Below are 52,697 nucleotides of genomic sequence, written 5' to 3' on the forward strand. Positions count from 1 at the left end.
AAAGCCGTCACCGGCCATTCAGGCGTTGAAATGCTCAAAAAGTACGGTGGGCCGATCCGGCAAAGAGAGCTCGCGAAGCGCGCTCAAGAGGCAAGAAATCAAATGGAACGAAGCAAGAGCGAAACGTGAAAGTTTCAACGGTTGTTTCAAAAATGGCAGTGAAGGAGAGGTGGGATGACGCAAGTCATTGATTTTATTGGAGGCGAGTACCGGAATCGAACCGGTGTACACGGATTTGCAATCCGAACCCAAGTCATTGAAATAACTAGATTGAGTGTTGAGAAAAAGGCGGAATAAAACGGAAACGAACCGTGAAAGTTGCGAAGGCTATTTGCGCCTCCGCTGCGCTTCCAAAGCCCGCACTTTCTGCCGCGTCGAGCCTGCGTATTTTGCAATCATCGCCTTCGTGGTGTGGCCGGTGACTGCCGCTATCAAATCATCGTCGCAACCCAGCGCGGCCAGCTCTGCCGCCGCTGCATAGCGCAGCCCGTGCAGGTCATAGTCCTCGGCGCCAATCACCTTGCGCACGTTCATCACCGCCTCATGAGCACTGCGGTAGCTGGTCGGCTTTCCGCGGCCCCATGCGCAGATCGTCGGGCCAATTTTCTGCGTATCCGCCAGGATGGCGCGCAGGTGCGAGGTGAACGGCACCCACAGCTTGGCCCCGGTCTTTCCCTGCGCCACGTTGATTCCGTCGCCCTCTATATCGCTCCAGCGCATTTTCAGAACATCACCGATCCGCTGGCCGGTCCCAAGGCACAGTTCAAATACTAGCAGCGCCCGGCCGTCAGCGGCGGCGCGGAATTTCTCGATCATCTCCGGCGGCCATGGCTCGCGCGGCTTGGTATCAGCTTTCAGAAGGGAAACGCCCTTGGCCGGGTTATCGTCGCGCCAGCCCAGGTCTATCGCGTGCTCCATCAGGATCCGCACCACCTGCACGATGTAATTGGCAAAACGCACGGTCTCGGCGTTGGCATCCCGCGCTCTGATCACGTCCTTGCGTTTGATGCCAGCAACGGCCTTGCTGCCGATCTTCTCCCGCACCCATGAGAGCACTTTGTCGTAGTCACGCGCTGTGCGAGGCGCCAGGCGCTTGTAGCGCTGGCTGCGCTCGTAGTTGGTGACAAGTACAGAGAATGTCTTGCCGGTGGTTGGGGCCGCCTGCGCGCCATTCAGAAGGGCGGCATACTCCAGAGCGAATTCCTTGGTCCCAGGGCGGCTCTCAATGCGTGTGGTCTGGTAGCCGCGGCGCTGAAAGTACAGCACGCCTTTCTTGTTGTAGACGTGCGCTGGTAGTTCTCGCTTCATCGTTTGAAGTCCACCTGATCGAAGTCATCCAGATCGCCGCCGGGTGTTGCCGGTTTAACGTGCACCTTTCCATCCGGCTCGATGATCACGGAAAACCCTTGTGCGGCCCATTCTGTGACCGCCTTGCGTAGATCCGCCGGGCGCCAAAGCGGCTTGGTGACTGGTTCATGCTTGCCCATCAGCTATCCTTTCTTGTCGGAATGCAGGCTGCCGCCAAGGGCCTTGTATGCGGTGACTTCCTTCATGTGTTCCTCCGGGGATTGTTGGATTCAGGCAGCGACACGGAAACCGGCGGCATTGCGATGCCCACCGCCGCCGTTCGCCTTCGCGATCTCCGACACGTCCATTCGGTCATCCATCGACCGCAGGGAATATGTCACGCCGTCATAAGATCGAACGACACAGGCCGCGAATGGCGCGGCAGGATTGCGCTTCAAAAGTTCGTGGGCCGTCTCTGACACGAAGTCATAAGAGCATGCTGCGACCGGCACCTTGTGGCCTGCGATTTCTTCCTCGAAGGCAGTGTCGCATATGTTGCCAACAATCATGTCTACATATCGCCGGATCGCAACGCCATCATTGGCCAGCCGCTCGGTCGTGAACATATCCCAAAGATCAAATTCGCGGGGTAGCGAGCGGATCGCGATGCAAACTTCCTTCGTGGCGCGAAGATTGAAGCGCCAAAGGTCGCGATCTTCGACATGCTCCATCCATTCCGGCATGGGCGTTGCTCCAAAGCAGTACTCCCATGCGAGGCGACACCCTGACTTTTCCATATTGAAGCACACGCCGACACCTTCAATAATGCGGTCTGCGTAGCGCTTTTCAAATGGGCCGCCGACGCATTCCAATTTCAGAAAGTCGGCAAGTTCGGCCTCTGCGGTCTTGTGGTGATCCAGCACAATGATGCGCCGCGCCTTGTCAGCCAAGGCCTGCATCACGTCCTTCTTGAACGAGAAATCGACAATCAGAACGTCCTTTCCTGTAACGTCTGGAGCGTCGTTACCATAGTTGCAGGCGACAAATTTCACTTCGTTGCCGAAACGTTTCCAAACCGCGTAGGCGGCTGCAAAGCCATCGTCGCAGTTGGCGTGATAGATACAAATGTCGGGTGTCATGGTTCCTCCGGGGGTTAGGTGGACGCGGCTTCCGCCGCCTTCCGTGCGTGGTTCTTAATGATGTCGCCGAGGTGGTCGGCTTGCTCTGCGCCTAGCTTCCACCAGCGGAACGTTTCGCCGTCCGCAGCGAGCCATGAGAGGAGGACGTAGCCATCCTCTGTGGCTTCAACTTCGACGCGTCCGCCGCCCTCTGCCGTATCCGCGTTGATCTTCATGGGTTCCTCCGGCGTTTGTTGGATTAGAAGGGGGTGGCGTCAGCGTGCATCCACCGGAAAGTGTCAGCGTGGCGCTCAATGTCCTCGATGCGGTCGTCCCCGAGATCATCGTAGTGGGTGTCGAATAGTCGGCTGACCAATCGGTGAAGGCGATCACCGGGCTTGATGATGTGTGTTTCGGACAGATAGCTTTCGGCTATTGGGAGCAGATTTTTGGCCATATCGTTCTCCATCAAAGGGGTGCGTTTCGGGAAGATGATTGGAGTTAGGTGCCTCTTTGCCCCTTGTCGTCCATCCTCCAGTCAGAGGGCGAGATCCGTCGATAGACGGCTGCCATCAGTTTTGGGCGGGTGTCTAGTCTGGGATGGCACCAATCAATTTCCACTTTCGCGCCCATAAGTTGAAGCGAGTGAATAACCAAGTTTACGGAGTTGATAGCTGCTTGCAGCTCCTTGGCCTTGGCCTCGAATTCATGCTGAGTTTGGACGGTCATTGTCGGCTCCATCAAAAGGGTGGGTTTTAAGGTTGGGGATTTCTGGATTAAGCGGCGAGCTTGGCGGCAATCACGTCGGGGAATACGGAAACCGTCCGGTCTGTCTCGTATTCCGCAATGAACTCGCCCAGCATCTTCAGGTTCTCATTCGTGCTGCAAACCTCCAGCCATGCTTGCGTGGATACCAAGTGGCCGTCCGCATCACGGGCTTCGGCAACCCACCCCTGCGCGCGGATCTCGGCGGTTGTGGTCAGGTTGATCGGATTTGGATCTTTCATGAGGCCTCCGGGCGGTTGGGGTTAGGTGGATTAGGCAGCGACAGGCGCTGTGTCTATGTTCTGGCGTTCAACAGTGAAGGTGTATGCAGCCACCCAAGGGTTTTTTGACCATGGCGCGCGCTCTGCGTTCAGGCTCTCCCAGAGGCCGTGAAACTCTTCCTCCGGCGACAAGCCATCTTCACCATCGCGAGAGACGTATCCTGGACAGCCCTCGGCAATTGCGTCCTCCCGGCGAATATCCTGTAGGCGCTCCACCCGCACCTGTGTGACTGTAAGCGTCAGGCGGGAAGCCCAGCGGGGCATATGGATTGAAGGGCGCCAATTCCCCCAATACGATTGCCATCCATGATCGCTATCTGCGTGGAAATGAACGCGGCCGCCGATGGCTTCGCTCGGCTTCTTGCCCCACCCTATGCCGCTCACGGCAAACCGCTCCCGCACCCATAGGCGATCTCCCGGCACCGCATTGACCGGTAGCAAATCCCGATTTCCCGGCAAGGTCAGGAAGTCGGCGCAAAAAGTGGCCAGCGCATCGTGCGCGGCCGCCTTCGTGATCACCCGTCTCGTTTGGGTCTTTCTTCCATCCAACAGGGCGCGGACCATATCTCCGCTGAATAAGATCGGTTTGTCTGCCATATCGGCCTCCGGTGCGTTTCGGGGTTGGGGTAAAATGAAAGTTGTGTGGGCGGCTCTAGACGGCGTCAGTATGAGCGTCGATCAGCCAGCCAGAGGCCGCCTCTTTATGCTCATGCTTCGGGGCCCAGGAGCACAGGTAGGCTCTGAGGGTGGTATAGAAGACACCTTCATCGACACCCGCTTTGATTGCGCGCCCGTGATCTGAAAGCTTGCCGCCTTCAAAGAACAGCTTCATGGCGATTTTGCATCCTTCGCCCCGGCCCCGGCGGTATTCCTCGGGGATCTGCTCATAGGGCGGGTAGGCGTCGATTTCCGCACCAAAGGCTGCGTGCAGTGCGCTCATCTTGGGGATCTCAAACGTGCCGAGCTTCAGGCGGTTGGTCATTTTTCCCTCCGATGCGTTTCGGGGTTGGGGTTTACTGGGCACACGGCTGATCAATCCCAGCGGGCCAGCCTTCTTGGTTTGCGGCGCTGATGTTGTCGACAACCCAAGTGCCGAACACCTGGACTGCATCGGCTTCCATGCCCGGCTTAATGCCGCCTGTCATGACGGCGTAAACCGTCGCCCCTGCGGCCACTGCAGCGCTTGCTGCATCACTAGGTGGCATCCCGTTGTGCATGGCTTCTGTCAACAGGGGGAGCAGTTTGAGGCGCAGCGCCTCTATGGCTTCGGACTCCGGTCCTTCGGGATGATCAGCCATGGTGTTCTCCTAGTGGGGTCAGGTGGAATTTAGGCGGCAACGGGAACGGCTAAGTGCGCGACGTTGGCGCTGGCAAGCACCTCGGCCATCACTGGTGGCACGCTGTTGCCGCACATGCGGGTTTGTTCGGTTTTGGTCATGATCCGCTCTCCGGCCCGGTCGATCTGGTAGCGATCTGGGAAGCTCTGGGCACGGAATTGTTCGCGTGGGGTCAGCATGCGCATGCCGATATCGGTGACGGCGTAGGTCTCGCCATGGATCTCGACGGTCACAAGGCCGAACGTGTCGCGTGTTGCGAGGGTGTGTAGCGGTTCGCCCAAGCGTTGCCCGACGCCTTGGCCGTAGTATTTTTGCAGGAAGGCCCCGATGATCGCGCCGTGACGACCGCCCGCGCAGATCGACGGGTGGGGATCTCGGATATCGCGCGCACTTCTGCTGCTGCCGTGCATGTTCATCAGATGCGCCGCGACGATCTGTTGCTGCGTGCCGCGCGTTGTCAGGGTGCTGAGCGGTGCAGAGGCCGGTCGCCCTGCGTTGTTCTTCATTCTCTCACCGGCGTTGTGTTGCGCAAGGAAGGCGGCAACAAGAGCATGTTTGCCGCCGCCCGCTACAGCTGTGCCAAGGGGCTTATGCAGCCCTGGCACGCGCGGGGCCTGACCGGGCCGCTCACCATATCCGGTTTGCACAAGGGTCGGCACGATAAGCGCGTTTTGATCTTTCGGGCTGGCCGTGATCGTGTGCATCGGATCGAAGCCGCTGCGCACAGATCCCCCTTGCTGGGCATAGGTGACCAGGAACGGTTCTTTCGCGTCGATCACATAGCGCATGACGCCGCGCGCGACCCGGCGGAGTGTGGCATCTGCGAGGGGGCGAATGGCGCGCAACCCGTGCTTTTCCTTGATCTCATCGCTGCTGTCAAAAATGCTGGGGCAGGGCAGTGACCAATCAATGATCTCGGCAGCAGTGCGCCATGGCTTGCGCTGTCCGTCGATGACCTCTGCGCTATTGGGTGCACCATGCGTCGGGGTGGGCCAGACAATTGGCCGGCCGTCACAGCGCGCGATCAGGAACAAGCGCTTGCGGATGGTAGGGGCGCCATAATCGCAGGCGCGCAGCTCTTGCCATTCAACCTTGTATCCAAGGCGTTTCAGTTCTTTGACCCAATGCTTGAAGGTCTGCCCCTTGCGATCCGGGCAAGGGCGGTTTTCGGCTGTCAGCGGCCCCCAGTCACGGAATTCTTCGACGTTCTCCAGCATGATCACATCCGGGCGGGCGCGCTTTGCCCATAGGACCACGACCCATGCCAGATCCCGGATGTTCTTTTTGACCGGCTTGCCGCCCTTTGCCTTGCTGTGGTGCTTGCAGTCTGGGCTGAACCATGCCAGCCCCACGCGACGGCCCTTGCAGACCTCGGCAGGATCCACCTGCCAGACGTTGGTATTCAGGTGCAGTGTTTCGGGATGGTTGGCCTGGTGCATCGCCAGCGCAGCTGCATCGTGGTTGATCGCGACGTCAGGGCTGCGCCCTAGGGCCATCTCGATCCCGGTGCTGGCACCGCCGCCCCCTGCAAAGCTGTCAATGATCATGGGGCGGGCATCGATCGGTGACGCCGTTGGTTGGTCAAGCTGGAATAGGGCGTTCATCAAGCAATGTCCTCTGGTCTTTGTGGATTGCAGTGAGGGCAGGGCAGCCCGCGCTTGTTCTCGGAGAGGGTCCATTCGTCAGGAATCCAGCCGGTGTCATGGTCGCAATGGGGGCACTCGAAGCGAATGCCAGGACTGCCGCCGGGAAGGTGGCCAGCATCGGCAACGCGCATCCGCTTGATGGGTGCCGTGCGGGGCAGGTCGTCTTTGGAGAACAGCATGGCGGCTCCATCAAAGGGGTGCGTATTAAGCGCCGCGCTCTACGGCGGCTGGTGAATAGGTTGGCGGTGTCAGGAGGTCGTGAACCATGCGAATGTCGAGGTCAGAGGCTTCGGTATTCAGGGTCACGGATAGCGCCCTTGGGTTCTCGCCATCACGCCCAACGCCCAAGATCCGCAGGGCGCTGTCGAAGAGGGAGCACGGCCACTTCATCAGGTGGTGCTTGATAGCATTTCCGGCACGCGCTGCGGCCTCGCAATGGGCAGCGTCTTTACCATAGGTGACGACATGCTCAAAACCGTCATCGCCAACTTTTCGCGCCACTACGATCACCTGATCCCAGCCATGGGTTTCGGCGATGTCACGGGCTGACTTGATGGGCAGTTTGATTTCTTCGCTCATAAGGATCTCCATCAAAGGGGTGCGGTTGTGGGGCTGGTGGGATCAGTAGTCACCGACAGAGGTGCAGACCTCGTCCTCATCGACCTCGATCACGGTCTCCGCGGCGTACATAGCCAAGAGGCGCTGGGCGAGGCCGTAGGGCCTATTGGTGGTGAAGCCCTCCCGACCGCCCTTGCTGGCAATGACGCCGGTGTAATCGCGGATACTACTGATGGTGCCAGTGTGCAGCTCATCGCTGTCTTGGTTGAGGTCGGGTTTCAAGCCATGGCGGATGCGCAGAGTGATGTCGCAGGAAGTCTTTTCCCGGTGCTCATAGTACGCGCTGTCATCAAGGTAGATCGTCCACTCAGGGCCAAAGCACGTGCTGTCCCGCGGATCCTCTCGCTCAACGATGCAGGTCACCACCTCACCATATCCGCCATCGCTCTCATGCCGCGCCCGCATCTCTTCCACGATCTCAGAGAGCTTTACCGATTTCGGCGCGATCTTGAGCATCTGAGCGATATCGTCTTTCAGGCGTCCTTCGATCAGGTCGGACGCGATGGTCTCCACCTGTTTCAGAACCATGCCGCTGATCAGCGCATTATAGCTGGGCAGGTTCAGATCATTGATCTTGAGGGCCTCAGAAATCTTGCGCTCCAGATCCTGGCCAAAGGGTGAAAAGCTTCGCGTTGCCTGTTCAATGGCATTTTCGACCGTCTTCGCGATCTGCTTATCCACGATCTCTTTCACGCGCTCCGGCGCTGTGGCGTTGGCCAGAGCTTGTGCGGCCAGCTGTGCAATGTCGGTTGTCGGGGTGTCGACTTTGTCTTTCATGATGGCACCTGTGAGTTACGATGTCAGCGCTGGGCGCGGCCGGTTTCCGTGAGTGGGGTTGCCGCGCCCGGGTGGAGCGGGCGCCACCCCGCATGTGTTGGAAAAGGGCCGGGACCGTGGCCCCGGCCAGTTTGTGCCTCAGCAGGTTTCAGGCCTCGGCAACAGGGAGTGAGGGTGGCAGCGGCGCCTGTCCGTTGTAGGGGCAGTCAGGCCGCCAGTCGGTGGCGCGGCGGGCCCTGGTCAATCGGCAGGACATGCGGGCCGCGCGGATCCACGCAGACAGCGCGCTGGGTAGGTCGATGCCGTCCACGCTGATGCCCAGAAGCTCCACGCATCTCCCCGCAGTCTGAATATGCGCGCGAAGATTGCCTTTCGCTGCTTGACGGGTGTTTGGGCTTAAAGACGCCCAGTTCCGTTTGGCCTCCGGGTCTTTATGGGTGGTCCAGCCTCGATCGCGCAGCAGTCGGATAAGGCCGCCGTAAACCTCCTCCTTGAAGGACGGTTCGTTGGGGTCATCCTGCCAAATTCCGATGTGTGAATCGTGCAGGTTTATTTCCAGCTTTCTCATTGGCGAGCGAGCTCCTGAGTTTCGGGGCCTTGTGTAGACGCGCTGGGCGCGATGCCAGCATGGTGAGAGTTGGGATTATTCAGCGGCGATGGCTGCGGCGTTGCCTGGCATATCGCCGTTGAGGCCAACCAGCCCTGCAGCGACGACATTGAGAGCTGCTTTTCCCATTGGGCTTGCCGCCCGGTGCGCCCGTACGATCTTGATCTCGTCGGAGTTCAATTCGCGGTCGGCGTTAGGTTTGGCGTCTTCTGTGGGGAAGAAGTCTGACGTTTTTGCTTCAAGGTGATTGGCAATCATCCAGAGGCGGGACGCGCTGACCCGGTTTGCGCCAGTTTCATACTTCTGGATTTGCTGAAACTTGATACCCACTGCGTCTGCGAGCTCTTGCTGCGAAATCCCTGCCAGAAGGCGAGCTTGGCGGATCTGTTTTCCAACGTGGATGTCGATGGGATGCGGCATTGCGATGTTCCTTTGATCTATCTGCACATGGGCGCGGCCGGTTGCCGTGAGTGGGTGTTGCCGCGCCCGGCGGAGCGGGACTGCCCGCGTTGTTCAAAAGGGGCCGGGGCCGTAGCCCCGACCAGTTCTTGCGTCGGCAGGTTTCAGGCTTCGGCAAGGGGGGAGTTGTTCAGGAAGCGGCGCTTGGCCGTTGTAGGGGCAGTCGTGGCGCCAGTCCGTCGCGCGCCGTGACGGGTCAAGGTTGCAGCGGACGCGAGCAGCCCGGATCCAGCTGGAGATCGCGGCATTCACATCAGGGCCGGTGCCCTCGATGCCAAGCATCTCGATCTGCCAGCCACTGCCGCCCTCGCAGACCGCCGGGGAGACCTTGCCTCCGTTAGTCCGGATCAGAGTCCGACGGCCAAAGCAGGAGCGGTGCTCCAGATCTAGGGCGGCGGCGTGGATTTCTTGGTGGGTCACGGGCGATGCCATGGCGCTACTGCCGCACAACATGGGCGGGCAGCTTATTGATGAGCCAGCCCGCCAAAAGGGTTGGTGCCTTACGAGGGCGCGCCACCGTGTCCAGTTGCTCTGCCAGTCGATAGGCGAGCAGTTCACCTGCCATTTCTGGAAGCATATGCCGGGCCATGGCCGCCAACTCTTCGTCAGTGCAGGTGGCCAAAGATGTCACAGGATCATTGCCCGCCATGGCGCGCAGCTGGCCGTCTGAAATCAAACTTTCTGAGGGTGCGTTCTTCATTGCGATTCTCCCTTGGTTGAGATTAAGGTAGTGACCAAAATGGTCATCGTCAATAAAATAAATGACCAAAATGGTCACATTGTGGAGTCCGATCTGTTCACAGTCGGAAAGCGGCAATACACTGCCCGCGTTATTTGAGATTGGATTGCCAATTATGACCGAAACAGTATTTCAGCTGACCAGTGCGATGAGTGTTCGGATTTCCCGGATCACGGCAAAGGGGTGTCGCATCGGAGTGACCCATGAATTTTCAGAGGTTGGCGCGGCTTTGAGGGAGGCCGGGAAGCCCTATTTGACGCCAACTCTCTCGCCCGGATGGAACGATTTCACGAGGGAGAATTGTTTCTGGATCCACATTTCTATGGGCGGAGAGTTGCTTGGAGCCGCTGGGGTGAAGCGTGAATCAATTGGCGTCGAACCTGTTGGGGAGTACTGGAGGCGCATCCATCGGCGCCACTATCCTCGCCCTGATGGGGGTGAAGTGATTGAGGAGGTCTCGTCGCTCATCGGTGACAGCTTTCAGGGGGATATCGCCTATTTCGGAGATCTATTCCTCAATCCGAAGCTGCGAAAACTGCAGGTGATCGAAGACTTCGGGCATGTGGCGCTCTACCATGCCGCGATCAGCTTTAGGGCGAGTGTATTCTATGCGTTTTTGAAGGATCGGGATCTGAGGCGGGGCTTTGGGTATCAGTTGGGGCTAATGAGGTGTGTCCCACGCGCTCAAATCTGGGCCGACCCGGCGCCCGCCACACGTGGCAATCATGAGGCGTGCTGCTATTCGACAGCCAATGATGTTCTGGGCTTGGCGGCCCTGGATGTGGCCGACGCATGAACCCCAACAGCGCAAACGCCATTGAAGCTCTGGATGGGGAACAGTAGGCGCTTGTATCTGATGGTCTCGGCGCCAGGTTGTCCATGGATGTGGCTGCTCAGCTTTTCCATGGATATCAGGCACGTTCCCTTTGCTGCGAGCTGATAGGACATGATTAGCTTCTGCCTCTCTTGGTAGGGGAAGCTGTCTACGGCCTTTTGAAGACTGGCTAGGGAAGAGGATTCAATTACACGAGCCGCAAGGCTCTGTGGGCCAATGTGAAGTAGTTTTAGGGTTTCTGCGCCATGTGGAGGCTCAGCGTAGATAACCAGGTAATCAAGGATCGGTGCGATGGTTTCTGTCGTGGCGCCATCAGCGACGATGTCCGTCACTTCGTCAATCGTTGGCCTGCGACCGAGTGCAATTCCCAGCGCCTGTTCATCGATCTCAATTTGCAAGCTGTGGCAAATCCTCAAAAAACGGCAGACGCCCACATCCCCACCTTTCTTGAACAGGCCGGATAGGAAGCTCCTGCTGTTTCCTGATTCTTCGGAGGCTTCATTTAAGCTTTTACCCGTGCGTGCGCAGTATTCTAAGACCCTTTGCTCAAGCCAGATGGCAATTCGCTTTGGATCTGAGCGCGTTTCATCGAAAATTTTCGACGCAGGCATATTAATTTTGACAGGTTTGCGCCATTTGCCCGACAAATCATTCATAGGTTGAATGCCTTCAAAGGGAATTTAAGTGAGATATTGGACTACAAACTTGAAACTATACTTCGCTGCAAGGGCTGCCTTGCGGTCCGGTAAGTCGCTGGATGAAGTCTATTTCGGCTCTTCCTGGCTTTCAATTGCACGCATCTTGGTTGCGAGCTCAAGTGGCAGGCCGCCCCACTGACCAAGGATGACAAAATCCATGGTCACCCCGAATCGATCAACGAGAAGCGCGGCGAGTTCTTTTGATGCGGCGCGCTTCCCGCCTTCAGTTCTGGACCAGTAAGTCCTCTCAATCCCGAGTAGGTCTGCGATCTCAGATGGTTGCAACCCGAGCGCACGACGCAGAAGGCTAAGACGATAGCCGATGCGCTCGGGGCGCATCTCGCCAGCAAATGCTGATGTTTTCTGCTGCTCTGGGGAATTGCTTGTCATGCCCCCAGTTATCATGACCATTGTGTTCATTATCAATCACCAAAAAGGTTGGTTGACGAATGACCAAAATGGTCATTACTATGCCTTTGGTACATGCAATGTGGCGAATGGTATATCATGACAAACGAAATCACCTCTGTTCCTAAGATTGTGGACCGCTGGCCGTCTCGGTCATGTCTGGCGGAGGATTTGGGGGTTGACCCTGTCGTTGTCGCCCGCTGGGTGTCCCGCAACAGCATCCCCGCAAAGTACCATTTCAAGATCGTCAACTGTGCGAAGCGGCGCGGCCTCAAGTTGCGCTTTGAGGATTTGGCGCGCGCTCACAGCTCTCTCGCCTAGTCCGACCGATCTGAAATTGACTGATTCCATGCATCAAGTGTGGGCGCAGTCAGCTCAAATGCCAAAGCAATGAGGTTGCCCAGCATGGCGAACCAGCGAAACTATCTTCACACACTTATCCGCGGCTTGGTGGTCCGATACTTCCCCGGCAAACAGAACTGCGCGGCTCGCGAAATCGCAGAGTTCTGGGCCGGTCGCGGGCTGGAAGACAGCGATGTCGATTTTGGTGGTTTCTCACGCAAGATGAACGGAAGCCGCGCCTTCGATGTCTATGACCTCTTCGCCCTCGTTCAGATCACGGGCGATAAGCGGCCTCTGTTGGCCTTTAATGAGGTTCAGGAGGGAAACCTACCTCCCAGCATACCAATGCCCGTCTTGGCCGCGCGCGCTGCTAAAGAGTCAGGCGAGTCTGTTTCCGCAGCGATCGAGGAAGGCGATCTCGCTGAGATCGCGCGCGAAGCCGGGGAAGCCGAGGCCGCGCACCGAAAGATCCGTGAGGAGGCAGAGGCCCTTATGCGCAGCGGCCCTGATCCCGATGAAGACGTGGCAGCAGCTGCCAATTCCGGAGGTCACAGCGATGGCTGAGCGCAAGCGGATCCTGGATCAGAGCTATTTCCGTATCGGCCACGTGGTGGTCAGGACGACCGTTCACAGAGAGAACGGACAGACATTCAGCCTTTTCCCTGATGTCGAAGGGGGAGAGGCAAAACCATTGTTCACCGGCCACATTGAGAAGGGTATGGGGACAGAGCTGCGGCGGCTGGCGCACCACTTTGACGACCTAGAGGCAAAGTTGCCAAAGGTGGGACGATGACCAGCCGCCACCAGCCTATTCGCTGCGGGATCAGCTGCGGCGTTTCAATGACAATTCACGCTGATTTCGACTGGAGGCAGCAATGACACAAGGCGGGGGCCAGAGAGGCCGGGCCGCTGATGAGCGGTATCTCGAAATGGTGGCAATGCGGTGCGAGGGCATTGCCCCTCAGAGAATCGCGGACGCGCTGGGCGTGTCGCTGAGCTCAGTGAAAAACGCAACGCTTGCTGTTCGTCGCGCCGACGAGGCTGAGGCCGCCAAGAGCGGGGAAGACATTTCTGGCAGCTATTGGCCAGATCGGGGCCGCCGTGGGGAGTTGAGAGCATGAGCCACAAGGCAGTCAGCTGGGCGCTTGAGCAACGCCACCTAAAGCCAGGGCCATGGATCGTATTGATCCAACTGGCTGACCGGCACAACAAAGACACCCTGCAGTGTGACCCGGATCAGAAGCTGATCGCGGCTGACTGCAATATGTCTCGCGCCACGGTCAACCGGCACCTTGAGGACCTTGAACACACAGGGTTGATCCGCCGTATCCCGCGGGTAAATCCTCGCACGAACAAGGCGCTTTCGACATTCTACATATTGGGCCTGAATTTCGACAATCCACCAGAGGTCGAATTTGCTGTGTCTCAGAATGAGACACGGAAACAGAAGGGGCAAAAGGAGAACAAAGGCGCATCCCGTGTCTCAAATTGCGACACGGTCCCGAGTCTCAAAAACGCGGATTCCCGAGTCTCAAAAATCGCGTTTCCCGAGTCTCAAATTGAGACACAAACCTTAGTAAATAAACCCGTAAGGGAACCTTGCGCGGCTGACGCCCCGCACAAATCCGAATTTGATTTTGATGATTTCGTTGCCGAGTTCTCAGTAGCCTATCCCCGGATGGGCTTGCCAGAGGCGACCGAGGACGCACTGCGCACGGCGCTGGGCGAGGGGGCGGATCCCGCAGAGATCTTGGCTGGTGCCCGGGCCTATGCGGTCGAGCAGGATGGCAACGCCCCGCGGTATGTGAAGCTCTCCGAGAACTGGATAGCTGAGAAACGCTGGCGCCAGCATGTCACCAGCCCCAAGGCGCAGGCCAATCAATCCGAGGTGCTGGCCTACTGGGCGAAAGAGATCCTTGAGGCCAAGCCCCACATGCGCGGTCGTGTGTCGCCGTCCATGGCCCGGGAATGCCTGAGCGCGGGACTGGTGACCGAGCAGGATTGCCGACAGGTCGGGGTGTCGCTGTGATGTCGCCGCATTCGGATCCAGAAACCCACGGCGTGCAGTTTGGCCGGGTGGTGGTGACTGTCGACGCCGCCATGGGCGATTGCATCGTCATTGCCCCGCAGCCCGGCCCGATCTGCACCAGCCCCAAGCGCATGCGCCTGAACAGCCTTGATGAGATCCGCGGGGCTTACCGCACCCAAAGCCGCCTCGCTGCGCGCGTACCGGATCAGCACCCCCACGCCAAAGACATCGCGTCAGCGCTGGAATTCGCAGGAAAGACGCTGAGCGCCGCACAGGGTGCAAAACACCAACCGAAAGGGCAGAGCAATGCTTGATCAACAGGAACCGTCCAACGCGCAGATAGAGCGCGCCACTGAGATCTGGGACAACGTGACCGGTGCGTCATCAGAAGCCATCGCTGCGCGCGTGACGAGTGAGCGCGAGCAGCGCGGTGACTACCCGCTGGATAGTGCCGATTTCGGGCGCTGTGAGCGTCTGCTGGATGCGGTGCCTGGCTTGCGGGATCAACTGTCTATGATGACCGACGTCAACGCCTACTGGGCAGCTCTGGTCAAGCGCTGGGATGATATCCGCAGCGCGGATGACCAAACTGCCCTGATTAAGGAAATCGTGACGCCCATCCAGAAAGCTGATCCGGGGCATGTGTCGCGCGGGGAAGGGGTGTCAATGCGCGTGGGGCCCAATACCTTTCAGGGCGTTGATACATCTGCCAACGAAGGCCTGCTAAAGTCCGATGGCGATGCGCTCTATTTCCGCGCTGCGGCAGTTGTCGTCGGTGAGGGGAAAGCCAGCACCAGCTTTGTGCAGCGCAAGCTCGCAATCGGCTACAACAAGGCCGCGCGTCTGATTGAGCGCATGGAAGAGGCTGGGATCGTTTCTACGCCCAACCATGTCGGTAAGCGCGAGGTGGCGACGATTGAAACGATCCGCACCGCGCTGTCCCTGCAATCGGCCATCCCCGATGACGCAGACCGCGAAACCGTTGTGAAGATGCTGACAGCGGCCTGTGACGATATAGGTGGCCAGCAGCTTAAGGCAAAGCACGCGGAGCAGCGCAAGGCCTCTGGTAAGCCCCCCATGAAGGCGGATCCGGATTTCGACAATGCTGCAGATACCGCCTACCGGGTGACAGCAGGCGAGCTGCGCCAGTTCGTTGAGCGGTTCGAGCGCCTGGACGCTGAGAAGAAAGATCTGGCTGACCAACAGAAAGAGGTCATGGCAGAGGCCAAGGCCCGCGGCTACGACACCAAGGTCATCCGAAAGGTGATCGCCCTGCGGAAGCGCGACAAGGACGATATCGCCGAAGAGGACGCCGTTCTCCAGATGTACAAAGAAGCGCTGGGCATGTGAGCGCACCCATGTCGAGACCGCTTGCCAACATCACCAAAGAGACACTGGCGCCGCTATGGGCGCGTCATGACATTCCCGTTGACCGGATCGCATCCGCGCTGGGCGTCACCCGTCAAGCCGTAAGCTACAAAGCCAAGAGCCTCGGCCTCCCCAGTCGCGCCAAGGTGCGCCGTTGCTACGTTGACGATGAGACCTTCACCCGGATGTGGAACGCAGGTGTCTGCTCCACGGATATGGCGGCGCACTTCGGATACACACACCGATCAGCCATTGGCACACGTCGCCGAAATCTTGGCCTGCCTGCGCGCACACGCGGGAAGGGCGGCACCAACTCTGGCGGCTGGCATCAGACAATCAGCCTGACCCAATTCTTTGAAGCGGAACTTGCTGCCGCGATGCGGGCAGAGGCACAGCAGCGAAAGGCAGTACAATGACAGAGCGAATGACCGCAGAGCAGTACAAGGCCGCCCAGCGCGCTGCAGAGGGGCAGGGGGAAGACAGGCGCCGAGTACGCGGCACCAAGCGCACCACGACCGCTGACGGCATCACCCACGACAGCAAGACGGAGGCCCAACGCTGGGAAGAGTTGAAGCTGTTGCAGGCGAGCGGAGCAATCTGCGGCCTGCGTCGGCAGGCCCCGATCCCGCTGATCGGCCGGGATGGCCCGATCATGACGGACAGCGGCAACCGGCAGCGGGTTTACAAGGCGGACTTCGTCTACGTCGACAACGCGCTGGGCGTCACCGTCGTTGAGGATCGCAAGGGGCATGAGACCGACAAATTCAAACTGGTGAAAGCAGTTCTCGCGGCTCAGGGCATCGAGCTGCTGATCACCCGCGCGAAGGGGTGATGGATGAAATCTTGCTTTGCGCCAATCAATAGCGCGCAGACCGGAAAACAACATCGGGGGAACCGATAGTGAGCAGAAAATCAAAGCCAATCGACCTGGGGTCCAAGATTGTCCGGATTATTGAAAGCACCCGGATCAGCGTCACATGTGAGGAGGTTGCACAGGACAGCATTCATGTGGCGCTGCGTGATGCTGTTCCGGGCGTGCAAAGGGAGGTGCGGCTGAGCGACCGTGACCGCGTCGACCTTATGGCTGGCCCGGTGGCCATAGAGGTGAAGGTCAAGAAGCGCCAGAGCCGCGCCCAGATCCTGAAGCAGCTGGAACGCTACGCCGAACACGACGAGGTCAAGGCGGTCATCTTGGCGACCGCCGACGCATGGCCCGGCACAATCTCTGACCTCAACGGCAAGCCCCTCTTGGTTGCCTCTCTCACTAAGGGGTGGTTGTGATGAACGGCGTTGTCGATTTCCAAGAGGGCAAATGGCGCGTCTCTGATCTAAAACCCCACGTCTCACTCCGTTTCAAGGACGTATTCAAGGGGATACAGTTCGGTGCCACGCCCCCGTTTGACCTGCGTGATCGCCCGAGCTTCGCCGCGGATCTCGACTGGTTTATGCAGCGCTATCCGCTCAGCCTCACAGAGGATGCGCAAGCACGGCTGTCAGATCAGCTGAAAACCTATGCAGATCTGCAAGTTCGTATTGCTGAGTTGAAGCGCCCGGACTACCGGCCCAGCATCAAGCCCGGGTTTAAGGTCCCAGAGCAGGCTGAGGAGTATCAGATCAGGGCGGCGGAGATGCTGCGCAGTACTGGCAGCCTATTGCTGATGGATGATGTAGGTCTCGGCAAGACGGTTTCTTTCCTCGCCTCTGTCGCTGATGGCTGGGGGCTGCCTGCCGCCGTTGTGGTGCAGCCGCACCTCTCATCGCAGTGGGTCACGGAATACATTGAGCGCTTCACCCATCTGACAGCGTTCGAGGTGAAGGATCGCAAGGTGCGAGACCTGCCGCCTGCCGATATCTACCTATTCCGCTATTCCAACATCGCAGCATGGGCAGACTACGCCGCAACGCTGGGCATTAAGACCGTTTGTTTCGATGAGATCCAAGAGTTGCGCCATGGTACGGGCAAGCAGCACGGGTCAGGCACGGCGAAGGGGCTTGCCGCTCAGGCTTTCTGCGACGCCGCATCGTATCGGATCGGCCTGACCGCAACGCCGATCTACAACTATGGGTCAGAGATCTGGAACGTGGTCGAGTTTATCGCCCCCGGAGCATTGGGCAGTTGGCATGAGTTCGTGATCAACTGGTGCACCTCACACGGGGCCCATTGGGTTGTGAAAGACCCCGCCGCATTGGGTGCCTTCCTCGTTGATGAGGGTATCGCTCTGCGTCGGACCAATGACGATCCCGAGGTGTCCCGCACCTTGCCGCCATTGTCCAAGGTGATAACGCAAGTTGGCTGGAATGAGGGTGACGCAGACACAAATCGGGAATTGCAGCAGCGCCTTGCCCAGCGGATCCTGTCCGGGTCGTTCCATGAGCGGGGGCAGGCGGCACGCGAGTTGGACGTCATGCTGCGCCAGGAGACCGGCATCGCAAAGGCAAGGGCTGTGGCCGCATATGTGCGGACGCTGGTAGAGGCAGGTGAGCCGGTTTTATTGGCTGGCTGGCATCGTGGCGTTTATGACATTTGGCTGGACACCTTAAGAGATCTGAACCCGGTCATGTTCACAGGCTCAGAGAGCCAGCCACAGAAACGCAGCGCGAAAGAGGCCTTCCTTAAGGGTCAAAGCCCGTTAATGATCATGTCACTGCGTTCAGGCGCCGGTCTGGATGGCTTGCAGCATCGCTGTCGTCATGTCGTATACGGCGAGCTTGATTGGTCACCACAGGTCCACACCCAGTTCACCGGCCGCGTCAGACGCCGGGGTCAGCAGCACTCCGTCACTGCGCACTTCCTGCATGTGGATGGTGGATCAGACCCGGTTGTTATGTCGACACTTGGGCTGAAGGCCTCGCAGTCGCACGGGATCTTGAACCCCTTCTCTGACATAGAATCCGCCACGCCGCTTGATGATACACGAATGCGGAAGCTGGCGAAGGCAGTCTTGGAGGGTAGTCACGATGCACAATGAGTGGAATATCGGCGACCCTTGGCCGTTCAGATCATCGCGCGGGATCGTGGAGAATCCCTGCGCGCCAGTATGGCACGCGCTGATCACGCCCCCACAGAAGGAAGCGGAAACCGCACGCAAGCTTGAGAATGCAGGGTGCGAGGTTCAGTATCCAACCGAAGAGAGGGTGCGGCACATCGCTGGGAAGAAGCATGTTCGCACAGCACCGATACTCCCTGGCATCATCTATGTGAAATTCAGCTATGAGCCCAACTGGGATGTTATGCGCCGCCGCCGGATAATCATCGGAGTTTTCTCTCAGTACGGCAGGCCAGTCCGTTTGTCACAGGATCAGGTCATGAGCGTGATGGGTTTGCCCACTGAGGCAGAGCGCCAACGAGCGGCAAGACTGGCAGCTGTGATGCCTGTGCCTGGAGAGAAGGGATGCATCTCAGGCGGTCCATTGTCTGGCTTCTTGGTTGATGTGGTTGCTGTCGAGGCTGGCCGAGTTTGGTTCGAGCTGGTGACCGCGACTGGCGTGGTTCGTGGTGAGGATCGATCTGGATTGGTCCGCCGTATTGTGTAGGCGCACAGGATATGGTATCACCGCCACATCCAGACACATGCTGGTGACCCTCCGAGCGTCGTTGAGCGTTAGAGGCGAGCGTACCGCGAGACGGGAAACCGGTGGCCCTCGCGGTGCTGCTGCATTGGCGGGGATGTTTCAGGGAAGTGGCGGCGGTACATCAGTTGCATAAGGCTGTCATTCCGTAGGGGTAGCTTATGAACAGGCGTGGTTTTCTGAAGACAACGGCCGCCACTGCTTTGGTTTCGTTGCTTCCGTTGCCTACAGTTTCACGCGCATCGGCGCTATCGAATGTTTGTATTTCGATAGCGCCCGCGCCGACCGTGTCGGACTTCGCCGGGCTTGATTGGGTGGAGGTCGGCGCTGTCTCGCCAATGCCCGACCTGATCCACCAGGCGCGGCCAGCCTAATCTATCGAGCGGGATGCTCGGCAATATCACGGATGTAGCTCAGCAGTAGAGCGGGCGGCTTGTGCCGTCGATATAGCGCCCACCGGTAGACTGCCGGGTTTGAGGTGCAATCCCAGTGTCTAGTCAGCGCTGGAGTGCGCAGGTGCAATTCCTGCCTTCCGTGGCAATCACCACAACAGACGGAGGCCGTGATGCCGCGCTACACTCCCTCAACCTGCATCGGTCGCAATGTCGAAATTTATCTGGATGGTGTGTTGCAGTCTGACGTCTTCGAGGCTGATGACGATCTGGGCTTTATCATCTGCGCAGTTCGGGACGAGCGGGGCGCATTGATGATTGAAGGCGAGGACGTGAAGCGCGAGATCAAGCAGGGCACTGTGCGCGTCGCCTTCCCGGCGCCGCAGCAGACCCAGTGACCCAACACCCATTTGCGGGCCGCAAGGGTAGCGCCGCCCGTGACCGCTTCGCAGCCACGCTCTATGCACAGCAAGGTGGAAGGTGCCGGATGTGCAGCCAGCCGATACCCGCAAGCCTTCGGGGCAAGACAGGCAAGCGCGCCGCTGTAGTGGATCACCTCCGCCCGTGGCGCCTGCGCCCAGATTTGGCTTTCGAACTGACGAACCTCACGCTGGTCTGTTCCGGTTGTCACTTCACCCACTGCGCATCTATCGAAGCTGCCCACGAAGGGGACGCTGAGTTGATCGCTCAGGCTAAGGATCGCGTTGGGCGGGAGTGGTGAGCGAGCAAGGCGCTTCGCCCCTTTGGCGGGCTTTTTCTGGCCGCTCCGCGCCGTTCTGAGGGCGGGGGGGGAGGTCAAAAGTTCAGGCCTCCATACTGGAAACCTATCGCCCCTCCTGCGTGCGCAATATCTGCTGTGAAAAAAGGGGGGTGTCCCAATGGCAGCAATTCAGCGCCCCCGATACGACGATATCTTTGCCGGTCACGACGAGGGGGCCGCAATGGCAGCGCAAGCAAAGGTGCTTTGGGAGGAATACAAGGCTGACCTTGACGGTCGCGGCCTTTGGAACAGGGTCCGATCACGGACGACTGATCGTTTGGTCAGGGTTACCGTCGAATATTTGCACTATCAGCCACTAGCCTTGGCAGAAGGGCCGGTGAAGAAGGCCGAAAACGGTGGCCAATTTGCCAATATGCTATGGTCCCAAGTCAAAAACATGGCTGACCAGATTGCAAAGCTTGAGAAGTCTCTCGCGCTTACACCTGAAAGTGTCAGCGCCAAGTCGGAAAGCCCCAAAAAGCCGGAGAAGATGACCGCATCAGAGCGGTGGAAAAAGAATCGTGAAGCCAGTCATTGATCGCACCACTGAATATGCAAGGGGTGTTGTTTCCGGTGAGATTGTAGCTGGCAAATTCGTCCGCGCTCAATGTGAACGACACCTGAAGGACATGGAAACCCGCCATGCCAGAGGTCTTGTCTGGAATCTGAAGGAGGCGGAGGACGCGCTGGATTGGTTTCCGGCCTTTTTGACGATCACCGAAGGAGCAAAAGAGGGAGAGCCGTTCCACCTTCTGCCCTGGCACGCTTTCGTGGTCGGATCGGTCTTCGGCTGGCGGGATCAAAATGGCTACATTCGGTTCCGCTTCGTCTGGCTTGAGACTGGAAAAGGGCAAGCGAAATCGCCCCTGATGGCAGCTATCGGCATCTATCTTTGTGGTTTCTACGGGAGGAAACGGGCCGAAGTATACTGCATCGGAGAGACCAAGGACACTGCACGGGTGATGTTTCGGGATGCAGTTGCAATGCTGCGCGCGCCGATGCCAGACGGTGAAGGTGAAACGCTTGAAGACGATGAGTTCGTGATCCGCGGCACGGGTGATCTCGCTTACAAGGTTGAGCACCCTGGTTCCAGTTCTTCGATGCAGCCAATCGCAAGCGGTGACGCGATTTCGGGACCAAAGCCCATTCTTGTGGCTGGTGACGAAATCCATGAGATGAAGTCCAATAAGGCCATCGAGATGTGGCGGGCGGCCGTTACGAAGAAGCACGGCGACAGCATCTTGATGCTTGGCACCAATACTCCAAGTGCAGATCAGCAGGTCGGTACAGACTACAGCGAGTTTTGCCAAAAGGTTGTGACCGGCGATTTCACAGATGACAGTGTCTTCGCATATATCGCCAGAGTTGACGAAGGCGATAACCCTTTGAACGACGAAAGCTGCTGGATTAAGGCGCTGCCAGCTCTGGGCCTGACATACCCCATCGACAATGTGCGCAAGCTGGTCGTTACAGCCAAGCAGCAGATCAGCACGCAACTCACGACCAAACGCCTCTATTTCGGGATCCCCGTTGGTTCGGCAGGATTTTGGACGTCCGAGCAGGCATGGAAGGAAGTCCAAGGCGCTGTTGATGAGAAGGCCATGCGAGGTCGCAAAGCGCATCTGGCGCTTGATCTGTCAGAGAAAAACGACCTGACCGCGCTAACAGCCGCGTGGGAGGGGGAAAAGATCGAGGTCAAGAACTGGTATTGGACGCGTGAATTTGAGGTCGAAGAGCGTTCGACTGCTGATGCAATTCCTTACCGTGAACTGGAAGAAGCGAACCTGATCGAAATCACGCCAGGACGCGTGATTGATTACAGCTTCATCGCGGCCAAGATCATTGAATTCTGTGGCCGCCATAATGTGGTGCAGATGGCAATCGACAGCGCACATATGGAAAAGCTCTGCGAGGAATTCGACAAGGCGGGTTTCGCGTATTGGATCGAAGAAGGCGACGACAAAGCGGGCACCGGCCTGAAGATCGTCAGGCACAAGCAAGGCACGAACGTCAGCTTCGACGGAAAATTCCTCTGTATGCCGACCTCGATCACACAGCTTGAGGATCACATGCTGAAAGGCACGGTCAAAATTGAACGCAACAAGCTCACCAGCATCTGCGCGCGAAACGCCATCATCCGGGAGGATGGTTTCGGCAACCGTATGTTTGACAAATCGCGGTCGCGGGGCCGGATCGACGGGGTTGTCACCCTGGCGATGGCCGTGGGATCCGCCACCGCGGCGATGAAAGACACAACCAGCGTCTATGAGGCGCGAGGAATACTGAGCTTCTGAGGCGCACATGGGCATTTTCGACTTTTTCCGCCCTCGCGGCGAAGAGCAGCATGCGGCGAGATCGGCGCATGCCATGGCTGGCGACAGCATGTCGTTCTCTGGTTTGAACGACCCTGCCTTTTACGAGTTTATTCGAGGAGGGACTGCGGCTGCCACGGCGTCTGGAATGTCGGTTTCGCCCAAGACGGCGCTCAAGAATACTGCCGTTCTGAGGTCGGTGTCTCTGCTGTCGTTCTCCATCGGAATGCTGCCCTTGCACCTCAAGGACAAGGCAACCAAGGGAATAGCGGACCACCCTGTCCACCGGCTTCTGCACCGCAAGCCGAATGCGTGGCAAACGGCCTTTGAGTTCCGCTCTGTGATGCAGCAGCGCGCGCTGACGAAGGGTGACGCGTTCGCACTCAAGGTCCGCAGCGGCCAGCGGATCATCCAGCTTGTCCCGCTCGCAAATTGCGAGCCAGAGCAAAACGCCGACTGGTCTCTGACCTATACCGTCACCAGGAAGGACGGCGGCAAGGTTACATATTCGCAGGATGAGATTTTGCACCTTCGATACGGTCTTTCGGAGGATGGGATCACCGGGCTTTCGCTGGTCAATCAGGCGGCAGAGGCGATTGGGTTGGCGCTATCGGCGGAACGAGCCGCCGCACGGATGTTCAGCAAAGGCATGATCGTTGGCGGCGTCTTGAAGCACAAATCTACGCTTTCGCCCGAGGTGTTCGAGCGCCTAAAGGCAAGCATGCAGGAAGCAGAGGGCGCAGACAACGCGCACAAGTGGAAAATTCTCGAAGAGGGCATGGACATGACGCCGTTTCAGGCGCCTGGCAAGGATGCCCAGGGCTTGGAGCAACGCCAGCACCAAATCGAGGAAATCGCGCGGGTGTTCGGTGTCCCGCGCCCCCTCCTGATGATGGACGAAACCTCTTGGGGGTCAGGCATCGACGTTCTGGGACAATTCTTCGTTCGGTATTCGCTGAACCCGTGGTTCGAGGCGTGGCAGCAGGCGATTGAGCGCGATCTTTTGACAGAGGACGAGGCCGATCGATACGAGGCGAAATTCAACGCTGGCGGTCTGCTTCGCGGGTCGATGAAGGACCAAGCTGAATTCTTCGCTAAAGGCTTGGGAGCTGGCGGGCATCAACCATGGTTGCATCCCGATGAGCCGCGAGAGTGGATGGACCTTCCGCAACGTGATGATCTGCCCATGTCTATGGGCGCACAGAAAGGGGCAAGCAATGAGCCTTAGAAAACTCCCTGAGATCCAAGCCGGGCGGCTTCCCAGCGTCTGTGCTTTCGAACCTGATGCAGACGCGCTGGAACGCTGGAACGCGGGGCTTGCTCCCAAGGCAGCGGCAGATAACACCATCACCATCCTTGACGTGATCGGGGAGGATTTCTGGACAGGCGGAGGCGTCACGTCGAAGCGAATTGCGGCTGCCTTGCGCGCCATCGGTTCACAAGACGTGATTGTCGAAGTGAATAGCCCTGGCGGCGATTTCTTCGAAGGGGTGGCGATTTACAACGCCCTCCGTGCGCACCCTCACAAGGTCACAGTGCGCATTCTTGGCTTGGCCGCATCGGCCGCGTCGGTCATCGCCATGGCCGGGGATGAAATCGAGATCGGCAAGGCAGGGTTCCTTATGGTCCACAACGCCTGGGTGGTAGCGATGGGCAATCGCCACGACCTCAAGGACGCTGCAGAGACCATGGAGCCGTTCGATGACGCAATGGCGACCCTCTATGCCGACCGTGCTGGGGTCGAAAAGCCCAGAGCCGCAGAATGGATGGACAACGAGACATGGTTCAACGGCGAGCAGGCAGTAGAGGCCGGTCTTGCCACTGGGTTCCTTCCTGCGGACGCTGTTTCTGAAGACAAAACCAAGGCAGAGGCCGCCAAGGGCGTGAATGCAACCCGCCGCATTGATGCGCGCCTCGCAAAAACCGGAATGCCTCGCTCAGAACGCCGCGCGCTTCTGGCCGATGCAAAGGGGGGCATGCAGGACGCTGCCCCGACCGTCACGCACGACGCTGACGAAATCGCGGCCCTCGTTTCGGGCCTGTTCAAAGTCTAAAATCAGGAGACAACTCATGTCCAAGCACATGATCCCCGCGAAAGCCCGCGGGATCGTCGCCGTTCGTGCAGATGCAGGCGGTGACGTGACCAAAATTCTTGCTGACCTTCAGAAGGACTGGCAGTCGTTCAAAGACACCCAGGCCGAAAAGGACAAAGAGGTCAAAGCCAAGTTTGACGACGTGGTGACGACCGAAAAGATGAAGCGCATTGACGCCAGCGTGTCTGACCTGCAAGCCGCGGTTGATCAGGCCAATGCCAAGCTGGCCGCGATGGCTGCCAACGGCGCTGGCCCTGGCCAGGTGAAGGACCCGGAGTATTCCGAGGCTTTCCGCGCGCACTTCCGCAAGGGTGAAGTTCAGGCCAACCTGAACAAGGGCGCCTCCGACGAGGGCGGCTATCTGGCTCCTGTCGAGTGGGACCGCACCATCACCGACAAGCTGATCGAAGTCTCGGCGATGCGTCAGATCGCGAGCACCCAGTCGATTTCCGGCAACGGCTTCACCAAGCTGTTCAACTTGCGCGGCACCGCGTCGGGCTGGGTCGGCGAAACCGCCGCACGCGGCGAAACCGGCAGCGCGACTTTCGGCTCCATGACCTTCACCACGGGCGAAATTTACGCCAACCCCGCAGCAACGCAGCAGATGCTGGATGATGCCGAAGTGGACCTGGAAGCCTGGATCGCGGGCGAGGTCGAAACAGAGTTCTCCTACCAGGAAGGACTGGCGTTCATTTCCGGCAACGGGACGAACAAGCCGAGCGGTTTCCTGACCTATGTGACCGGCGGCAGCAACGCATCGGCAAATCCGCTGGGGGCCATCGAGAAGAAAACCGCCGCCGCTGCTGCTGCAGTGACTGAAGACGAACTGCTGGATCTGATCTACGCGGTACCGTCCGCTTACACTGGCAATTGCCGGTTCGTGATGAATCGCAGCACCATGGGCAAGGTTCGTAAGCTGCGCGATGCCGAAGGCCGACAGCTCTGGCAGCCGTCTTCGCAGGCGGGCCAGCCCTCGCAATTGCTGGCTTACCCGGTCACAGAAATGCCGGGCATGCCGGATGCTGTTGCTTCTGCCCTGCCCATCGCCTTCGGTGATTTCCGTCGCGGCTACCTGATTGTTGACCGGACCGGCGTCCGCGTGTTGCGCGACCCGTTCACCAACAAGCCTTACGTGCATTTCTACACCACCAAGCGCGTCGGCGGCGGCGTGGTGAACCCGGAGTGCATCAAGGTTATGGAAATGGCCGCTTCCTAAGCGGTGATCTTCGGCGGGCTGTAATGGCCCGCCTACAACCCTCTCAGGAGAGAACCCGATGGCTGAAACCAAGCAGACTGCGGCCAAACAGGCCAAACCGGCGGATGCAAAGCCTGCGTCCCGCCAATCGATGACATCGGAAATGGCGAAAGATCTGGGTCTTGATCCCGGTCCGTACGGCAAACCGGCGAAGAAGTAAGCGCACATGTTCCGCCCCATTCTCATCACACCACCGGCTCAAAGCCCCGTCACACTGGACGAGGTGAAGGCCCAGGCGATTGTTGACTTTGCCGATGATGATGACCTTCTGACCGGCCTGCGTGACGCTGCTGTGGCGCATCTGGACGGATTTCGGGGGATTCTGGGGCGGGCCATGGTCTCGCAGACGTGGCAGGTTCAGCAGGCGGCTTGGTCGCGAGAAATCTGCCTGCCGGTGCCCGACGTCTCGGCCGTGGCTATCAGCTACGCTGATGCGGGCGGGGCAGAACAGTCGGTGACAGCGGATGACATCGCTGTCCTGCCTATCGCGAGCGGCACGCTGGTTTCGCTGGCCGATAGTTTTGACCTTCCGACGCTGGAAAGCAGCAACCCGGCGCCAATCGCAGTGCAGTTCACATGCGGCTTTGGCGCCGCAGTAGATGTACCAGCTAATTTGAAACTTGCAGTAAAGGCGCTTGCTGCGACCTGGTATGAAAACCGAACAGCGCAGCCGGGTGAGGCCCTCCCGATGGGGGTCTCAGCCCTGATCCAGCCCTATCGTTGGATGGCAGTCTGATGCTGCTGATCGAACGCGTGGCTTTCGATGAACTGGTCGGCACCGATGATGGTTTAGGAGGCAAAGACTGGACACCTGTTGAGCGCCTCCGGGTTCGTGCTTTTTTTCAGTTCCTGCGCGGCGGTGAGAGTGTTCAAGCAGCGCGTTTGACAGGTCGGCAAACAATTGTCGCGACGATCCGCCAATCACCCCCTGCGCTGGCCATAAAAACCAAATGGCAAATGCGAGATATCGGAAAAGGCATCACGTACGACATCCGAGCAATAGAGCCAAACCGGGACAAGCCGCGGCAATATCTGGACATTGTTTGCGAGAGCCTTTCGTGAAAACCCTGCTGAAAATGGAGGGTTTGCGCGAACTCGACAATGATCTGGCCGCATTGCCGAAAGCTGTATCAAAGCCGGTTGTTCGGCGCGCCCTGGCCAAGCAGTTGCAGCCAGTTGCGGAAATGGCGAATTACCTTTGGCCCGGGGCCGACGATAGTGCATTCGCGGTTTCATCGAGGCTCAAAAACGGCCAGCCGCAACCAGATGTCGGTTCGGGCGCGGTCACCATGTTCGTTGGTGCGACCAGATCTGCCCCGCATGCACATCTACGCGAATGGGGCACCGAGCCGCGCTACCACAAAAGCGGCAAGTATGTGGGTGCTGTGGCCCCGACACCGTCGCTCACCCCGTCGTGGGAGGCCTACAAGGGCGACATCCTTCAGGGCTTGGCTGCTGAGATTCGGAGCGAGTTGGAGGCTACACTGGCGCGCCGCGCCAAGAGGGGGCTGTGATGGAGGAATATCTTCAGGTCTTGCTTGCTGCGGCAGTGAATTGCCCGGTGAAATGGGGCTACTTCGAGGATGGCGAAACCATGCCGCTGGTGTCGATGTCGCGCATGTCTGGCAGGCGATACCACACCCTGAACAGCAAGGGCCTCATGCAAGGCTCGATACAGATCGACTGCTGGGGCAAAACCTACCGTCAGGCGATGATTGCCAGCCGAGAGGTGCGGACTTCGCTTGAAGGCTTTAGCGGCGGGCCCGTTGTCAGCGCGCGTCTGACGGCCGCACGAGACAGTAACAGCACCGATGCCAGTGCTGCCCACAGAGTCTCACTCACGTTTGCGATCACCTATCGCGAATAGCCGCAAATCTGCGGCGGCACACCCCACATCAGAGGACACACATCATGACCAGCCAGAAACCTGCTGCGGCGGGCCAAAGATCTGCGGCTAAATCCAACCCGGAACCCGTTGTCGCGACGGGCGTCAAGCTGATCCGCCTGCCGATGGAGACGAACAAGGCCTCACACCCGGCCGCGCTGTACCGGGGCCCGGAGCCAAAGCCCGGCGATCTGCTGCAGTTCACCTCTGCCAATGGCGTGACCTACCAGGGCAAGGTAGCCGAGGCGACCGAGGCTGATGGCGAAGTGCTGGCCGAGTTCACGGGGCCGCTGAAGGTGATCCCCACGAAATAGGCCAAGGCCTATCTACCCGCGCCCCAAGGCGCTTTCTCTCTATACTGAAAGGAAACAGATATGGCGCACCAGACCGCCTCTGGGGTGACGCTCGGCATTTCTGCCGCGGCGCCCGCAACCCATGACACCGCAGGGTTTGACGCCCTCACCTTCATCCCGGTTGGTGAAATCACCAACGTGGGCGAATTCGGTAAAGAATGGGCCCTCGTGACACACAACCCGCTGTCAACGCGGGGCACCAAGAAGGGCAAGGGGAGCTATAACAATGGCAACCTGAACCCCAGCCTTGCACTTGATCCCGACGACGCCGGGCAAACTGCGATGGAAACCGCGCTTGAAAGCGATGACCCGGTTTATATGGCGATCACGCTTCAGGATGGAACGATCTTCTATCTTGTGGGTCTGGTGATGTCGTTCAAGCCAAACATCGGCGGCGTGGATGATGTGGTTACGGCCACCACCTCAATTGAGCTGACGCCTGAGCAGATCCTCAAAAAGGCCGCCTAAGAGCTGATCAAGATCCGCTCATTTGAGCGGAAGGGCCGGGCGGAGAGTGGTTCGATCCCCCGGCCCGAATGAACCACGAACCGATAGGATAAGATAATGGACTTCAACCAGTTTGATAGCGTTTCGGCTGCTGAAAAAGGCGCCGAATGCCACCTGAAGCACCCGGCGACCTTGAAACCACTGTTTGACAACCCCGATGACCCCACCGTTGATAACGGTAAACCTTGCTTGGTCGTTGTCCTGGGGGGCGAGGCGCCATCAGTTCGGGCCGCCGCACGCGCTCGCCAGAAGGCACGGGCTGAAGCTGACGATGGCGATGAGAAAGCTTATGACGAGAACACCCTTGAGGCAGTGCATGAGCGCATGGTCGAGGCTATGGTGCCACGGGTTCTCGGTTTCAAAAACGTTCGCAAGGGCAAGGCTCCGGCGACCAAGGCTGATGCGGCCTGGCTTTTTGGATTGAATCGTATGAACGCCCAAGAAGGTGAGATGTCCTTTGTCGAGCAGGTCGCCGCGTTCTCTGCCAAGCGCGGTAACTACTTGGGAAACGCCTCCGCCGACTGACGCTCTATGCCGAACAGGCAGGGTTTCTATCTGCGCGCCCCGATGAGTGGAAGTCCAACCGGCTGAAGATCTGGCAGAAAGAGGGTATTGACCTTGCTCTGCCAGATGTCAGCGGAGTGGAATATCTGCTCGATATGATGGTGCCAGAGGCTCTTGGGTGGTGCAGCTTCGATCAGATGGGCGGCGCGGCACCAATCGCTTGGACGGAGATCAACGCCTTTTCACTGGCAGCAGGGCTGGATCTTGAGCCGTGGGAAGTAAAGCAGCTCCGGGCGATGAGCGCGGCCTATGTGCAAGGTCTGGCGCGCGGGCGAGAGCCGATGAAGGTCTCACCCGCATTTGATGATCGGCCAGATGAGGATCCCGGTGTCGAGATGGAACGTCAGCGCTTGTCTGACAACTTGAACGCCAGCCTGTCAGCGTTGGCAGGGTGACAATCGGTTTCGCAGCACGGGTAAGGGGCCGGTGTCATCGGTTGTAGCAGGGCAGCCGCTCCAATTGCCCTGCATACATTCCAGCCACATACCTCGCGTTATCTCGAATATCACTCGCACTAACCCCAAACTCCCTGCGCAAATCGTTCAGGTTGGAGTTGGCCCGGCTTTTAGAGACTTGAAGTTGCCTCAATAGCTTTCGAGCCTCCGCTTCGCACGACGGATCATATTTCGCAGGTTCGATAATTTTCTCAGCGCTTCGGTATGGCCAGTACGCACCAAGTCCAAGCACCGAAAGTGCCAAAATTATTGTTGCTGACCTCACGATAGCCTCTCTCAGAGAAAACCCGCCTAACGCTAGTTGGACGGGTCAGAACACGCAATAGGTTTGTCAATATGGCCATTGAAGTTGGGGCGCTGCGAGCGTCCGCATCACTTGACGCCGCATCGTTTGATGCTGGCGCTAAAAAAGCACGATCAGCCCTCAAAATGTTGGGCGGCGGGTTTGAAGAAACTTCTCGTGATGCTGTGCGATCAGCTGAGGCGATGGCGCGGGCATATGACGTTGGATTTGAAAAAACTGCCACCGCAGCGCAGAAGCAACTTGATGCCCTTCTTGGTGTTGACAAGGCATCGAGGACAGCCTCTGCATCTGCAAAAGCGTGGGTGGGCCAGTTGGATCGGCAATCGCAAGCTTACGACAGGTTGAAAGCATCTATTGACCCAACATATGCGGCCACCAGGCAGCTTGATGCCGCCACTGAAACTTTGAATGCCACCCACAGAGCTGGACTGATCTCCGACAAGGAAAGGGCCAGCACCCTGCAAATGCTCAAAGATCAGATGCAGGGCGTTGGCGGCGCTTCTGCTCGGGCGGGCAAGGGTATGTCGAAATTCGGTCTCGTTGCAAATCAGGTCGGCTTTCAAATCCAAGACGTTTTTGTTTCTGGCCCGATGATTGGTTGGTTTCGCGCAATTTCACAGCAGGCTCCTCAAGCTGCAGGCGCTTTCAGTATGCTCGGCGGTAGCATTGGCACCATACTTCCATGGCTTGGGACAGCGGTGGCGGTTGGTGGGGCGCTGGTGCCAATTTTGTTCGATTTGGGGAGCGCATCGCTTTCGCTGGAAGAAAGATCGAAGCTAAATACCGAGGCTCTCGACAACCTCGTAGGGGCGCTGAATGACTACAGCCGGTACGCTGACGGTGCTCGGGCCAGCACTATGGATCTTGTTGAAGAATTCGGGGCTTTTGCACAAGATGTGAAGGAAACCTACGAATACCTCAGCGGGGTTTCTGTCCGGCGCGCTCTGGATGCTCTTCAGACTGACAACTTTGATCTGTTTGTGGACCTTGGAGAGGCCGCGTCTGCTATTTCTGCGATGGAAGATGCGCTTGATGCGCTCGAGCGGAATACCGCGATGAAGGCCACTTCGGAGCAAATCCAGACGTTTCGCGAGAACTTTGAGAGCTTGGAAGACGATGCCTATGCGGCGTCTCAAGCCGTGGGCTTGCTGCCCGAACAGGTTACACTCATCAAGAAGGGGTTTGACGAGCTACGGGGCGCCCAGAGCTTGGAGGATATCCAGCGTGAGGCGAAGGACGCCTTGGATGTCATCCGCAAATTCTATCCCGAAGGTCAAAAGCTACCCTCGGCGCTGGCGGATGCGGTTGTGCAACTCGAAGCGATCATCACCTCATCAAGTCGCTCTGTAGCCAATACGGAAGAAGCGACTGCACAGGCATATATCTGGGCTGGTGCGATGGCCGGTGTGAATGCAGAGATCCAAGCCATCATGTCCTCGCTATCTGCCATTGGCGGAGGGCTGATTTCAAATGCGGCCAAGCAAGCTGAGGTCGACGCACTTAAGGCGGGCAAGTCTATCCGTAGCGCAGCGATTGAAGCAGAGCGATTTCGGAAAGAGCTGGAATTCGATGCGCGGCGCGAGGGGGCCACATGGCTGGAACGCCAGGCCATTGATGCCGAGCAGTATCAGTTTGAGCATGGCATTGCCTTGGATGCTGTCTTGGACAAAGAGCGCGAGGCCGCACGCAGTCGTGAGCGCAATCTGAAAAAGACGGGGTCGGCAAGCCGCAAAGCCACCAACCAGTTGAAGAAAGAAGCCGATGCGGTACGAGCGTCCCTTGACCCCATGGCCGCCTACAACCGTGAGCTGGCAGAGATGGCCAAGCTGCAGGGGCTTTTGTCCAAAGATGAAATGGCCAAGGCCGTTGCGAATTTGAATGTTGAGCTGGCGGATTCCCTGCCTTTGGTGGGTGATTTGACGGACACTCTGACCGAGGGGCTGTTCAACGGTTTTGAAGGCACGCTCAAAGATATCGGTCAGACCTTCAAAAATTGGTTGATCCAGATGATCAGCACGGCAGCCAAGAACCGGATCATGCTTTCACTTGGGTTCGGCGGGTCGCTTGCTGGAACTGCTGCCTCAGCCGCAGGCGGGCTTGGTGGCGGCGGTGGCATTCTCGGCGGGGGGGGCGGTGGCCTTATCAACCTTGGGGCAAATCTTCTGGGAGGAGGTCAGATCGCGCAGGGCGTCATGTCCGGCCTGGGTGGGATTTTCACGGGCGGAGGCCTTGGATCAAGTTTTGCCAATCTTGGCGGTCTTGTCACCGGGGCGTCCAGCGGTCTAGGGGCGTTAGGGGCAGCGCTACCCGCGCTTGGCATTGTGGCTGGCGGGATCGCTTTGCTTGCCAAGGGGCTATCGCGAGAATACGACGGGCGCGCGGTGCGTGGTTCGCTCGGGCCCAAGGGCTTTGACGGCTTTGAATTTGACTTCTGGGACGGTGGCTTCCTGCGCGGTGATAAGCAGGTCAACCACACGGCTCGGCCCGAGATCCAAAGTATGCTTGACGACGGTGCGCTTGCGGTTCGTAGCAGCGTTGAGGAAATGGCAGCCGCTCTTGGCTTGGCCTCGACAGCTATTGATGACTTCACAGCAGATGGTTTCACGATCTGGCTGACCGGCCCGAATGCAGGGAGTGAAGAACAGATCGCGAAGGCCTTCGAGGATCAGCTGACCCGCCTGGGCGATGGCATGGCGGACCTTGTTTTGGAAACAGAGGATTACGCAAAGGCAGGCGAGGGCGCGTATGACACGCTGACACGACTTGGCGGCTCACTGATCTCGGCCAATGAGGGCTTTGGCCTGCTGAACCAATCACTGTTCGAAGGCAGTCTCAAGGCGGCCGAAAGCGCGTCAGCACTCATGGATGCCTTTGGCGGTGTGGAGCAATTCACTGTCAGTGTCGGCAGCTACTTTGAGCTTATGTTCACCGATGTCGAGCGGCTGGCCAAGCAGCAGCAGTACGCACAGGAGGCGCTGGACGAAGCTGCTGAACAATTGAACCTGACCCTGCCAACAACCCATGAGTCATTTCGCAATTTGGTGGCAGGTCTGGACCGCACGACCGAGGAAGGTCGCGAGGCTTACGTGACGCTGATTGGTCTGTCTGATGAATTTTCGGTTGTCCATGGTACGGCGCAACAGGCAGCAGATGCGCTCAATGGGGTAGGTGATGCCCTCTCACAGGCGGAGGCCGAGGCGCGCAGGCTCAAAGAGCAGAACATCCGTGATGCGCTGGCAGAGCTGACAGGGGCCATAAAAGAGGCTGTCGATGAAATGCAGGGGCGACTAGGCATCATCGGCGATAGGCTCAAACTCCGCCTCAAGCGCCTGCAAATCTCGGTCGGTGCTGAGCGGGATACCATAACCGCCAGCCATACCGCCCTGATGGATCAGTTGGAGGGGCGCCTTGGCACATTGGAGGGCGCGGCAGAGAAATCCCGTCAACTGTTCGAAACCCTGGATGATGCCATCCGCGACCGCCGCCGCATCGATGCGGAAGGGCGCGAGGTGGAGCGCCGCCGCGCACTGATGTATGTGCAAAACGGCGGCTCTGATCCAGATCGCCTGTCTGATGCGCTCAGCGTGCTGGGCGAAGATAATTCTGCTGATTTCTCCAACTATGCCGACTATCTGGCAGACTACTATCGCACCTCAAACATTGTTTCGGAGCGCGGTGACGCGGCGCAGACCGAAATGACAGCTGCTGACATGGCCGTCAGCGCGCTGGAGCAACAGATCACGCTCGCCCAATCGCAGCATGAGGCGGAAATGCAGCGCCTTGACCAAATCCTGGCAGACGGGCAGCGCACTTATGAGCTGGCAATGGGCGAATATATTGCAGCCATCAAAGTCGAAAATGCGGTCACTCAGCTCAATCACACCGCGGAGCGATACACGCTCGTGTCTGAGCGGATCGAAACGCGCATGGAAGAGCTGGAAACCATTCGTCTCAATATGGAGCAGATGGTCGCGGCGACCTTAGATCCATCCGCTGGTCTGCCCAGCATCAGCGAAGGCGTTTTTAACGTCGTCGGCGCCGTGAATGCGCTGGGTGGATCCATTGGACAGATGGCAGCTGGTGTTGCCGCGGTTGCCAGCGCGCAAAAGGAAGCCAATCGCATCGCGCAGATCAAGGCGTTGGAGCGCACTCAGGTTGTCAACAGTCGCCCGGGTGCAGCACGCGCGGCCGGAGAAAACGGCACAATTGGTGGCGCCCTTGAGGCCGTTGGCGAGATCCGGGCCCTGCGTGAAGAGATGGCTGGCTATCTCGGACCAATTTCCAAGGCGACTGGCGCAACTGAACGTTCGCTGAAGCGTGTTGAGCGGGATGGCCTGACCACCAAGGGGGCAGCATGATCATCATCCAGCCTATTGACGTCACCGACGCAAACCTGACCACGGATGTCCCGCTGTCCGAGATCGAATGGACAGCGGGTACCACGCCAGAGGGTGAAGAGCGCCGTATTGGCAATGACCTTTACCGCGCTGTGATCGAGACCGCCGATGATCCTGTCACCGGCGTTGACGCGGATCCGCCAACATGGATCCGCATTGGCGTGGTCAATCGGTTTCAGATGTTTGATGAGTTCTACCACTCGCAGACGGTGCAGGTTGATCAGATTGAGGTGACAATCCAGCCGACTGAGGTCGTGAATTCAGTCACCTTGCTTAACCTCGACGCACTGTCCGCACGGGTGACCGTGGATGATGGGGCAGGCGACAGCCTCTACGACGAAACCAAGAGCCTGTTGGATAACAGCCAGGTGGCCGACTACTGGGAATACTTCTTCTCGCCAATTCTGAAACGGCGGGACGTGACCTTCATTGATCTGCCGTCGTACTCCCAACCTGTCACGATCACCGTAACTGGCGCGGACGGAGCGGAGGTCAGGGTCGGCGGCGCGTTCATCGGGCGTCAGCGCATTATCGGCGAAGCAGTCTATGGCACCCGCCGCGATCTGCTGAACTTTTCCACCAAAGAGCGTGACCAGTTCGGCAGGTTCAACATTGTCTCGCGCAATAAGGCCAAGCTTGTCACTTATGAGGTCGCGGTCGAGACCCGCAACAACGATTACATTGCTGATTTTCTAGAAGATGTCGCCGACGTGCCAGGCATCTACATCGGTGATCCGACGCGCGGCGGCACCATCACCTATGGCTACCCGCGCGATTTCGGCTTTCCGTATGAGACCCCGTCGATTTCCAAACTGTCCCTCGAAGTGGAGAGCGTCACCTGATGTCTGTCACCCAAGTTCCCGCATTCACCAAGGTTCCAAGCCGGTCGGACACTCCGGATACCTTTTCCGCCGACGTTGACATCTTCCTGGGCGAGATCCCGGCCCGCGCGCTTGCCAGCAATCAGCAGGCGCAGGAGGTCAACGCAGCGGCAGAGCAGGTGGCCACACAGGCCGCAGCGGTCGCAGAGGCCAGCGCCGCGTTTGAAAGCGGCGTGAACGCGGATCGCTGGGCCGCTGGCGACTACAGCGACGGCGATGCGGTCTGGTCGCCCACGGATGGGCTGACCTACCGCGCCAAGGCCGATTTCACCTCGGCCATCGATCCTGCCGCAGATCCCGCCAACTGGCACAACCTGAACCCGGTCGCGCAGGCCAAGGACGAAATGGCCCGCCTCGCGCTGGTCTTCGCCGCGAATTTCTAAGGAGAACCCGATGTCGCAATATCCTGTGTCCAAACGCCTCGCGCTCGATGCCATGGCGACGGTCTACACCGTGCCTGCCGGTCGCTATGCGATGGTCTCTCACCTTCAGATCACCCCGATCGATCCGGCCAACGAGGTGGATGTGACAGTCCAGTGGCTGGATGCGTCGGACGGCGACGCGATTACGCAGCTCTGTCAGGATGAAACGATCAAGCCGAACGGTACCGGCCCGATCTATCCGATGGGCGGCACATTGATCCTCAGTGCGGGCGATCAGGTGCAGGCCCAAGCCTCAACCGCAGGTGATGCGGTGCTGAGCTTCAGCGCCCTGGAGTATGATCTCTGATGGGTGGCATGATTGGTACCATGCGCGGGGACCGCATGTTGCGGGCCGGTGGGCGTGGGAAAACTCCGGTTGGCCCATTTCAGTTTGGAGTTCTACCTGGTGCTACCTTCAGCGTAAGCAGCAAGATCTCATCGCTATCCGGTTTGACAGTTTCGCGGGACGGGCTAAACGCCTATGTCGCGGATATATATGACGACACTGTCCACCGGTTCGCCCTCGCAACCGGCTGGGATGTTTCAAGTGCATCTGACCCAAATGATAGCCTGGCTATGTCTAACCGCATCGGCAGTCTGGTTGGGGTTGAGATTTCGCAGGATGGTTCAAAGCTCTACGCCATGGATAGCGGCGTGAATGTTGAACAGTGGAGTCTGTCAACTCCGTTCGACCTTGCGACGGCTTCTTACGACGGGTCTGGTGCAATCATCGGGAACACGGCGCTGCGTATCAGTGGTGACGGCTTTTGGGCTTATGCTGTTTCACAGGGTTCCAGCACTATTCAGCAATACAGTCTGACCACCCAATGGGATATGACAACTGCCCTGGCAGCGGGATCTTTGCTGACCAGCACTGACCCGATTGTTGATGGGCAGCCATACGACATTCAATTCTATGATGACGGTGCCCGCGCCTTGGTTCTGATTGGGACGGAATACACCCTCTATGAATACGTGATCGCCACCCCCTATGACCTCCGCACGGCCAGTGCGACTGGACGTCGATTGCCTGGTATTCGTGAGATCATCAGTGGTCGCAGATTCATGATGAACCCTGCCAGTAAGACCTCAATCTGGGTCAGCGATGGCGTTGAACAGCTCTATCAATTCGATTTCTGAGGTGACGCAATGACCTTTTTTACCAAAAGCGGCAGCTATCCTGCGCCGCTCCCTTTCCGCATTCGTCTGAGCGACGGGCGCAGCCGCACTGATCCGGCCAGCTTCACCGCTGAGGAAATCGCAGATGCTGGTTACATCGCGGCACCGCCGCAGCCTGATCACGACCCGGAAACCCAGCGCCTGACGTGGGACGGGGCCGCTTGGGGCATTGAGGATATCCCGGTGCCGGATCCGGTCTATCAGCCGCTGACCAAGATCGGGTTCATGCGGCTGTGTATGTTTCTTGGCGGCATGACCCCTGACATGCTGGTGGCGGCACGGGATGCGCCAGAGCTGAAAGCGATGTGGATCATTCTGGATATGGCCGAACAGGTGCAACGGGATGATCCCGAGGTAGCGCCGGGGCTGGCGCTGCTTGCTGGATTGGGGCATCTCCCCAATGGCGCGCAGACCGTTCTGGATGGCTGGCCAGCCGCCTGATTGGTGCGCCCGCAGCGGGTCGGGCTATCACACCACCAAAGCAATCGCATGGGAGATCGGAGCCAAAGGGTCCGGTCTCTTTTTGTACGTGCCGCAGGGGTTCTCCTTTGATGTCTCGATCCCCCGCTGGGCCGGGTGGATCTTTGACCGGCACAACCCGCGATATCTGAAAGCCGCCGCGCTGCATGACTACGCCATTCACGTCCTCGGATGGGGCCGGGTCAGCGCGGCCGCACCGTTTTCCGAAGCCCTCCGCGCCGATGGCGTGGGGCGCATCCGCAGGCTGGCAATGGTGCTGGCCGTCACCATCCACAAATGGAGCTGATGAATGGACCTTACAGCGATCATAAAGGAGATCGGTGGCGGGCTTAACGCCGTTGTGATCGCAGCCCTGCTTTACGCCGTCGGCCACCTCTACCGCCGTAACAGCCACCAGACCGACCGCCACCTTGACCGGGAGCGTGAACACAGCGCCGAGCTGGTCGAGACCATCCGCGCAATCGACCGATATAGCAGGGAGCGCGGGCAATGAAGTGGCCGCAGTTCCTGTGTCGGAGTGACGCGAACGCGAAGCAGGCCGCCCTTGCGCGGGCCGAGCTGCGCAATGATCGGCTAAGGCGGGAGGCCGCGCAGCTCCGCAGCGACCTTCTACGCAAAACAATCGAGGCAAGCCGGGGGGCAAAGCAGACAGATGGGTGATTGGGTTTCTTGGGGGGCAGGCGTTGCCCTCATGTTTTACGGCGCGCTGGTGATGTGGGCATATCGTCCGACACGCTGGACCGATCCAGACGCGCCAGGGTGGCTTCAGGCCGCGATCTTCTGCGGGTTCCTCGCAGCCGTCGGGAACACGGCTTTCTGGCAGGTGTTCGGGCAGCCTGCGGTCAAGCTGGGGTGGCTCACTGTCGCGCAGCTGCGCGGGGCTGGTAATTGGCTGGACTTGCTGTTCAAGGGCGGGGCGGCGCTGGCGGCATATCTGCACCTCAAGGCCATGCACAAGTCCCTCAGCGACGAAGAGCAGGCCCGGTGGTCTGTCACGGAAATGGCGTTCTACCCCAACAGGCGGCTGTGCCTGCGGGTGCTGGCCCGGATTACGAGAGGCAGGACAGATGACAGTTGATATCCTTTGGTTGCAAACCCGGCTTTCTCAGCTGGGCTTTGACCCCGGCCCGCATGATGGCCAGCGCGGCCCCCGCACGGACGCCGCGGTTGTTGCATTCAAGCGGTCGATTGGCCTGCGCGCGCGACCCTATGTTGGCCCACTGACCCGCGCGGCGCTGATGCCTGCCGTGCAGGAGCAGTCGCATCTGCCATGGATGGCCGAAGCGGCCAAGGTGCGCGGCCTGCATGAGCAGCGCAACACCGCAGCCCTGCGGCGCTGGTTTGACGCCTCTGTTTCGTGGATCGACCCGCGCGAAATCCCTTGGTGCGGCGCATTCGTTGCGACCTGTCACCGGGCGGCGGATGCAGGCATTGATCTGCCTGGGAACCCGTTGGGCGCCCGCAACTGGCACCCTTGGGGCGATAAGTGCGATCCCGTCTTCGGGGCTACCTTGGTGTTCTGGCGGATCAGCCCGAACCATTGGGCGGGTCACGTCGGGTTCTATCACGGCGAGGACGACACGCATTATCACGTCCTGGGCGGCAATCAGGCGAACGCTGTCACCGTCACCCGGATCGCGAAGCCCCGGCTGCTGTCGGCGCGCTGGCCGATTGGCACCCCGATCACAGGCCGTCGCATTCTCCTGACCCCCGGCGGCACCCCAATTTCCACAAATGAGGCATGACATGAACAAGCTACGAAACCCCAAGGTGCAAGGGCAGCTGCGCCATCTTCTGACAGCCATCGGGCCGGTGCTCTCTGTAATCCTGGCATCAGATGACCCGGCTGCGCTGGTGCGTTCTCTCATCAGCGGCGCGGGCTGGCCTGCCCTGGTCGCCCTGCTGATGGCCGGGATTGGCTTCTGGGCGTCTTGGGTGGCCCCGGAGAAGGGCAAGTGATCTCCGCCCTACTATTCCGCTTCTGGGGCTATCTGGTGGCCGCTGGGGCGTTCCTCGCGGCTATCTGGGCCTATGGGCGGTCCAGAGAGGGAGAGGTACGCAAGGAAACCTACATCGAGACGCTGACAGACAGCGCAAAGCGAAAGGAGGTCGGCCGTGAGGCAGTGGAAGATCTGCGCGGCAATGATCGCGATGATGACATTGAGCAGCTGCGGCGAAACTCTGATCGCTGGTGACGCGGGATGTGGCTCCTACGGGGAGGCTAGGGTGACAATGCCCGATGATCCTGAGGTGCTACCTGATAACTGGCTATCATGGGTGACGCGAACGGATACCCGTATGACTGCAACGTGTAAGCCCCGTCAGTGAGCGGGGCTTCTGTGTTTTTGGGGATGGGGTTCTAGGGCTTGGTAAAGTCGGACAGATCCGGCATATCGAAGACGCCCATCTGCTCGGTGGCCTTGATCGCAGCCAGACATGCGCAGCACTACACGTCTGACCGTCTTCCTCGCTTCTTCCATAGTTTTTACCCGCCCGCTATCTGCAGTGATCACCCAGGTGGCCCACTTCCAAGGGTTGGCGTTGTTGTATGGAAAATCGTCGAAGAAGATTCGTCCCACCTCGCGGCCATCCCAGATGATAACCCAATCATCCTTGAGAACCTCGCCGCCGATATCTGTTCTTTTCATGGTCTACATGAGCGGGAACAGGTAGCGAACATTTGGGCGGCGTCAATTGTTTGCTCGGCCAGTTGCCATGCCTGGTCAGGAAATGAAGAACAGAACAGAACCAAAACAGGAATGTTGAGAGGCCTGTTGAGAGGCCCAAATCTGTCGAACCGGAAATTCAGATAAGGTATTGATTTTGTTTGGAGGCGAGTACCGGAATCGAACCGGTGTACACGGATTTGCAATCCGCTGCGTCACCACTCCGCCAACTCGCCTTACCGGTGGTGTGAGGCGTGATTAATCACATGCCGGGGGACGGTGCAAGGGGGCGTGCGCAGAACCGGCGGGAAATTTTGAAAAATTCTGCGGCCGCAATGGGCTGGAGTGCCGCTTTGAGTGTCGATCTGCCGGGGGCGCGAGCGGGGCACGCTGCCTTGGGGGCTGTCCGTAGCCCTGCGGGGTGTCACAACGGGGGGACGGTTACGCCGGGCTGCGGGCGGGTTTGGTCAGATCCCACCGGCTTTGTCTCCTGCCGGGTTTGGCCCGAGGAGAGCCTGCCTTAGGGCGTCGGCGATCAGCTGGGGGACGCCGGGCAGCGCCCCGAGCACGGGCAATATGTCGCCGGGATAACTGGCATCGGCCAGCGCCTCGGGGATATCGTCGCGGACGTGTTCGCCGGATTGTGCAAAGAACGGCAGGCAAAGGGTCGGGTGTTTAGGTTTGGCCGCTGCAAGATCGCGGGCGGCGTCCGCGATACGCGGATCTTCCTCGACATAGCCTGTGACCAGATCCGTGCCCGGCAGGTGCTGGCGCATGGCGGCTGCAAAGGCCTCGGCGGCTTCGGCGGCCTTGGGCCCCCGGGCCGACCCATGAGCGGCCAGAAGGATGCGGGTCCGGGGCAGCGACCATCCGCGTGCCTCGCAGGCTGTGGCCAGCGCCTTGCAGGCCAGTTCCGGCAGGGCCGGGTCCAGACCGAAGGGGGGTAACAGGTGAACATCATGCCCCTGGAGCCGCTTGGGCAGCACCGAGCCGGTGAACCAGCCGTTGGCCATGAAGAACGGATAGATCAGCGCGCCCTTTGGTGTCACCTGTTCCAGTCGATCAGCTGTGGACAACGTGGCCGAGCGGATATCCCAGTCGGGCAACAGCGCAGCGACGGCATCGGCCAGATCGGCCAGCGCGCGTTCCTGGGGCGCCGGATCGGAAGGCTGGCCATGCGCGGTAATCACGGCGGTCGGGCGATGTGGGGGCAGGGGGGCGGGATCGGTCATCTGGAAGAGCCTTTCGGCTGTAGGAGGGGGCTGGCAGGGCATCGACCTTGCGGGTCGCCTGCGGGTGTTTCGATGGCATTACGGCAGGGCGGGGGCGCTGGATCAATCTTCTGCGGGCCGCCATGGCCTCGCCACCGCTGGCGCTGAGGGCAAGCCATGGGCGTCATTGAGGCGGCTGTCGCAGATCGTCGAGGAAACTGCGCAGCTGCTCCGGTTGAATGGGTTTTGTAAACAGTCTGGCACCTGTGTTTTGGGCAAGCCGGGCGACCTGCGGGCGGCGGTCGGCGGAGATCAGGCAGGCGGGCAGCGCGCCAAGGTCGCGGTTGAGGCGGGCGATCACCTCGGCGCCGTTCTGGTCGGCCCCCAGTTGCAGGTCAATCACCAGAACATCCGGTGTGACGTCGATTTCCGTCAGCAAGGCGCGGGCATCCTCTTCACTGGCACAGGGCAAGACATCGATCCCCCATTGCTCCATCGTCAGGGTCAATGCGTGGCGCAGATCGGGATCGGTGACGATCAGCAGCGCGATCAGCTGCCCCAAGGCCACAGCTGCCGGATCCGGGGAAGCTGTCCCGGAGGGGGCGACCTCGGCCATGCGAGCGCCGGACAGCTCCGACTGATGTGACTGGTGCAGCCGTGCGGTGTCACGGGGCAGATCAACGGCAAAGACCGTGCCGCGCCCCACACGGGATCTGAGCGTCAGGGGATGGCCCAGCAACCCGCAGGCGCGTTCCACAATTGCAAGGCCAAGGCCCATGCCGTCAGCGGCGCTCACCGTGGCGTTCAGCCGCTGGAATTCTGCAAAGATCAGCGTGCGATCCTCGTCGGGAATGCCGGTCCCGGTGTCCCAGATCTCAACCCGGACCGTGTCCCGGCGGGGGCGGATGCCGACAAGCACACCCCCCCGGCTGGTATAGCGCAGCGCATTTGATATCAGGTTCTGCAGGATGCGCCGCAGGTAGGTCACATCGCTCAGCACCCGCGTCTGGCTGAGCCTGAGGCGGAACGAGAGGCCCTTGGCATCTGCCATCGGGCGCAATTCGTCATGCAGTTGCAGCAGCAGGTCGTCGAGATCGACGGACGTCACATGCCGTGTGGCGCGGCCGGAATCCAGTCGCGAAATATCAAGGAGCGCTGAGACCAGTGTTTCTACACTGTCCAGCGCATTTGCCGCCTTGTTCAGGGTTTCGCGGGAACCGCCTGTCGGCAATTCGCTCTGCAGCGCTGCGACAAAGAGCTTTGCCGCCGAGAGCGGTTGCAGCAGGTCATGGGAAGCGGCGGCCACAAAGCGCGACTTTGAGGCATTGGCGCGTTCGGCGGCCTGAAGCGCGTCTTCCAGCTCCAGCGTTCGGTCAAGCACACGCTGTTCAAGCGTGTCACGGGCCTCGCTCATCGCGCGCGCGGCGGTCCGTTCGGCGGTGACATCGGTGAAGCTGATCACGAAACCGCCGTCGGGCATTTCCTGCATAAAAACCGTCAGGACCCGTGTCATGCCCTGCTGCACGTCGAAGGAAAGCGGCGCCCGTATCGCTGGGCCGGATCGCATCCGTTCAGAAGGGATATCCGGTGCAGGATCTGCTTTTGGCCGGGTCCAGAGGGTGACCTGATCGGCCATATCGGCCTGTTCAAATGTGAACTCCGCACGCAGATGTTCGAAGATCCGCTCGAAGCGGCTGCCGATGCGAAACCGGCTGATCGGAATGGACAGCAGCTCTCCCATGAGCCGGTTCCAGCCAACCAGACGCGCCTGCTGATCGAAGATGCAGACCCCCTGGTTCAGGTGTTCCAAAGTGGCGCGGATGAGCCGGGCCTGATCGTCTAGGATGCGTTCACGTTCCTGGTGCTGAAGGCGCATGATGTCGGTGACATCGGTTTGCAGGATGACGGTGCCACTGTCGGAGGTGCGGTGTTCGCTGACCTGAAGCCAGCGGTTCCCGGTCATGCGAACGTTGAACATGACGCTGCGGTCCTGATGCCGGGCCAGCCTGCGCGCGGCCCATTCGGCGGCTGTGGTCCCGGCGGGCAGCGACAGGGCCGAACTGCCGCTGACCAGATTGACATAGGCCTCAAATGCCAGCCCCGGCCGCAGCCGCGCATGGATGTCGGGCATGTGCATCCCAAATCGGCTGTTGCACATCACCAGTACATCCTGCGGATTAAAGAGGGCAAACCCCTCCTGCACGGTTTCGATGGCATCGGCGAGATTGGCGCGCGCCGCCTCGGTCTCGCGGTTGGCCTCGGCAAGTTTGGCATTGGACAGGTTCAGAAGGTCCAGCGTGCGCTCCAGATCGCGGGTGCGGCTGCGGATTTCCTCTTCCAGCAAAACGGCGCGTTCGAACTGCGCATAGGCGAGACCGGAGGCATCGGTGTTCTGTTCCACCCGGCGCATCAGCGTTGCGGTGATTTTCAGCAGTTTTTCGTTCTGCCGCTCCAGCGAGTCGCGCGGATCAATCAGGCCTTGCGTCATGATCGTGCCGGTGGTTCGCAGGCCAGGGGCGGATAGATGGCAACCCCTGTCAGCGTCTGGTTCACATGGATGGAATTCACCTGTTCACCATAGGTGCAGAAGCCGACAGCACGATGTTTGGCAAGAAGCGATGAGATCTGCGGCGTGAGCTGTTTTTGCTGGGCTTCCATCCGTCGCAGGAGGCAATCGCAGGCAAGGATCACATCCGGGGTCTGTGTCTCGCCAAGAGCGGTCAGGGCGCGGTCGAGGTGATCGACCATGTCCAGGGGTTCGGCCAGGGTCAGCACGACACCTTCGTCGATGGCGGAAAAGAACACCAGATCGCCCGTCTCAGCGACCTGCTGAATCGCGCGGACATGGTGCTGGCCACCCAGGCGCACGACGACGGGATGGGCCGCAAAGGTGAAAGTGGTCAGCTGTTCAGGATCCTTGCCCAGGAGCCGTGCATATTCGCGCGCGGCCGGCTCGGCGTTGATTTCATAGACCAGCCGACGGGCGGGATCGGCACCGGTGACCACCATGCGCTGGGCCGTGGGCACCAGATGGTCGGTGTTGAAGACCTTGACCGGGCAATTGCTGCGGATCTGTAGCAACACCGCCGCATTCTGGCGCGCGATGCCGTCACAGAGCACATAGGTCGCGCCAAAATCGGTACCATCGCCTGCGGAGCCGCCAAACAGTGGCACGGGGCCCAGACCGGGTGCGAGATCGGCGGTCAGCGCGTCCTCCTTGATCGACAGCCCGTCGATCAGCAGAAAGGCGAATTCGGAGGTCCATTGCGGCGTCTCTCGCGCCATGTCGTTGCGGTTGCGGATGATCTGGTCGATCTGGCACTGGGCATCATATGTGTTCAGATCTTCGATGCTCAGCACACGTGCGCAGAAATGGCTGCGCGGCAGGCCGATTGCGATGATCTCCCCGTCGGTATAGCCAGCTTCGCCGATCTCGCCTGCGGTGGTGCATCCAATAACAGTGGCCGGTGCGAGATGCTGCGCCGCAGCCGCGCTGAGCGCATGGATATCGGCCTGCGGCGAGACAAAGAGGATGACCAGCTCCAGCTCGTCCAGCGGCGCCAGCGTTCCGGCCAATGTCGCCAGCGCATCAGGGAAGTCTGCCGCTGCCCGTCCCGTGCGGGTGATGCGATCCGCATTGTGCAGCGCCCCCGCAATGGCGGGCAGAGAGACCCGGTCTGAAGCCTGCGCCGTTGCGCGGGGATCAGCCGTGTCAGGGAAGGGGGCAGGGCGCGTCATGTCGGATGGTAGGCAGCTCAGCCCAGATCTTGCAAGACGTTTGCAAAGCTTGTTTCCTTTGCAATCAGAACCGCTTGGGTCCGGCTTTGGACCCCGAGTTTGCGCATGATCGCGGTGACATGCGCCTTTACCGTGGTTTCGGCGATCGACAGGTCATAGGCGATCTGCTTGTTCAGTTTGCCCGCGCAGATCAGTTGCAGGATCCGCGCCTGCTGATTGGTCAGCGTCGCCAGACGCCCGGTCGCATCCTGCGTTTCACTGTCCCGCGGCAGCAGCACATAGCCGGGCGGGACGAAAGGCGTGCCCCTGCCGATGGCGTCAAAGGCGTCGATATAAATCTCGCGCTGGCTGTGCTTGGGCACAAAGCCGGCGGCACCGGCGTGGATGGCTGCGCTGATGACCCGGTTGTCCGCCATCGACGATACGACAAGGATCGGCGCGGTCGTCGCATTGTGCAGCCGTATCAGCCCGTCGAGGCCCTGAGCATCGGGCAGGTTGAGATCCAGCACCACCGCATCGGGAGCAGGAGTGTCCGAAACCTCGGAAATGGCCTGTTCCACTGTCGCGGCGGTTGCGATGCTGGTGATCCCAACCGTGGCGCGCAGCGTCATCGCCAGGGCGTCGCAGAACAGCGGGTGATCCTCGACGATCAGCGCGGTCACAAAGCCTGCCGGGTCCTGCGCATCCGGGGTGCGAGGTCGCTGGGGATGATCTGGGGCGGGCGAATGGGTCATCAAACTCCTCAAGCCTATGCCAATGGTTCATAGTCTGCGCCGGGCAATCGCGGGTCACATCGCGCGCCAAAGCCACGCGCCCGCCATGCCGCTCATGCTAGCAGCACCTGCAAGCCGCGACCAATAGGCGAAAAGTCTAAGACGGCTCGCGAAGATGCAACGGCCGTGATTTCGCGTCTGGCGGGAACGTAGGCCTGTGCTATCCTTGCTGCGCGCACCGTCGCCGTCTGATCTGCAACCAATGTCGCATATCGGCGCGCAGCCGGATTGCGTTATGCAGGCGCCAGCAGGGGCGTCCCAGTGCCCGCAACACGATGTATCGCCAGCAAAAGGAATAGGCTTATGAAACTTGCCGATACCCGCAGCATCGCTGCCCCGCGCGCCGAGGTCTGGCAGGGGCTTCTGGATGCCGAAACGCTGAAGGATGCGGTGCCCGGCTGCCAGGAAATGGAGGGATCGGCCGAGGAGGGTTTCACGGCGGTTGTGGTGCAAAAGGTCGGCCCGGTTAAGGCGACATTCCGCGGCACTGTGACCCTGTCCGATCTCGATGCGCCCAATAGTCTGACCCTGCGGGGGGAGGGCAAGGGCGGCGCGGCTGGGTTCGCCAAGGGCGACGCCCATGTGACGCTGAGCGATGGTGAGGACGGGCATACCCTGCTGACTTATGAGGTCGAGGCCAAGGTCGGCGGCAAACTCGCCCAGCTTGGAAGCCGGATCATCGACGGGTTTGCCAAAAAGATGGCCGACCAGTTCTTCGAGCGGTTCCAGACCGCCGTCGAAGGGGATAGTTCGGTCGAAACAGATGCCTCAGCCGAGGAGGCCGGGACACCTGACGCCAGCCAAGACGAGGCGCCGCGCAAAGGTTGGATTGGCCGGGTGCTCGGCAATTGAGTGGACAGGTGGTCAGGGGAGAGATGCCGGTTAATCCGGCTCTTCCAGATGAAATTTCACGATTTCACGCCACAGCCGCTTGACGCTCCGAAAGCACCGATTTATAGACCAAATTCCCTGAGCGGGTATGGTGAAATGGTATCATAAGAGCCTTCCAAGCTTAAGGTGCGGGTTCGATTCCCGCTACCCGCTCCAGGATTTCCGACATAGATCAGAACGGTAGCTGCGCAGAAGATCTCTCTGGGGTGTTCAGGGCGGTCCCGAACCATTCATGCGGCGGTATGACAGGCTTTGACGGCCTCTGTGCGCTTGACCTCAGGGGTTTGCGGGGTCATGAACCTTGGCGATGCGCAGGCGACAGAGCCTGCCACACGGAACGTCGAAGGAGCTGACATGGCGGGCAATCAAGCGGTCCCGACTGCGGATGTAGAGCGCGAGAAATCGCGCAAGATTGGTGTCCTGTCTGCCCTCTGGCCGTTTATGCGCCCCTACCGCCTGTTGATGGCCACCGCGACGCTAGCACTCGTGCTCACCGCGGGCCTGTCGCTGACGCTGCCGCTGGCGGTTCGCCGGGTGGTCGATAATTTCCGAGTTTCCGATGCTGAGCTGCTGAACCAGTATTTCGCCGCTGCTCTGGTGATTGCGGCGCTGCTGGCCGTGGGCACGGGCCTGCGCTATGCGCTGGTCACGCGGCTGGGAGAGCGGGTGGTTGCAGATATCCGCAAGGCGGTGTTTGACCGCGTCATCGGCATGAGCCCGGCGTTTTTCGAGCAGATCATGACCGGAGAGGTGCTGAGCCGGATCACCACGGATACAACGCTAATCCAGTCGGTGCTGGGCTCGTCGGTGTCGATTGCCCTGCGCAATATGCTGATCTTTGGCGGCGGTCTGGTGCTGATGCTGCTGACCTCGGCCAAGTTGACCAGCCTTGTTCTGCTGATCGTGCCTGCGGTGATCGTGCCGATTCTGGTGTTGGGGCGGCGGCTGCGCAAGATCAGCCGCGAGAATCAGGATTGGATCGCGGCCTCTTCCGGCAACGCGGGTGAGGCGCTGGGCGCGGTACAGACGGTTCAGGCCTATACGCATGAGAGCGCCAGCCGGGGCGAATTCAGCCGGATGACCGAAACCGCATTTGACGTTTCAATGCGGCGGATCCAGACCCGTGCTTTCCTGACCGTGATCGTGATCTTTCTGGTATTCTCCGGCGTGGTTGGCGTCCTGTGGATGGGCGCAAACGATGTGCGCGCCGGGGTCATGTCCGAAGGCACCCTGGTCCAGTTCGTGATCTATGCGGTGCTGGTCGCAGGCTCGGTAGCGGCGCTGTCAGAGATCTGGAGCGAATTGCAACGGGCCGCTGGCGCAACCGAACGTCTGGTGGAGCTGCTGACGGCGGTGGATGAGGTGCAGGATCCGTCGCGTCCGCAGGCGCTGGCCGAACCGGTGCGGGGCGAAATCCGATTTGACAATGTGTCCTTCCGCTATCCCGCCCGTCCGCTGATTCCGGCCCTGAGCGACGTCTCCCTGACGGTGAAGCCGGGCGAGACGGTTGCCTTTGTCGGCCCCTCCGGTGCGGGCAAGACAACCATCATCCAGATGATCCAGCGGTTCTACGATCCCACTGATGGTGCGGTCTGTCTGGATGGTGTCTCGTTGCGGGACCTGCAACGGGATGCTTTCCGCAGGCATATCGCGCTGGTGCCTCAGGACCCGGTGATCTTTGCCGCCTCGGCGCGGGACAATATCCGCTTTGGTCGTCCCGAGGCCAGCGACGCCGAGGTCGAGGCCGCCGCCCGTGCGGCCGCCGCCCATGACTTTATCACTCGGCTGCCAGAGGGCTATGACAGCCAGGTCGGCGAACGTGGCGTGATGCTGTCGGGCGGTCAGAAACAACGGATCGCCATCGCCCGCGCGATTCTGCGCGACGCGCCGGTGCTGTTGCTGGATGAGGCCACATCCGCACTGGATGCCGAAAGCGAACGACTGGTACAGGCCGCTGTCGATGAGCTGAGCCAGGGCCGCACCACCTTGATCGTGGCGCATCGACTGGCAACCGTGAAAAAGGCAGATCGCATCGTGGTGATGGAAGAGGGCCGTATCGTGGCCACCGGTAGCCACGATCAGCTGGTTGCCGAAGGCGGGCTTTACGCGCGTCTTGCACGCCTTCAGTTCACCGATGGGCTGGCTGCGGAATAGGCAGACCCGGTCTCAAATGAGCCGAATTTCGGCTTCAAGGTCGAAAAACTTCAAATGTCGCTGCGTCAAAGCGCAGGCTTCCTTGACGTGACCCTGTCGGCGCGCTTGCGCGGCGGGTCGTTTCAAATCATTTTGTGTTAACTGAAATTCCCCGGCACAAGGGGACTAGGGGAGGAAACCAATGGGATTTGCCACGGCTGCGGACTGCTTGGCACTAACGAACGAGATGCCTTTTGGGCAGCGGAATATGCCGACGACGCTTTATGGGTTGCTGTCCCGTACGGCCGGGAAATTTCCCGACAACAACGCGGTGAGCTACCAGATTTTCTCTGGTCCCAAGGATAAGGCCGAGACCCTGACCTGGCGCCAGCTGAAGGACAAGGTGACCCAGGCGGCGAATATGTTCCGGTCCATGGGGATCGGTGAAAAGGATGTGGTCGCCTATATCCTGCCGAACTGCAATGAAACCGTCGTGACCCTGCTCGGCGGCGCTGTGGCAGGCATCGCTAATCCGATCAACCCTCTGCTTGAGCCGGAGCAGATCGCCTCGATCCTGCGCGAAACCGGGGCGAAGGTGGTGGTGACCCTGAAGCCTTTCCCCAAGACCGACGTCGCCCAGAAGGTGGCGGAGGCGGTGCGCCATGCGCCCAAGGTGAACACGGTTCTGGAAATTGACCTCAACCGCTATCTGACACCGCCAAAATCCTGGATTGTACCGATGATCCGCCCCAAGCTTGAGGGCAAGGACAAGCTGGCCCATGCGGATTACAAGAATTTCAACAAAGAGCTGCGCAAGCATCCGACCGAGCTGACGTTCGCGGATTCCGACAGCGACCGGGTGGCCTGCTATTTCCACACCGGCGGCACCACCGGGATGCCCAAAGTGGCGCAGCACACCTATTCCGGCATGAACTACAACGGCTGGCTGGGCAGTAAGCTGCTGTTTACCGCAGATGACAATATCATGTGCCCGCTGCCGCTGTTCCATGTCTTTGCCTGCCATGTGATCCTGATGGCGGCGGTGGCCTCGGGGGCGCATGTGGTGTTCCCGACACCGCAGGGCTATCGCGGCGAGGGTGTCTTTGACAATTTCTGGAAGCTGATCGAACGCTGGAAGATTTCCTTTATCATCACCGTGCCCACTGCAATTTCGGCCAAGATGCAGCGGCCCGTCGATGCCGATGTCTCGACCGTGAAGACGGCCTTCTCCGGCTCGGCGCCACTGCCGGTCGAACTGTTCAAACGGTTCGAAAGCGCAACGGGCGTCAGCATTGTCGAAGGTTACGGCCTGACCGAGGCGACCTGCCTGGTCTCCTGCAACCCGGTTCAGGGCGAAAAGAAGATCGGCTCGATCGGCATTCCGCTGCCCTACACTGACGTCAAGATCGTGAAGGCAACCAATGGCGATATGGTCGAGCTGGGTGTGGATGAGATCGGTGAGATCTGTATCTCGAGCCCCGGCGTCTATGCCGGTCATACCTATACCGAGGTCGAGAAGAACGAAGGTCTGTTCTACAAGGACACCTATCTGCGCACCGGCGATCTGGGCCGTCTGGATGCGGATGGCTATCTCTGGATCACGGGCCGGGCGAAGGATCTGATCATCCGCGGCGGCCACAATATTGATCCGGCCGAAATCGAAGAGGCGCTGCTGGGGCATGAGGCCGTCGCCTTTGCGGGTGCAATCGGCCAGCCGGATGCCCATGCCGGCGAGGTGCCATGTGCCTTTGTCGAGCTGGTGGATGGCGCAAGCGTGACGCCGGAGGATCTTTTGGCCTATTGCAAGATCCACGTGCATGAACGCGCGGCAATCCCGAAACATGTCACGGTGATGGATGAGCTGCCAAAGACGGCCGTGGGCAAGGTGTTCAAACCTGATCTGCGCAAGAATGCCATCACCCGGATCTACAATGAGGCCCTGCTGAAGGCAGGCCTGCCTGCGCGCGTCGAACATGTGGTCGACGACAAAAGCCGCGGTCTGGTCGCCCAGGTTGAGGCCAATGGCGCCTCGGCCTCCGATATTTCGGATGTGCTTGGTGTCTTTACCCGCCCCTGGGAACCGATGCCAAAGGGCTGATCCCAGAGCGGCGGATGGCACTGCGCCACCCCAGCATCAGAAAGCGCCCCACGCGGGCGCTTTTTTCATTTGTAAAGCATGGTTTTTGATTTCGGCGCTGCTAATCTCATTCGACGGACTATGAAGATAGGGAACGGGTGAGATGAACTACGAGCGGCTGATCGACGAAGAAACCTGGGCCTTTATCCGCAAAACCGGCGAATGTTACCCGGATGATGCGGTGGATCTGTCAATCACGGAACAGCGCAAGGTCTATGATGACATGGCCGCTGAATTCCGTGTTGCGCGCCCGGATGTGGTCCGCTGCGAGGATCGGCTGGTGGGGGCGGTCCCGGTGCGGATCTACACCGCCGGAGAGCCGGGCTGCACGGTGATGTACTGCCATGGCGGCGGCTTTGTCGTTGGTGGATTGGACAGCCACGATGACGTCTGCGCCGAGCTTTGCGCCCAGAGCGGCTATCGCGTTGTGGCGGTGGATTACCGTCTGGCCCCCGAACATCGCCACCCTGCGGCCTTCGAGGACGCCTGGGCGGTCTTGCAGTGGATCCGCGACAGTTTTGAGGGGGATCTGGTTTTGGCTGGTGACAGCGCCGGTGCCAATCTCTGTGCAGCCGTGGCGCATCATGCGCGCGGACGTATTGACGGGCTGGTGGGGCAGGTGCTGATCTACGGCGCCTTTGGTGGCGATATCAATCAGGGCTCTTATCTGGAACACGCGCAGGCGCCGATGCTGACACGGGATGATATCCTCTACTACGGGTCAATTCGCCGCCCGGAAGGCACGCAGGCGACGGGCGATCCGACCCTCGAACCGCTGGCCGATACCGATTTTTCCAACCTGCCCGCAACGGTGCTGATCACTGCCGACTGTGATCCGGTGCGCGATGATTCCCGCCATTACCGCGACAAGATCATGGCCGCCGGTGGCAAAGCGCATTGGATCAACGAACAGGGGCTGGTCCATGGCTATCTGCGCGCCCGCCACAGCGTCGGCCGCGCCCGTGACAGTTTCGAACGGATCTCCGTCGCCGTGGAGGCGCTGGGGCAGGGGCTCTGGCCCTATGAGTGAGCGCTGTCGTCGCCCGGCCCCTGGCACATGATCAGCCTGCGGAGTCGCGGCAGTTTTCAGGGGCGGTTGCGCGGTTGTACCAGCCGCCGCTCTTGACCCGCCAGTCGCTGCTGTGGGTGGTGACATAGGACCAGTTGCCCACTGGAAGATGCGCATAGCCGATGGTGTCGCCGGGTTGGATCGTCCCGATACGGGCGGTGCCCGCACTATGGCCGGAATGGAGCGGGACCGGAGCGCCAAGCCAACCCAGACAGGCGCCTTCAAATTCATCGCGGATCGGCAGATCCACCAGCAACCGCCGCAGATGCGTATCGTTCAGCGTCAACTGCCTGCGCCCGGTGTTGACCTTGCAGCCGTGATACTTCTCCAGCGCGCGGATGTCCTGCACCTGCCGGTTGCTCTGCGGGTCAAGCGCGACGGATTTTCCGAGGCAATCGCTATTGTCGAAAACGCTTTGGCCCAGCACCGTTCCAAAACAATAGCCGGCACGGTCCATGATCAGATTTCGCGTGAACCACAGATCATCGCAGCCGTCCTGTGCAAACGCGGGCAAGGGCAGCAGCGTTAACAGTAGTGTAAGATAGCGGATGGGCATGGCAGGCTCCTGTTGATCGCGGCGGCGGTCCGATAAGCCTGCCATGGATCCTCAGCCGAGGAAAGATTTTGCCTTCATCGTGTCGGCGATGGGCGCACCAAGGCGGCTGAGGATGGTAGGCGCCAGCTGGCGCTGGTCGATCACCACATCTTCCGCCGGACCTTCGGCCGGGCCGAAATAATACAGCGCGGTTTCCTGTTGCAGGGCGCTGCGCCCGCCGTGGTGGCCGCGATCATCCTGCCCGTGATCGGCGGTGACGATGATCTCATAGCCCATTTCGCGCCATTTGAAGATAAACGGCGCCAGCATCTCATCCATGACGAAACAGGCGTGGTCCATTTGCTGGCAATCGTGGAAAAACCGGTGCCCCATGCTGTCCAGCGTGCAGGTGTGCAGCATT

General features: G+C 59.7%; 71 protein-coding genes, 3 tRNA genes and 1 pseudogene (1 of these 75 running past the window's edge). 48 read left to right on the forward strand and 27 right to left on the reverse strand.

The annotated features are described in order from the left end of the window. Positions 1 to 327: 327 nt before the first annotated feature. The 18 genes from VWZ85_RS01650 to VWZ85_RS01735 all read right to left on the reverse strand — a co-directional run bounded on the left by VWZ85_RS01650 (position 328) and on the right by VWZ85_RS01735 (position 9,673). Positions 328 to 1,308, reverse strand: a complete 981-nt coding sequence (locus VWZ85_RS01650; protein ID WP_416586774.1) for a tyrosine-type recombinase/integrase — start codon at positions 1,306 to 1,308, stop codon at positions 328 to 330. Then, positions 1,305 to 1,487 carry a hypothetical protein gene (locus tag VWZ85_RS01655; protein WP_222459520.1) on the reverse strand — a complete coding sequence of 61 codons (183 nt, stop codon included), beginning with the start codon at positions 1,485 to 1,487 and terminating at the stop codon, positions 1,305 to 1,307. The genes VWZ85_RS01650 and VWZ85_RS01655 overlap by 4 nt, the downstream gene beginning before the upstream one ends. A 90-nt stretch (positions 1,488 to 1,577) precedes the next feature. After that, positions 1,578 to 2,426: a phosphohydrolase gene (locus VWZ85_RS01660; RefSeq protein ID WP_416586777.1), complete on the reverse strand. Its 849-nt coding sequence runs from the start codon at positions 2,424 to 2,426 to the stop codon at positions 1,578 to 1,580. 14 nt (positions 2,427 to 2,440) lie between these two features. Continuing rightward, positions 2,441 to 2,641, reverse strand: coding sequence for a hypothetical protein (locus VWZ85_RS01665; RefSeq protein ID WP_416586779.1), 201 nt, complete (start codon positions 2,639 to 2,641; stop codon positions 2,441 to 2,443). Between the two features lie 23 nt (positions 2,642 to 2,664). Continuing rightward, positions 2,665 to 2,862, reverse strand: a complete 198-nt coding sequence (locus VWZ85_RS01670) for a hypothetical protein (RefSeq protein WP_102858687.1) — start codon at positions 2,860 to 2,862, stop codon at positions 2,665 to 2,667. A gap of 44 nt (positions 2,863 to 2,906) precedes the next feature. After that, a complete protein-coding gene (locus VWZ85_RS01675; RefSeq protein WP_416586780.1) occupies positions 2,907 to 3,134 on the reverse strand; it encodes a hypothetical protein in 228 nt (75 codons plus the stop codon). Positions 3,135 to 3,181: 47 nt separating this feature from the next. Beyond that, on the reverse strand, positions 3,182 to 3,412 hold the full coding sequence (locus VWZ85_RS01680; RefSeq protein WP_416586782.1) for a hypothetical protein: 231 nt from the start codon (positions 3,410 to 3,412) through the stop codon (positions 3,182 to 3,184). 30 nt (positions 3,413 to 3,442) lie between these two features. Further along, entirely contained in the window at positions 3,443 to 4,048 is a 606-nt protein-coding gene (locus VWZ85_RS01685) for a hypothetical protein (RefSeq protein WP_416586784.1), read from the reverse strand. A 55-nt stretch (positions 4,049 to 4,103) separates the two neighbouring features. Beyond that, positions 4,104 to 4,433, reverse strand: a complete 330-nt coding sequence (locus VWZ85_RS01690; protein ID WP_416586786.1) for a hypothetical protein — start codon at positions 4,431 to 4,433, stop codon at positions 4,104 to 4,106. Positions 4,434 to 4,464: 31 nt separating this feature from the next. Beyond that, the gene (locus VWZ85_RS01695; RefSeq protein ID WP_416586789.1) at positions 4,465 to 4,749 is read right to left on the reverse strand and encodes a hypothetical protein; all 285 of its coding nucleotides are present in this window, start codon (positions 4,747 to 4,749) and stop codon (positions 4,465 to 4,467) included. A gap of 29 nt (positions 4,750 to 4,778) precedes the next feature. Beyond that, positions 4,779 to 6,392, reverse strand: coding sequence for a DNA cytosine methyltransferase (locus VWZ85_RS01700; protein ID WP_416586791.1), 1,614 nt, complete (start codon positions 6,390 to 6,392; stop codon positions 4,779 to 4,781). Next, positions 6,392 to 6,613 carry a hypothetical protein gene (locus tag VWZ85_RS01705; protein WP_416586794.1) on the reverse strand — a complete coding sequence of 74 codons (222 nt, stop codon included), beginning with the start codon at positions 6,611 to 6,613 and terminating at the stop codon, positions 6,392 to 6,394. The genes VWZ85_RS01700 and VWZ85_RS01705 overlap by 1 nt, the downstream gene beginning before the upstream one ends. Positions 6,614 to 6,638: 25 nt before the next feature. Continuing rightward, the gene (locus VWZ85_RS01710; protein WP_416586795.1) at positions 6,639 to 7,013 is read right to left on the reverse strand and encodes a hypothetical protein; all 375 of its coding nucleotides are present in this window, start codon (positions 7,011 to 7,013) and stop codon (positions 6,639 to 6,641) included. Between the two features lie 42 nt (positions 7,014 to 7,055). Next, positions 7,056 to 7,829 carry a hypothetical protein gene (locus VWZ85_RS01715; protein ID WP_416586798.1) on the reverse strand — a complete coding sequence of 258 codons (774 nt, stop codon included), beginning with the start codon at positions 7,827 to 7,829 and terminating at the stop codon, positions 7,056 to 7,058. A 148-nt stretch (positions 7,830 to 7,977) separates the two neighbouring features. Then, positions 7,978 to 8,397 (reverse strand): hypothetical protein, encoded by a 420-nt coding sequence (locus VWZ85_RS01720; RefSeq protein WP_416586801.1) that lies wholly within the window; start codon positions 8,395 to 8,397, stop codon positions 7,978 to 7,980. Between the two features lie 75 nt (positions 8,398 to 8,472). Then, a complete protein-coding gene (locus VWZ85_RS01725) occupies positions 8,473 to 8,856 on the reverse strand; it encodes a helix-turn-helix domain-containing protein (RefSeq protein WP_416542019.1) in 384 nt (127 codons plus the stop codon). Between the two features lie 93 nt (positions 8,857 to 8,949). Then, positions 8,950 to 9,315: a hypothetical protein gene (locus tag VWZ85_RS01730; protein ID WP_416586803.1), complete on the reverse strand. Its 366-nt coding sequence runs from the start codon at positions 9,313 to 9,315 to the stop codon at positions 8,950 to 8,952. Positions 9,316 to 9,331: 16 nt separating this feature from the next. Continuing rightward, on the reverse strand, positions 9,332 to 9,673 hold the full coding sequence (locus VWZ85_RS01735) for a hypothetical protein (RefSeq protein WP_416595411.1): 342 nt from the start codon (positions 9,671 to 9,673) through the stop codon (positions 9,332 to 9,334). Between the two features lie 76 nt (positions 9,674 to 9,749). On the opposite strand from VWZ85_RS01735, the gene VWZ85_RS01740 reads away from it, so the two are divergent. After that, on the forward strand, positions 9,750 to 10,430 hold the full coding sequence (locus VWZ85_RS01740; protein ID WP_416586807.1) for a hypothetical protein: 681 nt from the start codon (positions 9,750 to 9,752) through the stop codon (positions 10,428 to 10,430). Here the strand turns inward: VWZ85_RS01740 and VWZ85_RS01745 are convergent. Beyond that, positions 10,373 to 11,125 (reverse strand): hypothetical protein, encoded by a 753-nt coding sequence (locus VWZ85_RS01745; RefSeq protein WP_416586810.1) that lies wholly within the window; start codon positions 11,123 to 11,125, stop codon positions 10,373 to 10,375. The two genes, VWZ85_RS01740 and VWZ85_RS01745, sit on opposite strands and share 58 nt — an antisense overlap. A 108-nt stretch (positions 11,126 to 11,233) precedes the next feature. Further along, positions 11,234 to 11,587 carry a helix-turn-helix domain-containing protein gene (locus tag VWZ85_RS01750; RefSeq protein ID WP_416595414.1) on the reverse strand — a complete coding sequence of 118 codons (354 nt, stop codon included), beginning with the start codon at positions 11,585 to 11,587 and terminating at the stop codon, positions 11,234 to 11,236. A gap of 87 nt (positions 11,588 to 11,674) precedes the next feature. Here VWZ85_RS01750 and VWZ85_RS01755 point away from each other — a divergent pair, with 87 nt between their 5' ends. The 42 genes and pseudogenes from VWZ85_RS01755 (at position 11,675) to VWZ85_RS01960 (ending at position 39,318) form a co-directional block, all read left to right on the forward strand. Further along, positions 11,675 to 11,896 (forward strand): helix-turn-helix domain-containing protein, encoded by a 222-nt coding sequence (locus tag VWZ85_RS01755; protein ID WP_416586815.1) that lies wholly within the window; start codon positions 11,675 to 11,677, stop codon positions 11,894 to 11,896. Between the two features lie 75 nt (positions 11,897 to 11,971). Beyond that, a complete protein-coding gene (locus VWZ85_RS01760) occupies positions 11,972 to 12,481 on the forward strand; it encodes a hypothetical protein (protein WP_416595416.1) in 510 nt (169 codons plus the stop codon). Further along, the gene (locus VWZ85_RS01765) at positions 12,474 to 12,710 is read left to right on the forward strand and encodes a hypothetical protein (RefSeq protein ID WP_416586821.1); all 237 of its coding nucleotides are present in this window, start codon (positions 12,474 to 12,476) and stop codon (positions 12,708 to 12,710) included. Before VWZ85_RS01760 ends, VWZ85_RS01765 begins: the two co-directional genes overlap by 8 nt. 324 nt (positions 12,711 to 13,034) lie before the next feature. Continuing rightward, on the forward strand, positions 13,035 to 13,946 hold the full coding sequence (locus VWZ85_RS01770) for a helix-turn-helix domain-containing protein (protein ID WP_416586824.1): 912 nt from the start codon (positions 13,035 to 13,037) through the stop codon (positions 13,944 to 13,946). Next, entirely contained in the window at positions 13,946 to 14,260 is a 315-nt protein-coding gene (locus VWZ85_RS01775) for a hypothetical protein (protein ID WP_416586827.1), read from the forward strand. Before VWZ85_RS01770 ends, VWZ85_RS01775 begins: the two co-directional genes overlap by 1 nt. Before the next feature lie 352 nt (positions 14,261 to 14,612). Beyond that, positions 14,613 to 14,846 (forward strand): annotated as a pseudogene (locus VWZ85_RS01780) (DNA translocase FtsK); the annotation flags it as partial. 177 nt (positions 14,847 to 15,023) lie between these two features. Next, positions 15,024 to 15,296 (forward strand): DUF2312 domain-containing protein, encoded by a 273-nt coding sequence (locus tag VWZ85_RS01785; protein WP_416587023.1) that lies wholly within the window; start codon positions 15,024 to 15,026, stop codon positions 15,294 to 15,296. 8 nt (positions 15,297 to 15,304) lie between these two features. Further along, entirely contained in the window at positions 15,305 to 15,730 is a 426-nt protein-coding gene (locus VWZ85_RS01790) for a hypothetical protein (RefSeq protein WP_260114600.1), read from the forward strand. Beyond that, positions 15,727 to 16,146, forward strand: coding sequence for a DUF1064 domain-containing protein (locus tag VWZ85_RS01795; protein WP_416586829.1), 420 nt, complete (start codon positions 15,727 to 15,729; stop codon positions 16,144 to 16,146). The genes VWZ85_RS01790 and VWZ85_RS01795 overlap by 4 nt, the downstream gene beginning before the upstream one ends. A 68-nt stretch (positions 16,147 to 16,214) precedes the next feature. Continuing rightward, complete coding sequence (locus tag VWZ85_RS01800) at positions 16,215 to 16,595, forward strand: hypothetical protein (RefSeq protein ID WP_024097197.1); 381 nt, start codon at positions 16,215 to 16,217, stop codon at positions 16,593 to 16,595. Beyond that, positions 16,595 to 18,283 carry an SNF2-related protein gene (locus tag VWZ85_RS01805; RefSeq protein ID WP_416586832.1) on the forward strand — a complete coding sequence of 563 codons (1,689 nt, stop codon included), beginning with the start codon at positions 16,595 to 16,597 and terminating at the stop codon, positions 18,281 to 18,283. Before VWZ85_RS01800 ends, VWZ85_RS01805 begins: the two co-directional genes overlap by 1 nt. Then, complete coding sequence (gene nusG, locus VWZ85_RS01810; protein WP_416586834.1) at positions 18,273 to 18,848, forward strand: transcription termination/antitermination protein NusG; 576 nt, start codon at positions 18,273 to 18,275, stop codon at positions 18,846 to 18,848. Before VWZ85_RS01805 ends, nusG begins: the two co-directional genes overlap by 11 nt. 197 nt (positions 18,849 to 19,045) lie before the next feature. Continuing rightward, positions 19,046 to 19,258: a twin-arginine translocation signal domain-containing protein gene (locus tag VWZ85_RS01815; RefSeq protein ID WP_416586836.1), complete on the forward strand. Its 213-nt coding sequence runs from the start codon at positions 19,046 to 19,048 to the stop codon at positions 19,256 to 19,258. 28 nt (positions 19,259 to 19,286) lie between these two features. Continuing rightward, positions 19,287 to 19,421 (forward strand) — tRNA-OTHER (locus VWZ85_RS01820). 28 nt (positions 19,422 to 19,449) lie between these two features. Next, the gene (locus VWZ85_RS01825; RefSeq protein ID WP_416586839.1) at positions 19,450 to 19,674 is read left to right on the forward strand and encodes a hypothetical protein; all 225 of its coding nucleotides are present in this window, start codon (positions 19,450 to 19,452) and stop codon (positions 19,672 to 19,674) included. Between the two features lie 89 nt (positions 19,675 to 19,763). Further along, positions 19,764 to 19,997 (forward strand): HNH endonuclease, encoded by a 234-nt coding sequence (locus tag VWZ85_RS01830; RefSeq protein ID WP_416587025.1) that lies wholly within the window; start codon positions 19,764 to 19,766, stop codon positions 19,995 to 19,997. 157 nt (positions 19,998 to 20,154) lie between these two features. Beyond that, on the forward strand, positions 20,155 to 20,574 hold the full coding sequence (locus tag VWZ85_RS01835) for a P27 family phage terminase small subunit (RefSeq protein WP_416558573.1): 420 nt from the start codon (positions 20,155 to 20,157) through the stop codon (positions 20,572 to 20,574). Next, on the forward strand, positions 20,558 to 22,330 hold the full coding sequence (locus tag VWZ85_RS01840) for a terminase large subunit (protein ID WP_416586841.1): 1,773 nt from the start codon (positions 20,558 to 20,560) through the stop codon (positions 22,328 to 22,330). The genes VWZ85_RS01835 and VWZ85_RS01840 overlap by 17 nt, the downstream gene beginning before the upstream one ends. Before the next feature lie 7 nt (positions 22,331 to 22,337). Further along, positions 22,338 to 23,576 (forward strand): phage portal protein, encoded by a 1,239-nt coding sequence (locus VWZ85_RS01845; RefSeq protein ID WP_260081048.1) that lies wholly within the window; start codon positions 22,338 to 22,340, stop codon positions 23,574 to 23,576. Then, the gene (locus VWZ85_RS01850) at positions 23,566 to 24,402 is read left to right on the forward strand and encodes a head maturation protease, ClpP-related (RefSeq protein WP_416586843.1); all 837 of its coding nucleotides are present in this window, start codon (positions 23,566 to 23,568) and stop codon (positions 24,400 to 24,402) included. The genes VWZ85_RS01845 and VWZ85_RS01850 overlap by 11 nt, the downstream gene beginning before the upstream one ends. A 28-nt stretch (positions 24,403 to 24,430) precedes the next feature. Continuing rightward, entirely contained in the window at positions 24,431 to 25,657 is a 1,227-nt protein-coding gene (locus VWZ85_RS01855; RefSeq protein ID WP_416587027.1) for a phage major capsid protein, read from the forward strand. A gap of 58 nt (positions 25,658 to 25,715) precedes the next feature. Continuing rightward, the gene (locus tag VWZ85_RS01860) at positions 25,716 to 25,856 is read left to right on the forward strand and encodes a hypothetical protein (RefSeq protein ID WP_260081046.1); all 141 of its coding nucleotides are present in this window, start codon (positions 25,716 to 25,718) and stop codon (positions 25,854 to 25,856) included. Between the two features lie 6 nt (positions 25,857 to 25,862). Next, complete coding sequence (locus VWZ85_RS01865) at positions 25,863 to 26,432, forward strand: head-tail connector protein (protein ID WP_260081045.1); 570 nt, start codon at positions 25,863 to 25,865, stop codon at positions 26,430 to 26,432. Then, positions 26,432 to 26,758: a head-tail adaptor protein gene (locus tag VWZ85_RS01870; protein WP_260081044.1), complete on the forward strand. Its 327-nt coding sequence runs from the start codon at positions 26,432 to 26,434 to the stop codon at positions 26,756 to 26,758. The genes VWZ85_RS01865 and VWZ85_RS01870 overlap by 1 nt, the downstream gene beginning before the upstream one ends. Further along, complete coding sequence (locus VWZ85_RS01875; RefSeq protein ID WP_260081043.1) at positions 26,755 to 27,210, forward strand: hypothetical protein; 456 nt, start codon at positions 26,755 to 26,757, stop codon at positions 27,208 to 27,210. The genes VWZ85_RS01870 and VWZ85_RS01875 overlap by 4 nt, the downstream gene beginning before the upstream one ends. Continuing rightward, on the forward strand, positions 27,210 to 27,563 hold the full coding sequence (gp17, locus tag VWZ85_RS01880; protein WP_260081042.1) for a tail completion protein gp17: 354 nt from the start codon (positions 27,210 to 27,212) through the stop codon (positions 27,561 to 27,563). Before VWZ85_RS01875 ends, gp17 begins: the two co-directional genes overlap by 1 nt. A 44-nt stretch (positions 27,564 to 27,607) precedes the next feature. Continuing rightward, positions 27,608 to 27,895 carry a hypothetical protein gene (locus tag VWZ85_RS01885; RefSeq protein ID WP_416542037.1) on the forward strand — a complete coding sequence of 96 codons (288 nt, stop codon included), beginning with the start codon at positions 27,608 to 27,610 and terminating at the stop codon, positions 27,893 to 27,895. 60 nt (positions 27,896 to 27,955) lie between these two features. After that, on the forward strand, positions 27,956 to 28,402 hold the full coding sequence (locus VWZ85_RS01890) for a hypothetical protein (protein WP_102874270.1): 447 nt from the start codon (positions 27,956 to 27,958) through the stop codon (positions 28,400 to 28,402). Between the two features lie 96 nt (positions 28,403 to 28,498). Beyond that, a complete protein-coding gene (locus VWZ85_RS01895; RefSeq protein WP_260081040.1) occupies positions 28,499 to 28,966 on the forward strand; it encodes a hypothetical protein in 468 nt (155 codons plus the stop codon). Between the two features lie 116 nt (positions 28,967 to 29,082). Continuing rightward, positions 29,083 to 29,400, forward strand: a complete 318-nt coding sequence (locus VWZ85_RS01900; RefSeq protein ID WP_260081039.1) for a hypothetical protein — start codon at positions 29,083 to 29,085, stop codon at positions 29,398 to 29,400. Between the two features lie 396 nt (positions 29,401 to 29,796). After that, on the forward strand, positions 29,797 to 34,122 hold the full coding sequence (locus tag VWZ85_RS01905; protein ID WP_416586844.1) for a tail tape measure protein: 4,326 nt from the start codon (positions 29,797 to 29,799) through the stop codon (positions 34,120 to 34,122). Then, entirely contained in the window at positions 34,119 to 35,003 is an 885-nt protein-coding gene (locus VWZ85_RS01910) for a hypothetical protein (protein WP_416549399.1), read from the forward strand. Before VWZ85_RS01905 ends, VWZ85_RS01910 begins: the two co-directional genes overlap by 4 nt. After that, on the forward strand, positions 35,003 to 35,425 hold the full coding sequence (locus tag VWZ85_RS01915) for a hypothetical protein (protein WP_416586847.1): 423 nt from the start codon (positions 35,003 to 35,005) through the stop codon (positions 35,423 to 35,425). Before VWZ85_RS01910 ends, VWZ85_RS01915 begins: the two co-directional genes overlap by 1 nt. A 10-nt stretch (positions 35,426 to 35,435) precedes the next feature. Next, the gene (locus VWZ85_RS01920) at positions 35,436 to 35,771 is read left to right on the forward strand and encodes a hypothetical protein (protein ID WP_416586850.1); all 336 of its coding nucleotides are present in this window, start codon (positions 35,436 to 35,438) and stop codon (positions 35,769 to 35,771) included. A 269-nt stretch (positions 35,772 to 36,040) separates the two neighbouring features. After that, a complete protein-coding gene (locus VWZ85_RS01925) occupies positions 36,041 to 36,604 on the forward strand; it encodes a hypothetical protein (RefSeq protein WP_416549401.1) in 564 nt (187 codons plus the stop codon). 9 nt (positions 36,605 to 36,613) lie between these two features. Next, positions 36,614 to 37,084 carry a hypothetical protein gene (locus tag VWZ85_RS01930; RefSeq protein ID WP_416586853.1) on the forward strand — a complete coding sequence of 157 codons (471 nt, stop codon included), beginning with the start codon at positions 36,614 to 36,616 and terminating at the stop codon, positions 37,082 to 37,084. Then, the gene (locus VWZ85_RS01935) at positions 37,065 to 37,409 is read left to right on the forward strand and encodes a DUF1353 domain-containing protein (RefSeq protein WP_317959896.1); all 345 of its coding nucleotides are present in this window, start codon (positions 37,065 to 37,067) and stop codon (positions 37,407 to 37,409) included. Before VWZ85_RS01930 ends, VWZ85_RS01935 begins: the two co-directional genes overlap by 20 nt. A gap of 3 nt (positions 37,410 to 37,412) precedes the next feature. Further along, entirely contained in the window at positions 37,413 to 37,616 is a 204-nt protein-coding gene (locus tag VWZ85_RS01940; protein ID WP_416586856.1) for a hypothetical protein, read from the forward strand. Positions 37,617 to 37,814: 198 nt separating this feature from the next. Beyond that, a complete protein-coding gene (locus VWZ85_RS01945) occupies positions 37,815 to 38,201 on the forward strand; it encodes a hypothetical protein (RefSeq protein WP_416586858.1) in 387 nt (128 codons plus the stop codon). Continuing rightward, positions 38,191 to 38,868, forward strand: a complete 678-nt coding sequence (locus VWZ85_RS01950) for a TIGR02594 family protein (protein WP_416586861.1) — start codon at positions 38,191 to 38,193, stop codon at positions 38,866 to 38,868. Before VWZ85_RS01945 ends, VWZ85_RS01950 begins: the two co-directional genes overlap by 11 nt. A gap of 1 nt (position 38,869) precedes the next feature. Then, complete coding sequence (locus VWZ85_RS01955; RefSeq protein ID WP_416586863.1) at positions 38,870 to 39,082, forward strand: hypothetical protein; 213 nt, start codon at positions 38,870 to 38,872, stop codon at positions 39,080 to 39,082. Continuing rightward, positions 39,079 to 39,318 carry a hypothetical protein gene (locus VWZ85_RS01960; protein ID WP_416586865.1) on the forward strand — a complete coding sequence of 80 codons (240 nt, stop codon included), beginning with the start codon at positions 39,079 to 39,081 and terminating at the stop codon, positions 39,316 to 39,318. The genes VWZ85_RS01955 and VWZ85_RS01960 overlap by 4 nt, the downstream gene beginning before the upstream one ends. Positions 39,319 to 39,951: 633 nt before the next feature. Here VWZ85_RS01960 and VWZ85_RS01965 read toward each other — a convergent pair. The 5 genes from VWZ85_RS01965 to VWZ85_RS01985 all read right to left on the reverse strand — a co-directional run bounded on the left by VWZ85_RS01965 (position 39,952) and on the right by VWZ85_RS01985 (position 45,349). Then, positions 39,952 to 40,025: transfer RNA gene (locus VWZ85_RS01965), tRNA-Cys, on the reverse strand. A gap of 231 nt (positions 40,026 to 40,256) precedes the next feature. Beyond that, on the reverse strand, positions 40,257 to 41,021 hold the full coding sequence (locus VWZ85_RS01970) for a CbiX/SirB N-terminal domain-containing protein (protein WP_416586869.1): 765 nt from the start codon (positions 41,019 to 41,021) through the stop codon (positions 40,257 to 40,259). A gap of 163 nt (positions 41,022 to 41,184) precedes the next feature. Further along, positions 41,185 to 43,488 carry a PAS-domain containing protein gene (locus tag VWZ85_RS01975; protein WP_416586871.1) on the reverse strand — a complete coding sequence of 768 codons (2,304 nt, stop codon included), beginning with the start codon at positions 43,486 to 43,488 and terminating at the stop codon, positions 41,185 to 41,187. Beyond that, complete coding sequence (locus VWZ85_RS01980) at positions 43,485 to 44,738, reverse strand: FIST N-terminal domain-containing protein (RefSeq protein ID WP_416586872.1); 1,254 nt, start codon at positions 44,736 to 44,738, stop codon at positions 43,485 to 43,487. Before VWZ85_RS01980 ends, VWZ85_RS01975 begins: the two co-directional genes overlap by 4 nt. 17 nt (positions 44,739 to 44,755) lie before the next feature. Next, on the reverse strand, positions 44,756 to 45,349 hold the full coding sequence (locus tag VWZ85_RS01985; RefSeq protein ID WP_416535137.1) for a LuxR C-terminal-related transcriptional regulator: 594 nt from the start codon (positions 45,347 to 45,349) through the stop codon (positions 44,756 to 44,758). A gap of 465 nt (positions 45,350 to 45,814) precedes the next feature. Between VWZ85_RS01985 and VWZ85_RS01990 the strand changes: the two genes are divergently transcribed. The 5 genes from VWZ85_RS01990 to VWZ85_RS02010 all read left to right on the forward strand — a co-directional run bounded on the left by VWZ85_RS01990 (position 45,815) and on the right by VWZ85_RS02010 (position 51,702). Next, positions 45,815 to 46,363 (forward strand): CoxG family protein, encoded by a 549-nt coding sequence (locus VWZ85_RS01990; protein ID WP_340546091.1) that lies wholly within the window; start codon positions 45,815 to 45,817, stop codon positions 46,361 to 46,363. A gap of 121 nt (positions 46,364 to 46,484) precedes the next feature. Then, positions 46,485 to 46,558: transfer RNA gene (locus tag VWZ85_RS01995), tRNA-Gly, on the forward strand. Positions 46,559 to 46,756: 198 nt separating this feature from the next. Further along, the gene (locus VWZ85_RS02000) at positions 46,757 to 48,556 is read left to right on the forward strand and encodes an ABC transporter transmembrane domain-containing protein (protein WP_340546090.1); all 1,800 of its coding nucleotides are present in this window, start codon (positions 46,757 to 46,759) and stop codon (positions 48,554 to 48,556) included. A 181-nt stretch (positions 48,557 to 48,737) separates the two neighbouring features. Next, a complete protein-coding gene (locus tag VWZ85_RS02005) occupies positions 48,738 to 50,633 on the forward strand; it encodes an acyl-CoA synthetase (RefSeq protein ID WP_340546089.1) in 1,896 nt (631 codons plus the stop codon). 142 nt (positions 50,634 to 50,775) lie between these two features. Beyond that, positions 50,776 to 51,702, forward strand: coding sequence for an alpha/beta hydrolase (locus tag VWZ85_RS02010; RefSeq protein ID WP_340546088.1), 927 nt, complete (start codon positions 50,776 to 50,778; stop codon positions 51,700 to 51,702). 31 nt (positions 51,703 to 51,733) lie between these two features. On the opposite strand, the gene VWZ85_RS02015 is transcribed toward VWZ85_RS02010, so the two are convergent. Further along, entirely contained in the window at positions 51,734 to 52,297 is a 564-nt protein-coding gene (locus VWZ85_RS02015) for a DUF4453 domain-containing protein (protein ID WP_416586875.1), read from the reverse strand. Positions 52,298 to 52,348: 51 nt separating this feature from the next. Continuing rightward, a protein-coding gene (locus VWZ85_RS02020; protein ID WP_260081714.1) for an alkaline phosphatase family protein crosses the window boundary here: on the reverse strand, positions 52,349 to 52,697 show its 3' portion. The gene runs 488 nt beyond the window's last position; 349 of the gene's 837 nt are visible here — the last part of the coding sequence; the start codon falls outside the window, past its right edge; it ends in the stop codon at positions 52,349 to 52,351.

The sequence above is a fragment of the Phaeobacter sp. JH20_29 genome (genome assembly GCF_048056175.1).
Lineage (GTDB): Bacteria > Pseudomonadota > Alphaproteobacteria > Rhodobacterales > Rhodobacteraceae > Phaeobacter > Phaeobacter bryozoorum.

Coding starts and splice junctions, on each gene's coding strand:
- VWZ85_RS01940 (WP_416586856.1), top strand. CDS start 37,413: ATGGACCTTACAGCGATCATAAAGGAGATCGGTGGCGGGCTTAACGCC.
- VWZ85_RS01745 (WP_416586810.1), bottom strand. CDS start 11,125: ATGAATGATTTGTCGGGCAAATGGCGCAAACCTGTCAAAATTAATATG.
- VWZ85_RS02005 (WP_340546089.1), top strand. CDS start 48,738: ATGGGATTTGCCACGGCTGCGGACTGCTTGGCACTAACGAACGAGATG.
- VWZ85_RS01650 (WP_416586774.1), bottom strand. CDS start 1,308: ATGAAGCGAGAACTACCAGCGCACGTCTACAACAAGAAAGGCGTGCTG.
- VWZ85_RS01980 (WP_416586872.1), bottom strand. CDS start 44,738: ATGACGCGCCCTGCCCCCTTCCCTGACACGGCTGATCCCCGCGCAACG.
- VWZ85_RS01905 (WP_416586844.1), top strand. CDS start 29,797: ATGGCCATTGAAGTTGGGGCGCTGCGAGCGTCCGCATCACTTGACGCC.
- VWZ85_RS01795 (WP_416586829.1), top strand. CDS start 15,727: ATGACAGAGCGAATGACCGCAGAGCAGTACAAGGCCGCCCAGCGCGCT.
- VWZ85_RS02015 (WP_416586875.1), bottom strand. CDS start 52,297: ATGCCCATCCGCTATCTTACACTACTGTTAACGCTGCTGCCCTTGCCC.
- VWZ85_RS01950 (WP_416586861.1), top strand. CDS start 38,191: ATGACAGTTGATATCCTTTGGTTGCAAACCCGGCTTTCTCAGCTGGGC.
- VWZ85_RS01680 (WP_416586782.1), bottom strand. CDS start 3,412: ATGAAAGATCCAAATCCGATCAACCTGACCACAACCGCCGAGATCCGC.
- VWZ85_RS01955 (WP_416586863.1), top strand. CDS start 38,870: ATGAACAAGCTACGAAACCCCAAGGTGCAAGGGCAGCTGCGCCATCTT.
- VWZ85_RS01655 (WP_222459520.1), bottom strand. CDS start 1,487: ATGGGCAAGCATGAACCAGTCACCAAGCCGCTTTGGCGCCCGGCGGAT.
- VWZ85_RS01720 (WP_416586801.1), bottom strand. CDS start 8,397: ATGAGAAAGCTGGAAATAAACCTGCACGATTCACACATCGGAATTTGG.
- VWZ85_RS01765 (WP_416586821.1), top strand. CDS start 12,474: ATGGCTGAGCGCAAGCGGATCCTGGATCAGAGCTATTTCCGTATCGGC.
- VWZ85_RS01890 (WP_102874270.1), top strand. CDS start 27,956: ATGGCGCACCAGACCGCCTCTGGGGTGACGCTCGGCATTTCTGCCGCG.
- VWZ85_RS01850 (WP_416586843.1), top strand. CDS start 23,566: ATGAGCCTTAGAAAACTCCCTGAGATCCAAGCCGGGCGGCTTCCCAGC.
- VWZ85_RS01925 (WP_416549401.1), top strand. CDS start 36,041: ATGTCTAACCGCATCGGCAGTCTGGTTGGGGTTGAGATTTCGCAGGAT.
- VWZ85_RS01935 (WP_317959896.1), top strand. CDS start 37,065: ATGGCTGGCCAGCCGCCTGATTGGTGCGCCCGCAGCGGGTCGGGCTAT.
- gp17 (WP_260081042.1), top strand. CDS start 27,210: ATGGAGGAATATCTTCAGGTCTTGCTTGCTGCGGCAGTGAATTGCCCG.
- VWZ85_RS01685 (WP_416586784.1), bottom strand. CDS start 4,048: ATGGCAGACAAACCGATCTTATTCAGCGGAGATATGGTCCGCGCCCTG.
- VWZ85_RS01775 (WP_416586827.1), top strand. CDS start 13,946: ATGTCGCCGCATTCGGATCCAGAAACCCACGGCGTGCAGTTTGGCCGG.
- VWZ85_RS01805 (WP_416586832.1), top strand. CDS start 16,595: ATGAACGGCGTTGTCGATTTCCAAGAGGGCAAATGGCGCGTCTCTGAT.
- VWZ85_RS01770 (WP_416586824.1), top strand. CDS start 13,035: ATGAGCCACAAGGCAGTCAGCTGGGCGCTTGAGCAACGCCACCTAAAG.
- VWZ85_RS01665 (WP_416586779.1), bottom strand. CDS start 2,641: ATGAAGATCAACGCGGATACGGCAGAGGGCGGCGGACGCGTCGAAGTT.
- VWZ85_RS01835 (WP_416558573.1), top strand. CDS start 20,155: ATGGCAGCAATTCAGCGCCCCCGATACGACGATATCTTTGCCGGTCAC.
- VWZ85_RS01910 (WP_416549399.1), top strand. CDS start 34,119: ATGATCATCATCCAGCCTATTGACGTCACCGACGCAAACCTGACCACG.
- VWZ85_RS01710 (WP_416586795.1), bottom strand. CDS start 7,013: ATGAGCGAAGAAATCAAACTGCCCATCAAGTCAGCCCGTGACATCGCC.
- VWZ85_RS01845 (WP_260081048.1), top strand. CDS start 22,338: ATGGGCATTTTCGACTTTTTCCGCCCTCGCGGCGAAGAGCAGCATGCG.
- VWZ85_RS01790 (WP_260114600.1), top strand. CDS start 15,305: ATGTCGAGACCGCTTGCCAACATCACCAAAGAGACACTGGCGCCGCTA.
- VWZ85_RS01990 (WP_340546091.1), top strand. CDS start 45,815: ATGAAACTTGCCGATACCCGCAGCATCGCTGCCCCGCGCGCCGAGGTC.
- VWZ85_RS01930 (WP_416586853.1), top strand. CDS start 36,614: ATGACCTTTTTTACCAAAAGCGGCAGCTATCCTGCGCCGCTCCCTTTC.
- VWZ85_RS01700 (WP_416586791.1), bottom strand. CDS start 6,392: ATGAACGCCCTATTCCAGCTTGACCAACCAACGGCGTCACCGATCGAT.
- VWZ85_RS01885 (WP_416542037.1), top strand. CDS start 27,608: ATGACCAGCCAGAAACCTGCTGCGGCGGGCCAAAGATCTGCGGCTAAA.
- VWZ85_RS01975 (WP_416586871.1), bottom strand. CDS start 43,488: ATGACGCAAGGCCTGATTGATCCGCGCGACTCGCTGGAGCGGCAGAAC.
- VWZ85_RS02000 (WP_340546090.1), top strand. CDS start 46,757: ATGGCGGGCAATCAAGCGGTCCCGACTGCGGATGTAGAGCGCGAGAAA.
- nusG (WP_416586834.1), top strand. CDS start 18,273: ATGCACAATGAGTGGAATATCGGCGACCCTTGGCCGTTCAGATCATCG.
- VWZ85_RS01695 (WP_416586789.1), bottom strand. CDS start 4,749: ATGGCTGATCATCCCGAAGGACCGGAGTCCGAAGCCATAGAGGCGCTG.
- VWZ85_RS01870 (WP_260081044.1), top strand. CDS start 26,432: ATGCTGCTGATCGAACGCGTGGCTTTCGATGAACTGGTCGGCACCGAT.
- VWZ85_RS02010 (WP_340546088.1), top strand. CDS start 50,776: ATGAACTACGAGCGGCTGATCGACGAAGAAACCTGGGCCTTTATCCGC.
- VWZ85_RS01785 (WP_416587023.1), top strand. CDS start 15,024: ATGAAGGCGGATCCGGATTTCGACAATGCTGCAGATACCGCCTACCGG.
- VWZ85_RS01815 (WP_416586836.1), top strand. CDS start 19,046: ATGAACAGGCGTGGTTTTCTGAAGACAACGGCCGCCACTGCTTTGGTT.
- VWZ85_RS01750 (WP_416595414.1), bottom strand. CDS start 11,587: ATGAACACAATGGTCATGATAACTGGGGGCATGACAAGCAATTCCCCA.
- VWZ85_RS01915 (WP_416586847.1), top strand. CDS start 35,003: ATGTCTGTCACCCAAGTTCCCGCATTCACCAAGGTTCCAAGCCGGTCG.
- VWZ85_RS01740 (WP_416586807.1), top strand. CDS start 9,750: ATGACCGAAACAGTATTTCAGCTGACCAGTGCGATGAGTGTTCGGATT.
- VWZ85_RS01825 (WP_416586839.1), top strand. CDS start 19,450: ATGCCGCGCTACACTCCCTCAACCTGCATCGGTCGCAATGTCGAAATT.
- VWZ85_RS01985 (WP_416535137.1), bottom strand. CDS start 45,349: ATGACGCTGCGCGCCACGGTTGGGATCACCAGCATCGCAACCGCCGCG.
- VWZ85_RS01755 (WP_416586815.1), top strand. CDS start 11,675: ATGACAAACGAAATCACCTCTGTTCCTAAGATTGTGGACCGCTGGCCG.
- VWZ85_RS01725 (WP_416542019.1), bottom strand. CDS start 8,856: ATGCCGCATCCCATCGACATCCACGTTGGAAAACAGATCCGCCAAGCT.
- VWZ85_RS01860 (WP_260081046.1), top strand. CDS start 25,716: ATGGCTGAAACCAAGCAGACTGCGGCCAAACAGGCCAAACCGGCGGAT.
- VWZ85_RS01715 (WP_416586798.1), bottom strand. CDS start 7,829: ATGAAAGACAAAGTCGACACCCCGACAACCGACATTGCACAGCTGGCC.
- VWZ85_RS01970 (WP_416586869.1), bottom strand. CDS start 41,021: ATGACCGATCCCGCCCCCCTGCCCCCACATCGCCCGACCGCCGTGATT.
- VWZ85_RS01830 (WP_416587025.1), top strand. CDS start 19,764: ATGTGCAGCCAGCCGATACCCGCAAGCCTTCGGGGCAAGACAGGCAAG.
- VWZ85_RS01895 (WP_260081040.1), top strand. CDS start 28,499: ATGGACTTCAACCAGTTTGATAGCGTTTCGGCTGCTGAAAAAGGCGCC.
- VWZ85_RS01855 (WP_416587027.1), top strand. CDS start 24,431: ATGATCCCCGCGAAAGCCCGCGGGATCGTCGCCGTTCGTGCAGATGCA.
- VWZ85_RS01670 (WP_102858687.1), bottom strand. CDS start 2,862: ATGGCCAAAAATCTGCTCCCAATAGCCGAAAGCTATCTGTCCGAAACA.
- VWZ85_RS01690 (WP_416586786.1), bottom strand. CDS start 4,433: ATGACCAACCGCCTGAAGCTCGGCACGTTTGAGATCCCCAAGATGAGC.
- VWZ85_RS01865 (WP_260081045.1), top strand. CDS start 25,863: ATGTTCCGCCCCATTCTCATCACACCACCGGCTCAAAGCCCCGTCACA.
- VWZ85_RS01920 (WP_416586850.1), top strand. CDS start 35,436: ATGTCGCAATATCCTGTGTCCAAACGCCTCGCGCTCGATGCCATGGCG.
- VWZ85_RS01660 (WP_416586777.1), bottom strand. CDS start 2,426: ATGACACCCGACATTTGTATCTATCACGCCAACTGCGACGATGGCTTT.
- VWZ85_RS01675 (WP_416586780.1), bottom strand. CDS start 3,134: ATGACCGTCCAAACTCAGCATGAATTCGAGGCCAAGGCCAAGGAGCTG.
- VWZ85_RS01705 (WP_416586794.1), bottom strand. CDS start 6,613: ATGCTGTTCTCCAAAGACGACCTGCCCCGCACGGCACCCATCAAGCGG.
- VWZ85_RS01945 (WP_416586858.1), top strand. CDS start 37,815: ATGTTTTACGGCGCGCTGGTGATGTGGGCATATCGTCCGACACGCTGG.